Origin of the sequence: Xanthomonas nasturtii (genome assembly GCF_023337365.3) — a bacterium.
GTDB classification, from domain to species: domain Bacteria; phylum Pseudomonadota; class Gammaproteobacteria; order Xanthomonadales; family Xanthomonadaceae; genus Xanthomonas; species Xanthomonas nasturtii.
Genome location: NZ_CP142084.2, coordinates 2,812,187 through 2,869,857 on the forward strand (window position 1 = coordinate 2,812,187; position 57,671 = coordinate 2,869,857).

Annotated in this window: 39 protein-coding genes, 1 tRNA gene, 2 other RNA genes and 4 pseudogenes (1 of these 46 cut by a window edge); 16 read left to right on the top strand and 30 right to left on the bottom strand. The window is 66.0% G+C overall.

Features of this window, described 5'->3' with window-relative positions; genetic code table 11:
- Positions 1-247: the beginning of a pantetheine-phosphate adenylyltransferase gene (coaD, locus tag M3O59_RS12255; RefSeq protein WP_039410764.1), read on the bottom strand. The gene continues 260 nt to the left of window position 1, outside the view; 247 of the gene's 507 nt are visible here — the first part of the coding sequence; it begins with the start codon at positions 245-247; the stop codon falls past the left edge of the window.
- Positions 244-867 carry a 16S rRNA (guanine(966)-N(2))-methyltransferase RsmD gene (gene rsmD, locus M3O59_RS12260; RefSeq protein WP_116905722.1) on the bottom strand — a complete coding sequence of 208 codons (624 nt, stop codon included), beginning with the start codon at positions 865-867 and terminating at the stop codon, positions 244-246. The genes coaD and rsmD overlap by 4 nt, the downstream gene beginning before the upstream one ends.
- Positions 868-1,101: 234 nt before the next feature.
- Here rsmD and htpG point away from each other — a divergent pair, with 234 nt between their 5' ends.
- A complete protein-coding gene (gene htpG, locus M3O59_RS12265; protein ID WP_116905708.1) occupies positions 1,102-3,006 on the top strand; it encodes a molecular chaperone HtpG in 1,905 nt (634 codons plus the stop codon).
- A gap of 247 nt (positions 3,007-3,253) precedes the next feature.
- Positions 3,254-3,379 (top strand): annotated as a pseudogene (locus M3O59_RS12270) (SymE family type I addiction module toxin); the annotation flags it as partial.
- A gap of 206 nt (positions 3,380-3,585) precedes the next feature.
- On the opposite strand, the gene M3O59_RS12275 reads toward M3O59_RS12270, so the two are convergent.
- The 3 genes from M3O59_RS12275 to M3O59_RS12285 form a co-directional block, all read right to left on the bottom strand.
- A complete protein-coding gene (locus tag M3O59_RS12275) occupies positions 3,586-5,961 on the bottom strand; it encodes a glycoside hydrolase family 127 protein (RefSeq protein ID WP_116905706.1) in 2,376 nt (791 codons plus the stop codon).
- 151 nt (positions 5,962-6,112) lie between these two features.
- On the bottom strand, positions 6,113-9,007 hold the full coding sequence (locus tag M3O59_RS12280; RefSeq protein WP_116905705.1) for a TonB-dependent receptor: 2,895 nt from the start codon (positions 9,005-9,007) through the stop codon (positions 6,113-6,115).
- Positions 9,008-9,790: 783 nt separating this feature from the next.
- A complete protein-coding gene (locus M3O59_RS12285; protein ID WP_116905704.1) occupies positions 9,791-12,148 on the bottom strand; it encodes a Tat pathway signal protein in 2,358 nt (785 codons plus the stop codon).
- A 453-nt stretch (positions 12,149-12,601) separates the two neighbouring features.
- On the opposite strand from M3O59_RS12285, the gene M3O59_RS12290 reads away from it, so the two are divergent.
- Together M3O59_RS12290 and M3O59_RS12295 are read left to right on the top strand one after the other, a co-directional pair.
- Positions 12,602-14,173 carry a S53 family peptidase gene (locus tag M3O59_RS12290; protein ID WP_116905703.1) on the top strand — a complete coding sequence of 524 codons (1,572 nt, stop codon included), beginning with the start codon at positions 12,602-12,604 and terminating at the stop codon, positions 14,171-14,173.
- A 440-nt stretch (positions 14,174-14,613) separates the two neighbouring features.
- A pseudogene (locus tag M3O59_RS12295) lies at positions 14,614-15,695 on the top strand (DUF5694 domain-containing protein).
- 771 nt (positions 15,696-16,466) lie between these two features.
- On the opposite strand, the gene M3O59_RS12300 reads toward M3O59_RS12295, so the two are convergent.
- The 14 genes from M3O59_RS12300 to M3O59_RS12365 form a co-directional block, all read right to left on the bottom strand.
- Positions 16,467-16,763: a flagellar basal body rod protein FlgC gene (locus M3O59_RS12300; RefSeq protein ID WP_064630338.1), complete on the bottom strand. Its 297-nt coding sequence runs from the start codon at positions 16,761-16,763 to the stop codon at positions 16,467-16,469.
- Positions 16,764-17,008: 245 nt separating this feature from the next.
- Complete coding sequence (locus tag M3O59_RS12305; protein ID WP_116905721.1) at positions 17,009-18,646, bottom strand: DUF5597 domain-containing protein; 1,638 nt, start codon at positions 18,644-18,646, stop codon at positions 17,009-17,011.
- Positions 18,646-20,994: a S9 family peptidase gene (locus tag M3O59_RS12310; protein ID WP_116905701.1), complete on the bottom strand. Its 2,349-nt coding sequence runs from the start codon at positions 20,992-20,994 to the stop codon at positions 18,646-18,648. Before M3O59_RS12310 ends, M3O59_RS12305 begins: the two co-directional genes overlap by 1 nt.
- Complete coding sequence (locus M3O59_RS12315) at positions 20,984-22,555, bottom strand: APC family permease (RefSeq protein ID WP_116905720.1); 1,572 nt, start codon at positions 22,553-22,555, stop codon at positions 20,984-20,986. The genes M3O59_RS12310 and M3O59_RS12315 overlap by 11 nt, the downstream gene beginning before the upstream one ends.
- A gap of 595 nt (positions 22,556-23,150) precedes the next feature.
- A complete protein-coding gene (locus tag M3O59_RS12320) occupies positions 23,151-24,980 on the bottom strand; it encodes a DUF885 domain-containing protein (protein WP_116905700.1) in 1,830 nt (609 codons plus the stop codon).
- Entirely contained in the window at positions 24,977-26,794 is a 1,818-nt protein-coding gene (locus M3O59_RS12325; protein ID WP_147308483.1) for a DUF885 domain-containing protein, read from the bottom strand. The genes M3O59_RS12320 and M3O59_RS12325 overlap by 4 nt, the downstream gene beginning before the upstream one ends.
- Positions 26,795-26,911: 117 nt before the next feature.
- The gene (locus tag M3O59_RS12330) at positions 26,912-28,111 is read right to left on the bottom strand and encodes a M24 family metallopeptidase (RefSeq protein WP_249046476.1); all 1,200 of its coding nucleotides are present in this window, start codon (positions 28,109-28,111) and stop codon (positions 26,912-26,914) included.
- A complete protein-coding gene (locus M3O59_RS12335) occupies positions 28,108-29,724 on the bottom strand; it encodes an aldehyde dehydrogenase family protein (RefSeq protein WP_116905698.1) in 1,617 nt (538 codons plus the stop codon). The genes M3O59_RS12330 and M3O59_RS12335 overlap by 4 nt, the downstream gene beginning before the upstream one ends.
- 203 nt (positions 29,725-29,927) lie before the next feature.
- Positions 29,928-30,004, bottom strand: a non-coding RNA gene (locus M3O59_RS12340) — sX9 sRNA.
- A gap of 51 nt (positions 30,005-30,055) precedes the next feature.
- A complete protein-coding gene (locus tag M3O59_RS12345) occupies positions 30,056-30,964 on the bottom strand; it encodes a dihydrodipicolinate synthase family protein (RefSeq protein WP_116905697.1) in 909 nt (302 codons plus the stop codon).
- Complete coding sequence (locus M3O59_RS12350; protein WP_181920528.1) at positions 30,961-32,274, bottom strand: NAD(P)/FAD-dependent oxidoreductase; 1,314 nt, start codon at positions 32,272-32,274, stop codon at positions 30,961-30,963. The genes M3O59_RS12345 and M3O59_RS12350 overlap by 4 nt, the downstream gene beginning before the upstream one ends.
- On the bottom strand, positions 32,267-32,512 hold the full coding sequence (locus M3O59_RS12355) for a 2Fe-2S iron-sulfur cluster-binding protein (RefSeq protein ID WP_116905695.1): 246 nt from the start codon (positions 32,510-32,512) through the stop codon (positions 32,267-32,269). The genes M3O59_RS12350 and M3O59_RS12355 overlap by 8 nt, the downstream gene beginning before the upstream one ends.
- Complete coding sequence (locus tag M3O59_RS12360) at positions 32,509-33,807, bottom strand: NAD(P)/FAD-dependent oxidoreductase (RefSeq protein WP_116905694.1); 1,299 nt, start codon at positions 33,805-33,807, stop codon at positions 32,509-32,511. The genes M3O59_RS12355 and M3O59_RS12360 overlap by 4 nt, the downstream gene beginning before the upstream one ends.
- Positions 33,807-34,745, bottom strand: coding sequence for a proline racemase family protein (locus M3O59_RS12365; RefSeq protein ID WP_116905693.1), 939 nt, complete (start codon positions 34,743-34,745; stop codon positions 33,807-33,809). Before M3O59_RS12365 ends, M3O59_RS12360 begins: the two co-directional genes overlap by 1 nt.
- 160 nt (positions 34,746-34,905) lie before the next feature.
- On the opposite strand from M3O59_RS12365, the gene M3O59_RS12370 reads away from it, so the two are divergent.
- The 5 genes from M3O59_RS12370 to M3O59_RS12390 all read left to right on the top strand — a co-directional run bounded on the left by M3O59_RS12370 (position 34,906) and on the right by M3O59_RS12390 (position 39,653).
- A complete protein-coding gene (locus tag M3O59_RS12370; protein WP_116905692.1) occupies positions 34,906-35,622 on the top strand; it encodes an AraC family transcriptional regulator in 717 nt (238 codons plus the stop codon).
- Between the two features lie 205 nt (positions 35,623-35,827).
- Complete coding sequence (gene ftsY, locus M3O59_RS12375) at positions 35,828-37,492, top strand: signal recognition particle-docking protein FtsY (protein WP_147308482.1); 1,665 nt, start codon at positions 35,828-35,830, stop codon at positions 37,490-37,492.
- A 509-nt stretch (positions 37,493-38,001) separates the two neighbouring features.
- Positions 38,002-39,075: an A/G-specific adenine glycosylase gene (mutY, locus tag M3O59_RS12380; protein WP_116905690.1), complete on the top strand. Its 1,074-nt coding sequence runs from the start codon at positions 38,002-38,004 to the stop codon at positions 39,073-39,075.
- 87 nt (positions 39,076-39,162) lie between these two features.
- A non-coding RNA gene (locus tag M3O59_RS12385) (sX9 sRNA) lies at positions 39,163-39,237 on the top strand.
- Positions 39,238-39,374: 137 nt separating this feature from the next.
- Positions 39,375-39,653, top strand: a complete 279-nt coding sequence (locus tag M3O59_RS12390) for an oxidative damage protection protein (RefSeq protein WP_010363477.1) — start codon at positions 39,375-39,377, stop codon at positions 39,651-39,653.
- Between the two features lie 600 nt (positions 39,654-40,253).
- Here M3O59_RS12390 and M3O59_RS12395 read toward each other — a convergent pair.
- Positions 40,254-41,876, bottom strand: a complete 1,623-nt coding sequence (locus tag M3O59_RS12395; protein WP_064630308.1) for a hybrid sensor histidine kinase/response regulator — start codon at positions 41,874-41,876, stop codon at positions 40,254-40,256.
- A gap of 485 nt (positions 41,877-42,361) precedes the next feature.
- Between M3O59_RS12395 and M3O59_RS12400 the strand changes: the two genes are divergently transcribed.
- Entirely contained in the window at positions 42,362-43,018 is a 657-nt protein-coding gene (locus tag M3O59_RS12400; protein ID WP_064630306.1) for a class I SAM-dependent methyltransferase, read from the top strand.
- Positions 43,019-43,055: 37 nt separating this feature from the next.
- Here M3O59_RS12400 and M3O59_RS12405 read toward each other — a convergent pair.
- A pseudogene (locus M3O59_RS12405) lies at positions 43,056-43,265 on the bottom strand (hypothetical protein); the annotation flags it as partial.
- On the opposite strand from M3O59_RS12405, the pseudogene M3O59_RS21150 reads away from it, so the two are divergent.
- A pseudogene (locus M3O59_RS21150) lies at positions 43,254-43,340 on the top strand (ethanolamine utilization protein); the annotation flags it as partial. The pseudogenes M3O59_RS12405 and M3O59_RS21150 overlap by 12 nt on opposite strands.
- Before the next feature lie 156 nt (positions 43,341-43,496).
- On the opposite strand, the gene M3O59_RS12410 reads toward M3O59_RS21150, so the two are convergent.
- Both M3O59_RS12410 and M3O59_RS12415 read right to left on the bottom strand, forming a co-directional pair.
- Complete coding sequence (locus M3O59_RS12410) at positions 43,497-43,772, bottom strand: hypothetical protein (RefSeq protein ID WP_064630304.1); 276 nt, start codon at positions 43,770-43,772, stop codon at positions 43,497-43,499.
- Positions 43,773-44,017: 245 nt separating this feature from the next.
- Positions 44,018-44,093 (bottom strand) — tRNA-Phe (locus M3O59_RS12415).
- Between the two features lie 180 nt (positions 44,094-44,273).
- Here M3O59_RS12415 and M3O59_RS12420 point away from each other — a divergent pair.
- From M3O59_RS12420 to dxs, 5 genes are all read left to right on the top strand, one after another.
- On the top strand, positions 44,274-44,810 hold the full coding sequence (locus M3O59_RS12420) for a lipocalin family protein (protein WP_064630302.1): 537 nt from the start codon (positions 44,274-44,276) through the stop codon (positions 44,808-44,810).
- Between the two features lie 114 nt (positions 44,811-44,924).
- Entirely contained in the window at positions 44,925-45,401 is a 477-nt protein-coding gene (locus M3O59_RS12425; RefSeq protein WP_064630300.1) for an LEA/WHy family protein, read from the top strand.
- Positions 45,402-45,438: 37 nt separating this feature from the next.
- The gene (locus M3O59_RS12430) at positions 45,439-47,232 is read left to right on the top strand and encodes an acyl-CoA dehydrogenase C-terminal domain-containing protein (RefSeq protein ID WP_116905689.1); all 1,794 of its coding nucleotides are present in this window, start codon (positions 45,439-45,441) and stop codon (positions 47,230-47,232) included.
- 354 nt (positions 47,233-47,586) lie between these two features.
- Complete coding sequence (locus M3O59_RS12435) at positions 47,587-48,243, top strand: HNH endonuclease (protein ID WP_116905688.1); 657 nt, start codon at positions 47,587-47,589, stop codon at positions 48,241-48,243.
- 439 nt (positions 48,244-48,682) lie between these two features.
- On the top strand, positions 48,683-50,599 hold the full coding sequence (dxs, locus tag M3O59_RS12440) for a 1-deoxy-D-xylulose-5-phosphate synthase (RefSeq protein WP_116905717.1): 1,917 nt from the start codon (positions 48,683-48,685) through the stop codon (positions 50,597-50,599).
- 34 nt (positions 50,600-50,633) lie between these two features.
- Here the strand turns inward: dxs and M3O59_RS12445 are convergent, their stop codons facing one another.
- From M3O59_RS12445 to M3O59_RS12475, 7 genes are all read right to left on the bottom strand, one after another.
- Positions 50,634-51,890, bottom strand: a complete 1,257-nt coding sequence (locus M3O59_RS12445) for a glycosyltransferase (RefSeq protein WP_116905687.1) — start codon at positions 51,888-51,890, stop codon at positions 50,634-50,636.
- A complete protein-coding gene (locus tag M3O59_RS12450) occupies positions 51,880-52,491 on the bottom strand; it encodes a hypothetical protein (RefSeq protein WP_116905686.1) in 612 nt (203 codons plus the stop codon). Before M3O59_RS12450 ends, M3O59_RS12445 begins: the two co-directional genes overlap by 11 nt.
- On the bottom strand, positions 52,469-53,623 hold the full coding sequence (locus M3O59_RS12455; RefSeq protein ID WP_116905685.1) for a glycosyltransferase family 2 protein: 1,155 nt from the start codon (positions 53,621-53,623) through the stop codon (positions 52,469-52,471). Before M3O59_RS12455 ends, M3O59_RS12450 begins: the two co-directional genes overlap by 23 nt.
- The gene (locus tag M3O59_RS12460) at positions 53,614-54,573 is read right to left on the bottom strand and encodes an NAD-dependent epimerase/dehydratase family protein (RefSeq protein ID WP_116905684.1); all 960 of its coding nucleotides are present in this window, start codon (positions 54,571-54,573) and stop codon (positions 53,614-53,616) included. The genes M3O59_RS12455 and M3O59_RS12460 overlap by 10 nt, the downstream gene beginning before the upstream one ends.
- Positions 54,570-55,418: an MBL fold metallo-hydrolase gene (locus tag M3O59_RS12465; protein WP_064630286.1), complete on the bottom strand. Its 849-nt coding sequence runs from the start codon at positions 55,416-55,418 to the stop codon at positions 54,570-54,572. Before M3O59_RS12465 ends, M3O59_RS12460 begins: the two co-directional genes overlap by 4 nt.
- Positions 55,418-56,449 (bottom strand): 3-oxoacyl-[acyl-carrier-protein] synthase III C-terminal domain-containing protein, encoded by a 1,032-nt coding sequence (locus tag M3O59_RS12470; protein WP_181920526.1) that lies wholly within the window; start codon positions 56,447-56,449, stop codon positions 55,418-55,420. The genes M3O59_RS12465 and M3O59_RS12470 overlap by 1 nt, the downstream gene beginning before the upstream one ends.
- Before the next feature lie 176 nt (positions 56,450-56,625).
- Positions 56,626-57,642 (bottom strand): TraB/GumN family protein, encoded by a 1,017-nt coding sequence (locus M3O59_RS12475; RefSeq protein WP_064630282.1) that lies wholly within the window; start codon positions 57,640-57,642, stop codon positions 56,626-56,628.
- Between the last annotated feature and the right edge of the window lie 29 nt (positions 57,643-57,671).

Below are 57,671 nucleotides of genomic sequence, written 5' to 3' on the forward strand. Positions count from 1 at the left end.
GCACGAAATGGGCCAGCAGGGTGTCGAAGCCGCGCACTTCCACATTGGCGTGCGCCGCCAGGGCTTCCTGCGCCAGCGCCACGCGTTTTTCCAGCGGCAATGCCGGGCCCTTGGACGGGCTGTACGCCACCCCCACCACCACGCGCTCGAACAGCGGCGCGGCGCGGTTCACCAGGTCGATATGACCGTTGGTGATCGGGTCGAAGGTACCGGGATAGACGGCGGTGCGGCTATTGGCAACGCTCATACGGAGACTACCGGGGTCGGATCGCTCTTCAGTGTAGCAGCGGCCCGGCGGTACAGCGCATAGCGCACCTGCCGGGTGGCGCCCTCGCGGTGCAGGTGCCAGCCGGCCGGCAGCAACGGCGGCGCATCGGCGGGCGCTTCCAGGTACAGCCAGGCGTCGGCGGCCAGATGCGCCGGCAGGCGCTCCAGCACGGTGGGCCAGAGCCCGGCAGCGAACGGCGGGTCGACGAACACGATATCGGCCAGGGCTGCGGGCGCACGCTCCAGCCAGCGCAATGCATCCTCCTGCAGCACCTGCACCTGCGCGGTGGCATCCAGCCGGGCCACGTGCTCGCGCAGCCGCTGCGCCAGGCCGAGGTCGCGTTCGACCAGCGTTGCGTGTGAGGCCCCGCGCGACACTGCTTCCAGCCCCAGCGCGCCGGAACCGGCGAACAGATCCAGCACGCGCGCGCCGGGCACGCGCGGCATCAGCCAATTGAACACCGTTTCGCGCACGCGGTCGCTGCTGGGGCGCAGGCCGGGCAGATCCGGCACGGCCAGCCTGGTATTGCGCCAGCGCCCGCCGACGATGCGCACCTGCCCTTCCGCGCCGCGTGGCGCCGGCCGCAGCGGGCGGCTCATCGCAGCGTTCCTGTCGATGGCGAACGGGTGCAAGGCGGCGGTGGCGCGAATGACGGCATGGCTCAGGACAGGACGAATGGCCGGCCATGATAGCGCCGCCATTGCCACGGCCGCCCTGCCCGGCAGGCACGCGCGGCCCATTCGCCGGGGCCCGCCTTGAAAAATCGGCAGAAGCCCGCATCCCCCAGGCCATCGGCCGCGTTGCGGCCTGGACCACCATGGAGCACGACCCCAATGACCGTTGATACCGACAAGCAGACGCTGGGCTTCCAGACCGAGGTCAAGCAGCTGCTGCAGCTGATGATCCATTCGTTGTACTCGAACAAGGAAATCTTCCTGCGCGAGCTGGTCTCCAATGCCGCCGACGCCGCCGACAAGCTGCGCTTCGAAGCCTTGGTCAAGCCCGAGCTGCTGGAAGGCGGTAGCGAGCTGCGCATCCGCGTCGACTACGACAAGGACGCACGCACCGTCACCATCGACGACAACGGCATCGGCATGAGCCGCGAGGATGCGGTCTCGCACCTGGGCACGATTGCAAAGTCCGGCACCGCTGACTTCCTCAAGCACCTCAGCGGCGACCAGAAGAAGGACGCCAACCTGATCGGCCAGTTCGGTGTCGGCTTCTACAGCGCCTTCATCGTCGCCGACCAGGTGGACGTGTACTCGCGTCGCGCCGGCCTGCCCGCCAGCGAAGGCGTGCATTGGTCTTCGCGTGGCGAAGGCGAATTCGAAGTTGCCAGCATCGACAAGCCCGAGCGCGGCACGCGCATCGTGCTGCACCTCAAGCAAGGCGAAGACAGTTTCGCCGATGGCTGGACGCTGCGCGGCATCCTCAAGAAGTATTCCGACCATATCGGCCTGCCGATCGAGATGCGCAAGGAGCGCCACGGCGAAGACGCCGACAAGCCCGCCGAACCGGAGTGGGAAGCGGTCAACCGCGCCAGCGCCTTGTGGACGCGCCCCAAGTCCGAGATCAAGGACGAGGAGTACCAGGAGTTCTACAAGCACGTGGCGCACGATGCAGGCAACCCGCTGGCGTGGAGCCATAACAAGGTCGAAGGCAAGCTGGAGTACACCTCGCTGCTGTTCGTGCCCGGCCGCGCCCCGTTCGACCTGTATCACCGCGATTCGGCCAAGGGCCTGAAGCTGTACGTGCAGCGCGTTTTCATCATGGACCAGGCCGAACAATTCCTGCCGCTGTACCTGCGTTTCATCAAGGGCGTGGTGGATTCCTCGGACCTGTCGCTCAATGTCTCGCGCGAAATCCTGCAATCCGGCCCGGTGGTGGACTCGATGAAGTCCGCGCTGACCAAGCGTTCGCTGGACATGCTGGAAAAACTCGCCAAGGACAAGCCGGACGACTATGCGACCTTCTGGCGCAACTTCGGCCAGGCATTGAAGGAAGGCCCGGCCGAAGATTATGCAAACCGCGAAAAGATCGCCGGCCTGCTGCGCTTCTCGTCCACCCACGACACTACTGGCGCGCAAAGCGTGGGCCTGGCCGATTACGTGAGCCGTTTGGCCGAAGGCCAGGACAAGCTGTACTACCTCACCGGCGAGAGCTACGCGCAGATCAAGGACAGCCCGCACCTGGAGGTGTTCCGCAAGAAGGGCATCGAAGTGCTGCTGCTCACCGACCGCATCGACGAATGGCTGATGAGCTACCTCACCGAATTCGACGGCAAGTCGTTCGTGGACGTGGCACGCGGGGACCTGGACCTGGGCAAGCTGGATTCGGAAGAAGACAAGAAGGCGCAGGAAGAAGTTGCCAAATCCAAGGAAGGCCTGGCCTCGCGCATCAAGGCCGCCCTGGGCGACGACGTCGCCGAAGTGCGCGTCTCGCATCGCCTGACCGATTCCCCGGCCATTCTGGCCATCGGCCAGGGCGACCTGGGCCTGCAGATGCGCCAGCTGCTGGAAGCCAGCGGCCAGGCCGTGCCGGAAAGCAAGCCGGTGTTCGAGTTCAACCCGGCCCATCCGCTGATCGAAAAGCTGGATGCGGAACAGGATATGGACCGCTTCGGCGACTTGAGCCGGGTGCTGTTCGACCAGGCCGCGCTGGCGGCGGGCGACAGCCTCAAGGACCCGGCTGGGTATGTGAAGCGGTTGAATAAGTTGTTGTTGGAGTTGTCGGCGTAAGCGGCAGCTGCACTGGGTGTCATCCAAAGACCGGCCTGCGCGCCGGTCTTTTTTTGCGCATTTCGGCAGGCACAAGACATACGTTAAGGCAGGCACTCGGCTTCGCACAGCTGCCGCATGTCGTCGACGCTGGCCAACCGCCAGGATGGGTGGCCTTGCGATCTCTACTCGACCAGGCAGACGCGGCGCAGCGGACTGCAGCCAACTTACCTCATCACAGAGTGCAGTGGATCGTCGACAGATTTCCCGCTTGCGCTTGCGGGGGCTATCGTTGGAGCAGTTGCGACTTGCGGTTGGTTGCAAGTTGCAGCCCGTTGCGCGTCGAGGTGAGTTGGTGGTGGTTGCTGCGGAGGATTCCGTGGCGAGGCGGTGAGGCAACGTGGTGCGATGGATTGTCGTTGGGGCGTCGCCTCCGTACCCTCACCCCAACCCCTCTCCCGGAGGGAGAGGGGCTTTTTCCCATACGCTGGTTGCTTCTGATGCTTTGCTGGTTGTGTGCTTGCGGTATGTCATTTACGCGTGACGCAGCTCATAGGTAAGTGCAGCGATGCGGCAGCGGGCGCGTTTCTGCCCCCGCTCTCACGCCGACTCCAACACCCAGCACCCAAACGCCGGCCCTGCCGAATAACCGGTTTCCGGTTCGATGCGGATCTGCAGGGTGGCGCGACCTGCTACCGCTGCGGGTAAGGCGTAGTCCACGTCGACGAAATCCAGGCCGCGGTTGCCGTCGAGGCGTTCGTTGGCGATGAGTTCGCCGTCGGCGAGGAGGCGGAAGCGGCGGCGGGTTTCGTCGCCCCAGTAGCGCAGGCGCAGGATGCGGGCCTGTGCGGTGTTGCGCACGGTGAAGGCGATGAAGCCGCCGGTGCGGGCGTCGCGGCCGGCGCGGCGGCGGTAGCTCAGTGCGTAAGAGCTTTCGCTGGTGAGTGCGTGGGCTTCTTCGGAGGTGTCGTCGCCAAGCGCAACGTGGTCTAGCGCGCGGGTATCCAGGGCTTTCTGCTGTTGCGCGTCGGCGGCCTGTTCGGCCTGGCGTTGCTGCCAGGCGGTGGCGTCGCGATGTTCCAGGTACACCGCGCTGCGGCGGTCGAACTGGGCGTAGAACGGCGAGAAATGCCATTGCTGGGCGCCGTCGGCATAGGCGTAATGGCCGTGTACCGGCAGTGGTTGCAGGCGTTGCAGCACTTCATCGCCGCCGACCAGTGCGGGGGTCTTGTTGCTCCAGGGCGTTGCGGCGTCGCCAAGGTCGGCGGCGAGCACCAGCGGGCCGCGCATGAGCGCCACCCAGGCCGGGTCGTCTGCTGTGGGTTCCAGGCGCAGCGGCATATCCAGCTGCAAGGACACGTTATCGCCAGCCTTCCACACCCGGGTGATACGCAGGTAGCCGTCCACCGGCTGCAGGGTTTGCAGCTCACCGTTGACCTGCAGCGTGGGCGCGCTGGCCCAGCCGGGCACGCGCAAGGCCAGCGTGCGTGCCTCCGCTGGTGCGGCTTCGATGCGCAGTGCGACCTGGCCTTGTTCGGGCAGCGTGCTGTGCAAGGTCAGTGCGAAGCCGGCGGCATCGCGCACGGTAGAAGGCACATATAGATTGACGTAGACGCCCTGCCCGTCTTCCCAGTAGATCGAGTCGCCGAACTGCGCGTGCGCTTCCATGCCGCTGCCGACGCAACACCAGAAATCGTCGAACGGCGACGACCAGCCGCGCGCTTCGCCGGCCAGCAGCGGTGTCATGTAGGTGAACATGCCGGTGCGCGGGTGCTGCTGCGCCATCACGTGATTGAGCAAGGTGCGCTCGTAGTAATCGAAGAACGCGGCTTGCGGCCCCCATTGATACAGATGCCGGGTGAGCTTGAGCATGTTGTAGCTGGCGCAATGCTCGCAGGTTTGTTCGGTGAGGAATTTCGAGATGCTGTCCGGCTGCTGGAAATATTCGCGGTCGCCATTGCCGCCGATCACATAGGTGTGGTGGTTGGTGACGGTGTGCCAGAAGAAGCGCGCTGCGGCGCCGGATGCGGCATCGCCGGTGACCTCGTACTCGCGTGCCAGGCCGATCAGCTTGGGGATGTTGGTGTTGGAATGCTGATGGACCAGCTCGTCGCGTTGGGCGACCAAGGGATCGAGCACGGCATGATGATGCAGGCGCTGCGCCAGTGCCAACCACTGCGCATCGCCTGTTTGCACATGCAACTCGACGAACGATTCGTTGAGGCCGCCGAATTCGCAGGACAACACTTTCTGCAATTGCGCGTCGTCGAGCGCGGAGAAGATGCCCTGCAGATACCCGGCCAGGGCGACTGCCACCTGTAGCGCTTGCGCGTTGCCGCAATGCGCATGCACGTCGAGCAAACCGGCGAACAGTTTGTGCCAGGTGTAGAGCGGCGCCCAGCTACCATTGAGATAGAACGGCGCCGGGTCGATCTTGCCGCGTTTGAGTTCGTCGAAGACCGCGCGCCCGCTTTCGATCTGCCCTGCCGCGTTCTTGCGGGTGAAGCCGGCCACGTAGCCATCGCCGGCATGTGCCTGGCAGCGGGCCAGTTCGCTGACGATGTAGGCCGCGCGCGTGCGGCATTGCGCATCGCCGGTCTGCGCATGCATCAGCGCCAGTGCGCTGAGGTAGTGGCCGAGCGTGTGCCCGGCGATGGTGTCCGCTTCCCAGCCGCCATAGGCCGGCGCCTTGGGATCGAGGCCGGCATACAGTACGAAGTTGTGCAGCAGGCGGTCCGGCTGCAGGCGCATCAGATAACGGCGGTTGGTATTGAGCGCATCCAGGAACAACGAAGGCGTGAGCCTGACCTGGGCCAGCGGCACCGCGCGTACGCTGCCCGGTTGCGCAGCGCTGGCCTGGGCCGGGAACCGCAGGAAGCCGGCGGCAACTGCCAGACTGCTCCAGGCCAGAAAACGCCGCCGCGACACACTCGGTGCGTGGGCGTTGGTTGATTCGCTCGCAGGCATCTCCGTCATGGGCTCAGCTTAGCTCCTGTCGGCACGCATGGACTGCGCGCACCATTGCAACAAAGGGCTGTGCAGCCGCGCAACTACTCGCGCCTGCACAGGTGCGACTCACGCGACCGATTAGCCCCGGACATACTCCATAGCGACGACACCGCCGCACTCAAAACTTCACCGTCGCGCGCGCCCAATAGAACCGACCCAGCAAATCGTAGGTGGCCACATCGGTGTTGGCATTGCCCACGTTGTTGGAGTAATACAGCGGCGGCTGCTTGTTGGCGATGTTGTCCACGCCCACTTCAAAGCGCGTGTGCCACGGCTCCACGTTGTAGCCAAGCTGCAGGTTGTTGTAGACATAGGCGCCGATGTTGCGAACGACGGTCGGCTCGCTGGAATCGGCCGACAGGCTCTGGTCCGGATCCGAATTGCCGATGGCGGTGTGCCCCACATAGCGGATGCGCCAGGTGGCGCTCCAGTCGTCCAGTGCCCAGCTCACCGTGCCCAATGCACGCCAGCGCGGGAAGTTGCCGTAGGCCTGGGTGTAGCGGCCCACGTTGTGGATGGTGACCGAGCTGGGGTCGGTGGTGTCGGGCAGCACGTCGTAACGGGTGAGATAGGTGCCGTTGAGGCCGGCGGTCACATTGCCCCACGCAGTTGCCGGCAAGCGGTAGGTCAGGTTGAAGTCCATGCCCTTGGCCCAGAGCTTGCCCAGGTTGACGGTGGGCTCGGCGATGTAATTGATGGTGCCGTTGCCGTTGCGATGGATCAACGCGCAGAACGCGCTGGCCGGGTTGGCGAAGCATTGATTGAGCACGGTCTGCGCCGACACCGTGGTGATGGTGTCTTCCAGGTCGATGCGCCACCAGTCTGCGCTCAACGACAGGCCGTCGATCCATTGCGGGTCGTACACGAACCCCACATCGTACGACTTGCCGGTTTCCGGCTTGAGCTGGTAGCCCGCCACCGCCGCACCGGACACCTTGCCCGACACCTGCCCGTCCGATTGCTGGTAACTGCCATCGGTGGGCACGTTGGCGCAGGCCACGGTGTTGCCACCGGTGTAGCCATTGCAGGGGTCGTTGACGGTCGCCGCATCGCCGGCCACGCCGGCATACAGCTCGTTGATGTTGGGCGCGCGAAACACCTGCGACACGGTGCCGCGCAGCAGCAGGTTTTCGATCGGGCGGTATTCCAGCGACAGCTTGCTATTGGTCTTGCTGCCCACCGAGCTGTAGTCGGAAAACCGCGTGCCCACGGTGATGTTCAACGCGTTGATGCCGGGCAGATCCTTGAGCAGCGGGAACAGCGCTTCGGCATAGGCTTCCTTGACGTCGAAACTGCCGCTCAGGGTGGACGAGCAGAACTCGATCACCCCGCACAGGCCGTTTTCATCGCCGGTCCATAGCGGGTCCGAGGCGGTGGTGGAGCGCTCCTTGCGGTAGGAAATACCGGCCGCCAGGCTGGCCGCGCCGGCAGGCAAGTCGAACAGGGTGCCGTTGGCATTGGCCTCGAACTGTTTGACCGTGTATACGCTGGTGACGATGGGATTGACCACCATGCCTTGCAGGGTCGCAAGGTTGGAGCTGTCGTTGAGGTTGAAGAAATTCAACGGCGTGCAGCCGGCAACCGCTGCGCCCGCAGTGCCGCACTTCACCACACCATCGCTGTCCAGGAACGATGGGCCGATGGCCTGATTGAACGCGGCATAGTCGAGAAAGCCGTTGTTGATCGACTTCTGCTTGACCTTGCCGTAGTTGAAGGTGGCATCCCATTGCCAGGAGCTGTCACCGAAGCGGCCGCGCAGGCCGGGGCTGATCTGGAAGTTGTAGGTGTTGTATTGGTAGCTGCGATTACCCAGCACGGTGGCGCGCGTGTTGAGGTCGTTGTAGGAGGTACCGGTGCTACGGTCGGTGCCGAAGTTCACGCCAAACGGGTTGTAGTAACTCTGCGCCGACACCAGGATGTTGTCGCCGTTGGAGAAGATCGGAATCGGCGCGATGATCGAGGCCGATTCGGTTTTACTGAACCAGGTATTGACGTAGCCCTCGACGCTGTCGCTGAAGCGATAGGTGCCCAGCAGGAAGGCATTGGTGCGTTTTTGTGGCGTTTGCAACAGGTTGAACGGCTGGTAGTTGTAGGAGTCGGCACTGGCGTTGTAGCAGTGGAAATCGCCAGGGCCCGCGCGCCCGCTGACACCGCTGTTGAGCGTGACGCGCCCACAGCCGTTGGCCTGCGCGAGCTGTGTGGATTGATCCGAGCCGTCGTTGAAGTTGACCGTGCCGGTGGGCGTGGCGGACGAGCCCTGCTTCACCGGTTGGCCATTGGTCAAGGCGAGCGCGTCCCTGGAGTAATCGCGCGCCGCTGCCGAGACCGGGTCGATGTTGTGGTGCGACAGGCCGCCGATCAGGCTACCGCGCTCCCAGGTCTTGCCGGTGGTCAGGGTGAAGTTGCGGCGGTTGCCATCGCCTTCACTGCTGGTGCCGAAGTCGCTGCTGAACTGCACGCCGTCGAAGCGCGTGCGCAGGATGAAATTGACCACGCCACCGATCGCATCGGAGCCGTAGACCGCCGAGGCGCCATCGCTGAGCACTTCGATCCGCTCGATCATGCTGGACGGAATGGCGTTGACATCGTTGTAGGCCAGCCGGACGCCGTTGACCAGCACCAGCGTGCGTTTGTCGCCCAGGCCGCGCAGCGAAATTGCGGACGCGCCCGTGCCGCCGCCGTTGTTGGTGTACGGGTTGGTGGCGTTGCCGGCAATCGATGGCAGCTCCTGCAACAGATCGCCGACGGTCGCCTTGCCGGTGGCGGCGATCTGTTCCTGGCTGACGGTGACCACCGGGTTGGCGGTTTCGGTATCCACGCGGCGCAGGCGCGAGCCGGTGACCACCACGCTGTCCAGGGTCTGCGTCGTATCGCCAGCGGTCGCCTGCTGTGCCGACACCGGCGCGACCGCACCTGCCGACAACGCCAGCAACAGCGCGGTGGTGAGCATGCTCGGCAATGGCCGCATGGTGGCGCCGCAGGTGCGGGAGAGAGGCAACGGCAACATCGGCATGCAAGGCTCCTGAGTCGTACAACAGACAAACGATGGGCAACACGCGCCCGTGCCGGCGTACAGCGGCGCAGGTCGAGGTGATTGGCAGAGGCATGACGCAGCGAAACCGCTGCTCACGCCCGTAGTGCAGACACGCGGACAACTTGCGGCACAGGCGAGCGATCGCGCAGCAACTCGTGTTGTCAGGAAGAGGTGGATTCCGCACTGAAGGCGCCCATGCGCTCCAGTTTCATCAGCTGGTCACAATGTGCCTGTGCGCACGCGCCACGTCTTGTCGCATTTGGCGACAGCGCATGCGGAAAACAGCATGGTTCGCAAGTGAACCATCGTGCGTTGGTGGTGCGAGCGCGCTCCAGTCCGCAATCGCACGCGCATTGCTGTGCAGCGATTGCGGCGTTGCAGACGTGCGAGGTGTCACTGCCACGGGACGCAAGGATCACCGGCAAGATGGCCGCTACCGCTGGATGCTGGTGCACCACGCGACGATTGCGATACGACGACGTGACGAAAGGTGCACGCGTGTCCGCTTGAAAGGCGGGCCGTGAGTCACTTGTACTCAGGGTGCAGCATCGGCAGCGCCGACACCGGAGGCATGCTTCGCTTTGACGGCCACACCCTTCCATTCCTGCAAGGCTGCGCCGCACCGTGGGTGCTGGCGCACCGGCCGGGCCGCACCGATTGCAGTGCCGGCGGTCGAACATATCGGGAAGGTCAGTGGTTGTGCCAATCGCGCGGCGCTGCACCGTACGGCAGCGCAGCAGCGCCGGGCTGGCGCGCCGTGCCTCAGCCGTACCACGCCTGCACCCTCACCGTTGCCGCGCGTGCGGGCAGCGCCACGCGGTCGGCATGCGGACCTTGCAGGCGCGCCGGTGTGTCGTCGATGAGCACACGTTGCAGACGCGTGCCCGCTGGAGCGCGCAGGGTCAGCCAGGTGCGTTTGGGTGTGCGCTCGGGCAACTGCACCTCTGCATCGATACGCCCCGCGGCCACGTCGGTCCGCAGGCTCAGCGTCACCGTGCCCCAGCGCGTTGGCGCTGCGGTGATGCCCAGCGGCGTGCCGCTGCCCAGCCATGCGCGCGGTAGCGCGCGTGCGAGAAACAACTGCTCGCCCGCGCTGTCGTCGCTGACCAGCATCCAGCGCAGCAGCAGCGGGATGGTCATCTGCGCCGGGATGCAGAACAACGGCATGCCACCGGTGATGCCGCTGACTTCGCCCGCCGTCCAGCTGCCGCGCGTGTGCACCTGGTAGCGGTGCGCGTAGACGAACAACAGATATTCTTCGATGCGGTCCAGCCGCAGCAGCTGTTGCGCATAGCCGTAGGAAATGAAGCCGAGCAGATCGCGGCTGCCCGGCTCCGGCGGCGCGATATTGGCCACCACGCCGATGCTGGTACCGCCATGACCACGCAAGCAATCGACCACCAGGTTGGCCAGATCGTCCGGCAGTACGTCGGCCTGCAGCAACTCAGCATACGCACGATGCGGCCATTGCTGTTCGCTGGGTTTTTCCTGCAGCAGCGATTGGCGGAAGGTCAGTGTGGTGCCGGGCAACGGGCCCACGTACGGTGGCGAGATATCGCGGCGCACGTTGGCACGCAGGCTGGCTTCCAGGCGCGCGCGCAGTTGCCTGGCGCGGCGCTGCCACTGTGTTGCCTGGCCGATATCGCCGCCAAGTGTGTTCCACACCTGTGCGATGTCTTCCCAACCGCGGATTGTCAGCGCGCTGTTGGCGTAATACGGCTTCCACCACAATGATGGATCGGAAAACAGGCAGGCGTCGGATTCGTTCCAGCCATGCAGCAGGCCATGCCCGTGCGCGGTGCGCGGCAATGCCAGCGCCTGGTCGTGCAATGCACACAGCAGCTGCGCGGTGGCGGCAATCTTGGGCAACAAGCGACGCAGCCGTGGCGCATCGCCGGTGTAACGCAGGTAGCGCGCCAGCAGCGACAAGGTCAGCCCGAACTGGCCAACCTCGGGCCCGCGCATGTTCGGCAGGCCATCGTCCTGCACGAAATCATCGAAGTAATTATCGAGCACCGCCGCAGCCTGCGCGAAGCGGCCCCACTCCAGGTTGGCGTAGAACGCACTGGTAAACGTGTCCTGGAAGCCGTCGTATTCGTTGCCGTAGTAGTCGCGCTCCACGGCGCCGTACTTGGGGTAATCGCCACCCGGGCGCACCACCAGCTCGCGCGCAAACGCGAACTGCACCATGTCGTTCCAGCTGGCATCGGGCAGCTGCGCCTGCACGGTACCGTCTAGCGCCTGCTGCCAGTACGCGGCGAAATCGATCAACGCCGCGTAGAACTGTTCGGCAGTGGCGGCGCTGCGCGATGGCGCAAATTCGGGATAGCTGTGGGTGTAGTGCACCGCGACGATGGCGCCGGCCTGCACCTTCATCGTGCGGTGCCAGGTCTGCACCACGAAGCGGTCGCTTGCCCGCACATCGGCAAACACCAGCACGTCGTACCAGGCATCGACCTCGCCTTCGCGGCGCATCACCTTGCGCACCGCCGGCATCCAGCCACCGAGCATGCCTTCTTCGCGGCGCTTGATCAGCGCTTCCTCGCCCAGCTCGGTGAAGGCATGTTCCGGACGCGAGGTGCGGCTGCGGCCGTTGGGCAGGATCGGCATGGTGTCCAGGCTTTCGCGCGTGCCCACAAAGGTGGTCCACGGCCAGCGGCCGCCGTTGTCCTTGGGGTCGAGCAAGGACGCGGGCGGCGGCGCCACATCGCGCACTTGAGCCTCGTCCGGGTCGCCATCGCGCAGCAGGCGGTCGGCCAGCAGGTCGGCTTCGGCCATCGCTACTTGCGCCAGCGGCAGCCCGAAGTACGGCTTGCGCTCGGCCGGATAGGCCGGCTCGGTGCGCTTGTCCAGCTGCAGCATGCCGCTGTCGGTCCACAACGTGAGCTGGCCTTGCGCATCGTCCAGATGCTCGTAGACCGTCCAGCGTTGCTGCAGGTGCGTGAAGCTGCACAGCGTACTGCCCACATGCGCGGCCGAAGGCAGCGGCTGCAGATGCGGCCGTGCCGGCGGCGGCGCGGCGGTTGCCCTTGCTGCCGTGGCAGGTAGTGCCAGCCCAGCACCTGTACCGACAGCTGCCGTAGCCGCCATGCCCTGACGCAGAAAGGTTCTACGGTCCATCGTTGCGCCCTCGAATGATCGTTGCCCATCGTGCGCGCCTTCGCGCAGCGCGTCTTGTGACAGCGCTCAGACGCCCGTGCGGAAATCTGCATAGAGAGGGTGTATTGCCTGCCTGCAGCGGTGCTTACGGCGAACGTGGCTGCGCCAGACCACACGCAATGCACATCACCCGGCACGCTGTCGCAGGATCTGAGGCGCACGCCTTAGATGCTGACCTTGCTGCAGACGCCCGCCGTTGCGGGCCGTTGCCAGGGCGATCCACCGATCGACCTGTCATCACTTCGCATGGCGATCGATCGCACGCGGCGGCGGCCGCGCACACAGCCCAGGCATGGTTTTGAATGCAGAATGCCATGCGCCTGGCAGCCGCGCCATGCGGCCGTGACCGTGCAGCACGCTGTATCTGCATCTCGACCGCTATCGGCTCACCTACCCTGATGGAGTTCTTCCCGCATGCATACGATCCTCGCTGGCAGTGAGCGCCGTCCCGCACCCTCCACTGTCGAGGCTGGCCAACCGCCGCTGGACGAGCGCCTGCGCGTGCTGCTCGCGGTGCGGATGCCGGCACTGAATGCCGCCGCCGATGTGCTGTTGCAACTGCAGGCCAATACGCTGCCGGTTGCCTTCACGCGCGCCGAGTTCAGCGAACGCTTCGCCGCCAGCGCCGCAGATCTGCAGGCTGTCGCCGACTTTGCCGCCAGCTATGGCTTGACGGTCGAGCGCGCCCACGCAGACAGCGGCAACGTGATTCTGGAAGGCACCGTGCAGCAGTGCGAAACCGCATTTCAGGTCAGCTTGCGCGAATACGTCCATGGCACGCTGCGCTACCGCGGCCGCACCGGCCCGGTGTCGATTCCGCAGCCCCTGGCCGGCATCGTCACCGCCGTGCTCGGGCTGGACGCACGCCCGCAGGCGCAGACGCTACCCAGTGCGCCCGCCCCCTCTGCGACCTTGCCAACCTCGCCGCGGCCAGCCGAGCCTGCCGACACGCAGGATGGCCCGATCATGCAATACACGCCGCCGCAACTGGCGCAGCTGTACGGCTTTCCCGAGCACGACGGTCACGGGCAGTGCATCGCCATCATCGTGCTCGGCGGCGGTTACGCACGCGAGCAGTTGGCCGCCTATTTCACGCAGCTGCGTGTGCCGATGCCGACGCTGGTGGATGTGCTGTTGCCCGGTGCCGACAATACCGTCAGTACTGGCAATGCGGATGCCGACGTGGAGGCGCAGATGGATATCCAGATCGCCGGGGCCATCGCGCCGGGCGCCAAACTTGCGGTGTATTTCGCGCCCAACACTGACAACGGCTTTCTGGAAGCGATCAATGCCGCCATCCACGACACCGAGCATTGCCCCGGCATCATCGCCATCAGCTGGGGCTTCACTGAATCGCAGTGGACGCCGCAATCGCGTCAGGCCTACGACTGTGCGTTTCAAGCCGCCGCATTGTTGGGCATCACGGTGTGCATCGCCGCAGGCGACGATGGCGCCAGCGACGGGCAGCCGGGGTTGAACGTCTGCTTCCCCGCTTCCAGCCCATTCGTGCTGGCCTGTGGAGGCACCCGGCTGCAGGTCACGGCGGACAGCGCCAACGAGCAGGCGTGGGCCAACGGCGGTGGCGGGCAGAGCAAATTCTTCGCACGCCCTGCCTGGCAGAAAGATCTGCGCCTGACCGATGCACAGCACCAATCTCGCCAATTGAGCATGCGCGGTGTTCCCGATGTGGCTGCCAACGCCGATTCGCAGACCGGCTACTACCTGTCGATCAACGGGCAGCCAGCGGTGATGGGCGGGACCAGTGCCGCCGCACCGTTATGGGCCGCCTTGCTGGCACGCATCTACGGTGCAAACAGCATGCAACCCCACTTCGTGCTGCCGCGCCTGTACGGGCGAACGGATGCGTTCCGCGACATCGTCGCCGGCGACAACGCCGGCTTCCGCGCATCCGCCGGCTGGGATGCCACCACGGGATTGGGCGTGCCCGACGGCGCACGCTTGACAGACGTCCTACGACCGGACTGAGAGCAGCGCGAGTGATACCGCAGGCGGCCATCACGGCGCACAGGGCCGGCATCGCTATCCGCGTAAGCGTGGTGACTGCCGCCGCATTCGCCGCTCCCCTCTCGGCTCTGTGCAGGCCTGCCTGACGCAGGCGACTTGCGCACGGCGCGTACCACGCGCCGGGGACTATGTTTCAGCATCAGGCAGGCGCGTTGTGGTCTGTGCACGCCAACGCCCCCTGCCATTTGACCGCATGACTTTCCGGCCGGGCCCGACGCCTGCTGCTTCGGCCACACGCGCCGCACGTCCACTGCTGCGGCGTGCGCTTGAGGCAGCGCGGACGCGCGCATTCCACAAGGAACGTCATGCAGATTCCCTTCTATCGCAAAGCGAGCAGCGGCGACACAGCCAGTGCACGTTCCGCTCCATCACCGGTCGTGCACGCTCGCCCGCGACGTGGCGTGCTGTGGTCGGCATTGCTCACGCTCATCACGCCCTGCATCGCGCCCTGCATCGCGCAGGCACAGGTGGAGCTATCGCAGCTGGATGCAGAGATGGCCGCGCCACGCACGCAGGTACTGGTTCTTGGCAGCGTGCACCTGTCGCAGCTACCCAAGGGCAGCGATGTCTCTGCCGCGCGCCTGCAACCGTTGCTGGACCGGCTGGCGGCCTGCCAGCCCACCATCATCACGACAGAGGATCTGTCGGGCGAAACTTGCGATTTGATGCGCCGGCACCCCACGGTCTATCTGCCGGAAGACGGTGCAGCTTATTGTCCCAAGGTCGACGACGCGGCGCGTGCGACCGGCCTGGATGTGCCGGCCGCCATCGGCAAGGTGCATGCAACACTCAAGAGCTGGCCCAGCGCGCCGACGTCGGCGCAGCGCCGGCAGCTAGCTGCATTGTTTCTGGCCTCGGGCGATCCATGGTCTGCCTTGGTGCAGTGGTTGCAGCTTGCATAGACAGAGCAACGCCCTGGCGATGGATTGGATGCCGCGCTGGTGGCACGGCTGCGTGCGATGGAACATCGCCAGGACGAGAGTAGCCAGATCTCCGTGCCTCTGGCCGTACGGCTGGGCCTGCAGCGCGTCCACCCTGTCGACGATCACACCGGCGACAATGTGCAGGTGGACAACCCGGCGGCCTATGGAAACGCGGTCCAGGCAGCCTGGGAAAAAGCTGCGCCGCGTGCCGGCACGATGCGCGCGCAGAGAAAAGATCTGGCGCAACAAGGCAAGCTGTTGGAGCTGTACCGCGCAATCAACCTGCCGGCCAACCAGCAGCTCTCGATCGAGGCGGACTTCCGCGCTGCGTTGAGCGAGAAGTCACCGCAACACTACGGCTATCGCTACGTATCCTGCTGGGAGATCCGCAACCTGCGCATGGTGTCTAGCGTGCGTGCCAGCTTTGCCGACCAACCCGGTGCACGTGTGCTGGCGGTAGTGGCGCTACGCACAAGCCCTGGTTCGATCAGTGGCTAGGCCAACTGCAGGGCGTGGAGATCGTGGACGCGGCGCAGGTGTTGGGCAGTAACGAGCAATGACGACGGTGAGTACAACGATTGCAGCATGACGGGTTCGGTCAAGTGCACGGTGACCTCATCGCGTCTGACTTGCAGCATGTCGAGGATGGTGTTTCCCACCGCTCGTGGGATCTTGGAGGTATGGATTCCGCCAAAGAGCTAAAGGACGTGCTTGCAGCATGTCGTGCGATGGTGAACCGGCAAGGGCTTCAGTGAAGGCGCAGCGTCGGTCGAGTGCGCGGTGCCCTCACCGCTCACGGGACACGCCGTGAATCCGTCCGTGGAGGCTCGGCGGCGGCATCCATGCCGCCAACGGTCCCGCAATCGGTGAGGACACCGCACCAGACAGTTGGCTGGCGGTTTTTTGAAGAGCAAAAGCCACCGCATCGCAGCCTGCTGGGGCGCTGGTTCAGATCCATGCGAACCGACCATCTCCACTGGTCCTTGCTCGCCCACCGTCGCGGGACCCTTGGCGGCATGGATGCCGCCACGGAGCTTACATGGACGTACTTGCAGCGTGTCCCGCGATGGTGGGCGGGCAAGGGCCCTGCAGCAAACGCGAAGAACTCGAGCGCGCGGTGCCCCACCAGATAGTTAGCTGGCGGCTTTATTGAAGAACAAAATCACCGCACCAGAAATTCTGCGGACTGTTTGATCGAAGCTCTGCGCACCGACCATCTCCACCAGTGCTTGCAGCCAAGCAGCAGACGGATGTCGCCAGGGCGCGACCACACCGACAGCCGTGTACCCGGTGTATCAGGACGACGAGGGCTGGCATCCACTCCGCGCCGCTTAGGTCAACACGTCCAGCAAGCTACCCAACATCTCGTCGGAGCGCCGCAGCGCGGTGGCGTTGGCCTGGAAATCGTTGCGTGCCGACAGACCCTCGACCAGATCGGTGGCCGGCGCCGATGGATCGGCGCCGGCATCGACGACGCTGGCGGCCACGCCGCCATTGGCCTGCGTGCTGGCGGCAACGGACTGCCGTGGGCTGCCGTCCACTGGCTGACGGGCCACATTGCTGGCGGCTACCTGCTGGCGCAGTGCGGCCACCTGCATTCCGGAACTGGCGATGCTGTTGATGCTCATGATGGCTCCAGTGCACAAACTATGAAAAAAAAGCGAGGACGCTCGTTGACTCACCAACCGGCGCAGCCGCCGATCACAATCGCGCTGCGCTGCTGTCGCGTTTACCGCACGCTAACCGCTGGGCGAGCCTTTCTTACGCGGATGGACCCAGCGAACAGCAACTGCGACCCACCTGCTCCACCCACATGTCCTACCTACCCATTGCGACAACGCCCGTCTTACGGCTGCACGGTCGCCTCGCCCGCTCAATACGTACCCACCCGCACACGCAACACCACGGGCACATTGCCGGCCGCATCCGCACGCCCGAAGTTGAGGCCGTAGTCGGTCTGGTCGCCGTTGAGCTGTTTTTCCACCTGCCAGCGCCCGTCGACATATCGCCCCTGCTCCACCCGCAACAGTTGTCCATGACGGGTATCGGCCGCGTCGCGGAAAAATTCAATGCGTGCAGCCATACCCGTCACCAGAAATTCTTCCGGCCCCAGCTGGGCGACCAGCAACCGGCCTGCATGGTCGTCGTTGCCGGGCAGAATCGGCGGCGCATCGCCCCAGAGTGGCGCACCGAACGACACCTTGCCCTCCCACTCGCCGAAGCGCAGCGTGCGCTGCGGCGCGCCGGGCTGTTCGGCCACCGCCTGCAGCCGGCCGTCGAAGGCGGCCTGCGCCAGAATGCGCTGCATCGGCGCAAGCAGCTTGAAGTTGGCCGCGTGCGCAGCGATTGCGGCGCGATTGGCCTCGCTGTCGGGGTTGCCATCCATGCCGAACACCGAAAAACCGATCCCGCCCTGCCCCAGTACATGGAACAGATAGGGCGCGGTGGCCGCTTCGAAGCCGGTTTCCGACACCCAGGCCGGGTTGTCGGGCCGCGCGTACTGGCCGATGACCTTGGTGTATTCGTTGTAATCGTTGGTGTAGATGTCGGTGCCGATGAAGTCGATCGACGGCGTGGCCGCGCGCCATAGCGCGAACATGTTCACCGTGGCACCGCCGGAGGGATAGTCCATGCCCGGATAGCGCTTGCCCTTGTAGCGCAGCCAGGTGTTGACGTAGAGCGGCAGCGGGTACGCACGCTTGCCGGCTGCGGCCACCTGCTCGATGTAGGCGGCGGTGGCATGCGCGTTGAATGCTTCGGCCGCTTCGGCGCCGAACAGTTGCTGCCAGCTGCCCTGCGGCTTGCCCAGTGCACGCGCAATCTCGGCCGGCACCGGTTGTGCGAAGGTGGCCTCGCCGGCCGGGCCATGGTCGCGCACGGTGCCGATCGCACCGGGCTCGTTTTCCACCTGCACCAGGATCACCGTGTGGCGGTCGCCATCCACCTTGCGCAGGTGCTGCATCAGTGCAGTGAACGCACGCGCATCGGCCTGCACGTTGGCCGCCACATGGGGCGACAGCACATCCACCGGCTCGCCATTGGCATCGCGCATGCGCGGATACGTTGTCTCGTCGCGCTTGATCCACTCGGGCACGTAATGCATCTGGCCGTTCTTCCAGCTGCCGAACCACAGCAAGGCCACGCGCAGGCCACGCTTGCGCGCGCCGGCAATCAGTGCGTCGACGTTGCTGGTATCGAAGCGGCCCTGCGTCGGCTCGAACTGCTCCCAATACACCGGCGCTTCCACGGTGTTGGCATGCAGCGCGACCACCTCGTCCAGCGCCTTGGGCAAGACGGCCGGCCATGCGCTGGAGTTATGCAGTTGCGCGGCCAGGACCGTATAGGGCGCACCATCGACGAAGACCGCATGCCGCCCGTTCTGGGTGACAAAGCGCGGCAGCTCTGCTGCGCTGACAAGCAGCGGCACACCGACTGCCAGCACCACCAGCAACCACACCAGACCGGTCACCCGGCCGCAGCGTTGTGCCGTGAATCGAGCAAACACACGCATCATTGCGCCTCCGATGACAGCGAATTCCAGTGTGGCGTAGGGTCGTTGCGCAGGTGGCGCACGAAGAAGTCGTACTGACGGCGTTGCACGTAGTCGATCGGCCCGCTGGAGCGGCCCACCGAATGCTCGCCACCGGGCACGTTGAGCAGATCGAACTGCTTGCCGGCCTTGATCAGCGCATCGACCACCTGCGCAGTGGAGGCCGGGTCGACATTGCTGTCCTGCTCGCCGACGATCAGCAGCAGGTCGCCCTGCAGCTTGCTGGCGTTGACCACGCCGGATGCCTGCGCGTAGCTCGCATCCACCGGCCAGCCCATCCACTGCTCGTTCCAGCTGATCTTGTCCATGCGATTGTCGTAGCACCCGGCAAACGCCACGCCCACCTTGTAGAACTCCGGGTGGCGTTCGAGTGCACCCAGCGTGCTCTGCCCGCCGGCCGATGCGCCATAGATGCCGACCCGGCTGATGTCGTACGCAGGATCCTTCGCGGCCAGCGCGCGATGCCAGGCGATCCGGTCGGCAAAGCCGGAATCGCCCAGATTTTTCCACGCCACATCGTGAAACGCCTTGGAACGATTGGCGGTGCCCATGCCATCGATCATCACCACGATGAAACCCAGATCGGCCTGCGCCTGCATGCCGATCTGCTTGTCGCCGCCGGAGTGGTAGCCGAACGGCCAGAACGTCTTGGGCACGAAGGCGTCGTGCGGCCCGGCGTAGATGTTTTCGATCACCGGGTATGTTTTGTGCGGGTCGTAATCGCGCGGGCGCACCACCATGCCCCAGATATCGGTGCTGCCATCGCGGCCCTTGGCCACGAAGATCTCCGGCGCGCGCCAGCCGGCGGCCTGCAGCTTGCCGATATCGCCGCGCTCAACGGTGTGCAGCAGTTGCCCATCGATGGCGTGCAGCTCCATCACCGGCGGCAGATCCGGGCGCGAATACACATCCACGTAATGCCGGCCATCGTCGGCAATGGCCACATCGTGATCCGCTTCGGCGTGGGTGAGCCGGGTCAAGTGGCGGCCATCGAAATCCACGCGGTAGAGCTGCCGGTAGTACGGGTCCTTGCCGGCATCCATGCCGCTGGCGGCGAACCAGATGCGGCGCTGCGCATCGTCCACGCGCAGCACATCACGCACCACCCACTGCCCGCGGGTGATCTGGCGTTTGACCTTGCCGCTGCGGCCATCGAACAGGTACAGGTGCCGCCAACCGTCACGTTCCGAAATCCACAACACCTCATCGCCACGCCCATCCACGTCGTGGCGAAAGCTGCGGTCGGCATACACGAAGGTGCGCGCATCTTCGCCAACGGCCACATGCGCGCGTGCAGTGCGCGCATCCACCGCAATCACCCGCATGTGCTGAAACCCGCGCTGCACGTACTCGAAGCTCACACTGCGGCCATCGCTGCGCCATTGCAGCGGCGACAGCGAATATGGAGTGGCGAACAAGGCGTTATCCACCACGCGCCGGCTGCCATCCACGGACAGCAGCACCGGCCGTTCCACATCCACCGCATCGCCCGGCTTGGGATACAGCTGGGTGTGCACCACCGGCTGAAGGCGACCGGCCGGTGCGGCCTCCACACGGGTCACCCGGCGCGCAGTGCCCGGCCGTACCCGATACACCGCCAGCTGCTGCGAATCGGGCGACCAGGCAATGCTCTCCGGATCGAAATAGTCTTCCGCACGGCCATCGTCGGTGCGCTGGACCAGCTGGCCATCGGCCACCCGGCGCACGACCAGGTTCCAGCCATCGGCCAGCGCCTCCCACTGCCCGTCGGGCGAACGGCGTGGCGTGGTATCGGCGGCCACGTCCGGGTCGCGCACCACGCCAAAGGCGCGCGGCCGCTGTTGCCCCTGCGGCTGCCGGCCGGGATCGTCGGGCGCGCAGCGGTAGGTGGTCAAGGTACAGCGCCACGCAGCGTCCTCGATGGCGAACACGATCGCCCCGTCCTCACGCGCGCCTTGCTGCGCATACGCAAACCGCTCGAATGGCAGCATCGACGCCGCATAGGCAGTGCCGGTGGCTGCCTGCAGCGCCTGGGCCACGCGCGCCTGATCGAAGGCCGGTTGCTTGTGCAACGTGGCGACGTCCACGCGCATGAAGGCGAACCCGCCAGGCACCGTCTTGCGGTAATGGAAGGTGCCGTTGTCCTGCCAGTACGCCGGCCAGGCAACGTTCTCGGTCAGCGTGCTCCAGTGCGCGCGCAGGCCGAGCGAACGTTGGTAATCGGCCACGCTGGGTGCCGCATGCGCAGTGACGGCAAGCAACAGCAGGCAGGCGGCCATGGCGCGCGATGCCTGCGCCAGCCATGCGCAGCGCAAGGCATCACTCACCATCGTCGTCCTCCAATGCCAGTTCGTCGCTGCGCAAACCGCTGCGTGCGCCCCAGTGATAAATGAAGAACGCGATCACCGCCACGCTCAACGTATCGAACGGATGCGCGATCCAACCGTGTCCACCGAAGGTGCCGGCCCACGACACCAGCATTACCAGCACGAAGAACACGATCAGCCACAACGACGCGCGTACCTGCCGCAACAGGCGGGTGCGGCCCTCGCGCGATGGCAGGCGATACAGCACGTACAGCGCAAATGCCAGCACCTGCAAGCCAAGCAGCCACGACAAGGTGGGCCATGTGGACCAGTACACGATCAACGCCGCCACCATGAACGACAGCGGCCCCAACACCGCCAGGCCGCGGACGAAAAACGGGCGCGGCAATTCCGGCGCGCTGCGGCGCAGGGCTGCCACCGTCACCGGCGCCACCGCGTAGCTCAGCACCAGCGCGGCCGACACCACGCCGATCAAGGTTTCCCATGAAGGGAACGGCAACGTCCAGAAGATCGACAAGCCCAGGCTCAACCACAGGGCCGGGCGCGGAATGCCCGACACCGGGTCCACCCGCGTCAGCACCGGCAGGAACCCGCCGCTACGTGCCCAGCCATACACCACCCGCGGGGTGGCATTCATGTAGATATTGCCGGTGCCGCTGGGCGACACCATGGCATCGCAGATCACCAGTGCGGCCAGCCACGCCATGCCTAAGGCCAGTGCGATGTCGTGGTACGGCAGCGCGAAAGCCTTGTCGATGCCGGTCCATCCTTGCGCAAGCTGTGCGGCCGGAATGCTGCCCAGAAACGCCAGCTGCAGCAGCACGTAGATCACCGTGGACAGCGCCACCGACAGGATCAAGGCGATGGGAATATTGCGCTGCGGGTCGCGCACCTCGCTGGCCACCGACACGATCGGGGTCAACCCCAGATACGCGAAGATGATGCCGCCGGCGGAGATCGCCGCTTCCACCCCGGCCAAACCCGAGGGTGCGAACCCGTGCACGCTCAGATTGCCGGCATTGAAGTGCTTCATCAGCAGCACGATCACCAGGATCGGCACCAGAAACTTGAAGATGCTGACGATGTTGTTGGCCAGCGCAAAGGTCTTGACGCTGAAGTAGTTGAGCAGGAAAAACAGCACCAGCAAGGCCAGCTGCACCAGCCAGCCCCAGATGCTGGGGTGCGTGCTGTTGGGCTGACTCAACCACGGGAACCACGCCGCTGCATATTGCCGCGCCGCCTCCACTTCAATCGCGATCAAACTGGAAAACGCGATGAGCGTGATAAAGCCGGTCAGCGAGCCGAGCAAGGCGCCATGCGAATACTCCGGGTAGCGCACCACCCCGCCGGCGCGCGGCAACGCCGCACCGAGTTCGCAATAGACCAGGCCCAGCAGCAAGACGGCGATGCCGCCAAGGATCCACGACACGATGCCGGCCGGCCCCGCAATCGAGGACACATGGCTGGCCGAAAACAACCACCCGGAACCGAAGATCGAACCCAGCCCGATAAAGGTCAGGTCGGTCAGGCTGAGCCGCTTGTGGAACTTGCCTTGCGTGGCCATGGTGCCCCCGTTGGAAAGGTTGTAGGCGATTCCTAACTACTACAGCTGTTCCTTCTCCCTCCGGGAGAAGGTGCCCCGACGGGGCGGATGAGGGTACGGGCGCAGCCTCGTGCCATTTCGTCCCGCGCGGCTTCGCCCCATACCCTCACCCCAACCCCTCTCCCAGAGGGAGAGGGGCTTGAACGACGCCCCCTTCTCCCTCCGGGAGAAGGTGCCCCGAAGGGGCGGATGAGGGTACGTGCGCAGCCTCATGCCATTTCGACCCTGCGCAGCTTCGCCAGTACCCTCACCCCACCCCCGCTCCGCGCCCCGGCCCGCGCCAGTGGCGCGCAAACTGTGCCTTCTCGCCCCGGGGGGAGAGGGGCTCGAACCATGCCCCCTTCTCCCTCCGGGAGAAGGTGCCCCGAAGGGGCGGATGAGGGTACGTGCGCAGCCTCATGCCATTTCGACCCTGCGCAGCTTCGCCAGTACCCTCACCCCAACCCCCGCTCCGCGCCCCGGCCCGCGCTTGTGGCGCGGGCGCTCCAAGGCACGCGCGCCAACGGCGCACAAACTGTGCCTTCTCGCCCCCGGGGAGAGAGGAGCTTCAGCATCGCTACTGCTTCGATACCTCCTGCGCCCAAGGCGACTTCCCACCCTCGGCGATGAAACGGTCGATGCGTTGCTCCAGCACCGGGAGCGGCACCGAGCCGGTTTCCAGGATCGCGTCGTGGAAGGCGCGGATGTCGAACGTCTCGCCGAGCGCGGCTTCGGCCTTGCGGCGTAGCTCCAGAATCTTCAATTCGCCCAGGTAGTACGACAGCGCCTGCCCCGGCCAGGCGATGTAGCGGTCCACCTCGGTGGTCACTTCGTGTTCGCTCAGTGCGGTGTTGTCGCGCAGGTACGCCTGCGCCTGTTCGCGCGTCCAGCCCTTGTGGTGGATGCCGGTATCTATCACCAGACGGCAGGCGCGCCACATCTGATAGGTGAGATAGCCGAAGCGGTCATAGGGCGTGTCGTACATGCCCATTTCCTGGCCAAGGTACTCCGAATACAGTGCCCAGCCTTCGCCGTAGGCGGAAATGAAACTGTAGCGGCGAAATTCCGGCAGCCCCTGCGCTTCTGCCGCCAGCGGCATCTGCAAGGCGTGGCCGGGCGAGGACTCATGCAAGGTCAGCGCGGTCAGGTTGTACAGCGGCCGCGACGGCAGGTTGTAGGTGTTGACCAGGTAGATGCCCGGCCCGCCACGGCCGCCGGTGTAGAACGGCGCCAACTCCGGCGGCACCGGTTCGATGGCGAAGCGGCGGCGCGGCAGCCGGCCGATGTAATCGCCCACCTTGGCATCCACACGCTTGGCAATCCATGCGGCCTGCTTGAGTAGCTCTTCCGGCGTCTTGGCATAGAACTGCGCATCCGTCCGCAGGAAATGCAGGAATGCCGGAAACACCACCTGCCCGGCCGGCGCTTTGAAGCCGCTGGCCGCGATGGTCTGGTCCATCTGCGTACGCAACTTGGCAACCTCGTCCAGACCGATCTGGTGGATCTGATCGGGGCTCAAGTCCAGCGTGGTGAACTCACGAATCTGCGCGCGGTAATACGCCTGCCCGTCCGGCAAGGCCCCGCCGGCCAGCGTGGTGCGCGCACGCGGCTGATAGTCGTTGCGGATGAAGTCCAGCAACCTGGCGTACGCCGGCAGCACCTGCGTATCGATGGTCTTGACCGCCTGCTGGCGCAGTTGCGCCTGCACCTCGGCCGGCAGCGTTGCCGGCATTTGCTTGAACGGTGCGTAGAACAGATTGGCCTGGCCCTTTGCCTGCGCCACGTCGGCGATGGATTGATCGCGTCCGGTCAGCGTCACCCTGGGCTGGCTGAAACCGCGCGCCAGCCCGGCGCGCATGTTGTCGGTGTGCTCGGCGAAATAGCGCGGGATATCGGCCAGCATCTTCAGATAGCGCTGATAGTCCTCGCGCGTGCGCAGCTTGGCCTCGGCGCTGAAGCCCAGGTCGCTCCAGAACGCCGAGTCGCTGTTGAACGGCATTTCCCAGGCGCGAAAACGCTGCTGATCCAGCAGCACCAGCAACTGCTGGCGGTACACCTGGTAACTCACCTGATCTTCGGCCGACAACTGCGCCTGCGGGATGCCATCCAGTTCCTTCAACGCCTGTCGCCAGTACGCCGTGCGCTGGTTCTGCGTGGCCACATCCACCTTGGGCAGATGGTCGGATTGCTCCTGCGTGGCCTGGTTGTCTTCATCCACCGCGCCGGACAACTGCGCCTGCCGCCAGCGCCATTCGCGCGTGTACAGCGCCTTGAAACGTGCCGCCGCGCTGTCTTGCGTGGTTGCGGGTGCGGGGGCTGCAGCCTGCGCCTGCACGGCGGCGGCGCCCAGACCGGAGGCAAGCAACACGCTCAATGCGCTCACGCGCCAGATGCGGCTGGTCTTCATCCGCGTGCCTCCGGCGCCGCCTTGGCCTGCGCAATCCACTGCCGCACGCGCTGCTGCAACAGTGCCAGCGGCATCGCGCCGCCGCCCAGCACCGCATCGTGGAAGGCGCGCACATCGAAACGATCGCCCAGCTCCTTTTCCGCTTCCGCGCGCAATGCCAGGATCTGCAGCTGGCCGAGTTTGTAGCCCAGCGCCTGGCCGGGCCACACGATGTAGCGATCGGTTTCGGACTGGATGCTGGGCTCGTCGTCGGACGGGTGCGCGTGGAAGAAGTCCACCATCTGCTGGCGATTCCAGTGCTTGTAGTGCACACCGGTGTCGAGCACCAGCCGGTTGGCGCGCAGCAACTCGCCAGACAGGCGGCCGTAGTCGTTGTACGGGTCCTTGAAGAAACCGATCTCCTTGCCCAGGCGCTCGGCATACAGCGCCCAGCCTTCGATATAGGCGTTGTAGCCGGCCTGCTGGCGGAACGGCGGCAGGGGCAGCGTCTGCGCAAGCGAGATCTGCAGGTGATGCCCGGGCACGCCTTCGTGATAGGCGGTGGTTTCGATATTGATCAGCGTGCGGCTGCCGAAGTCGCTGGTGTTGACCTTCACGATCGCCGGCTTGGTGCCTTCCGGATTGCTTTGCCAGTACTCGGCGCCGGGTGCGCTGCGGCGGAACGCCGGCATCGCCTGCACCTCCAGCGGCGTCTTGGGCAGATGGCCGAACAGCTTGGGCAGTTCCGGTTCCATCGCCGCGATGTACTGCCGGTACTGCTGCAGGATCTGTTCGCCGGAGCTGGCGAAGTGGCGCTTATCGGTCTCCACCGCCTTGCGGAAGCTGGCCAGATCCGCAAAGCCCTGCGCCTTGGCGATCACCGTCATCTCGCCTTCGATGCGCGCCACTTCTGTCAGGCCGATCTGGTGGATCTCCTCCGGCGCCATGTCGGTGGTGGTCTGGGTGTGGACGGCGTAGCGGTAACGGCGCTCGCCATCGGGCAGCGACCACACGCCTTCCTGCGCGCGCCCTTGCGCGGCGTATTCGTCGCGCACGAACGCAGCCAATTTGCCGTAGGCCGGGCGCACCTGTTGATCGATCGCGGCGAGCACCTGTTGACGCAGCGCGTCGCGTTGATCGGCCGGCACCGCAGCATCGAGCTTTTTCAGCGGCGAGGCGAACGGGCTCTGCTCGCCGCTCAACGCGGCAATCTTGTCGATCTGCTCGGGCAGGCGCTCCAACAGGTAGCGCGGCTGGGTAAGGCCATCGGTCGCGCCCTGGCGCGACACCGCGATGACTTGCTCGATCACCGTCGGAATTGTCTGCAGCCGTTTGATGTAATCCTGGTAATCCTTGGCGTTTTCGAACGGAAACGCATCGCCATACCCGGCCAGCGCCAACTGCACGCCGCCGATAGGCTCCAGCGGCATCGTGTAGGTCTTGAGGTCGATGCCTTCCAGCTTGTCGCGCAATTGGCCCAGCATCATCTGCAGGCTGAGCTGGCGTTGCGCGTCCAGCGCCTTGGCATCCACTGCTTCGAACTGCGTGAGCAGGTCCGCGGTTGCGGCGCGCTCGGCCTGCACCGCTTCCAGCGAATAATTGCTCCAGCGATCGTTGTAGCGTTTGTCGCCGATGATGCTGGCGAACTCCGGGTTGTGCTGCAGCTGGTATTGCCATTGTTTGTCCAGCAGCGCATCGAAGGCCTTGGCGGCTTGTTCGCTGGTTGGCGCGGAAGTGGCCGCAGCCGCCGTTTCCGATGCCGGCGGTGCTGGCTTGCAGGCAGTAAACAATGCGGCGGCAAGCAGGCCGATGGCGACAGGACGCAGGTGGTTCATGCATTTACTCCAGGATGCAAGGACAGCGGTAGGAGCGCGCCTGAGCGCGAATGGCTTTACTTGGGAATGCCCGTCGCGCCCGGGTGCGCTCCTACGCGCGCGTGAACCTTCGCAGGCTCACGCAAACGGTTGATCGATCGCCAGCGACGGCGGCGTAAACCACTGCGCGCCCGCCTCGGTGACATAAAAATGGTCTTCAAGCCGCACGCCGAACTCACCGGGCACCACGATCATCGGCTCGTTGCTGGCGCACATGCCCGGCTGCAGCGGCTGCGCATTGCCGCGCACCAGATACGGCGCCTCGTGAATCGCCAGACCGCAACCGTGGCCGGTGCGATGCGGCAGGCCGGGCAAGCGATAGTCCGGGCCCAGCCCCGCGGCTTCCAGCACCGTGCGCGCGGCCTGGTCCACCGCTTCACAGGCCACGCCCGGGCGGATCGCCGCAAATGCCGCTGCCTGCGCGGCCTGCTCCAGGTCCCAGATGCGCTGCTGCGCAACGTTGGGCGTGCCATAGATCCAGGTGCGGGTGATGTCGGAATGGTAGCCCTGCACGGTGCAGCCGGTGTCGATCAGCACCAGCTCGCCTTCGCGCAGGTGCTGCACGCCGGGGATGCCATGCGGAAATGCAGTGGCGTGGCCGTATTGCACGATGCAGAAGGTCGACCCGTTGTCCGCGCCCAGCGCGCGATGCGCCTCGTCGATGAAGCGCACCAGTTGATCGGTCCCGATGCCCTCGTGCGCAATGCCGGCGGCCAGCCGCTGCACCAGCAGGGTCATGTCGCAGGCCTGCTGCATCAACGCCAGCTCGGCAGGCGACTTGCACATGCGGCAGCCGTCGATGATCGCCCCCGCATCGCGGATCGCCGCACCCAGATGCGTGCACAGACCGGTGTGCACGGCGAAGGCAATGCCCGGGTCCAGCGCCAGCGCATGTGCGTGGCGCTCGTCCATGGCATGTGCCACCAGCGCATACGGGTCGTCGTGTTCTTCCCACAGGTACTTGGCCACCGGGATCTTCAGCACCGCGTCCAGCGAGCCTTCTTCGAACGCAGGACACAGCAGCACCGGGTCGTCATTCAAGGTCAGCAGCAACGCCACCAGGCGCTCGCTCGCGCCCCACGGCACGCCGGTGAAATAGCGCAGCGAGGTGCCGGCGCCGATCAACAGCGCATCCACGCCCTGGCTGCGCATCAGGCTGCGCGCGCGTTCGATGCGCCGCTCGTATTCGTCCGCGGCGATCGGCGCGGCGCGTTGCGTCCACGGCGCCAGCTGCGCGCGCGCCTGCTCCAGCGACAGCCCGCCGATCTGTGCGCTCATGCACCGGCTCCCAGATCGGCCGTGCTCCATTGCCCATCGACCAGCCGCGCCACCCCGCCCGGATTGCGCTGGCGCAATTCCGCAGGCAGCAGTGCATCGGGCACCGCGTCATAACTGTGCAGGGCCGCAAAACGGCCGATTGCACCAGGCATGCCCACGGCGGTGAAGCCCGGGTGCCCGGTGCTCGGGAACGGCCCGCCATGGTTCTGCGCCGCGCTCACTGCCACGCCGGTCGGCATCTTGCTGTTGATCAACCGCCCCACCCGCGCGCGCAACACCGGCGCGATGGCCTGCCAGGCCGCATCGTCGCTGCCGTCGCCGGCGCGATACAGCGTGCCGGTGAGATTGCCTTCGAACGCGGCCGCCACCTGCGTCATCTGCGCTGCGTCGGCTGCGCGCACCAGCAGGCTCACCGGGCCGAACGCTTCGGCCTGCAGTGCCTGCGGGTTGGCGATGAACGTCTTTGCATCCACGCTCAACAAGGTCGGCGCGTAGCGGTAGCCATCCTCGCCGGTGTGCCCGCCTGCCAGTACGCTGGCGCAGGCAGCGCGCAGGCTGGCCACCCCGCGTTGCACACTGTCCACACCGGCCGCCGAGAACAGAACCATCGGCATGGCCGCTTCGAAATGGGCCTTGGTGGCCGCAACAAACGCATCGCCGGCCTCACCGTGCGGCACTACCACCACACCGGGATTGGTGCAGAACTGCCCGCTGCCCAGCGTGCAGGACGCGAAGAACTCCTGCGCCAGCGCATCGCCGCGTTCGGCCAGCGCGCCGGGCAACAGGAACACCGGGTTGACGCTGGACAGCTCGGCGTAGAACAACACGCCTGCTGCGTCGGCCGCCGCTTTCAGCGCCAGCCCACCGGCACGGCTGCCGGTAAAACCAATCGCGCCCAGCCGCGCATCGCCGGCCAGCCGCACGCCAATGGCGTTGTCGAAGTGATACAGCAGCTGCACGGCCGCCGCCGGCAGACCGGCCGCAACCAGCGCCTGATGCGCCAGCTGCGCCATGCGCTGGCTGGTGGCCGGATGCAACGGATGCGCCTTGGCGATAACCGGATTGCGCGCGGCGATCGCGCTGGCGAAATCGCTGCCGGCAATCGCGTTGAACGCAAACGGGAAATTGTTCGGGCCGAACACCAGCACCGGCTTGCCCAATGGCGCCAGGTGCGAACGCAGATCGGCCGCGCGATCGATGACGGGATGGGTCCAGCTGTACGTGCGCACCGCCTGCGCGGCTTGGCGCAGCTGCCCGCTGGTGCGCGGCAGTTCGTTGCCACGCAAGCGTGTGGGCGCGGGCAACGCGGTTTCGGCATGCGCCAAGGCGACCAGGGTGTCGGCATCGGCATCCAGTGCGTCGGCATAGGCGTCCAGGAAGGCGGCGATGCGCTCCACCGGTGCGGCCGCCAGTTCCGCTGCCACCGCCTGCGCGGCGGCGACGGCGGCTTCCACATCGTCCGCGCCACTGATCGGAAACTGCGGACCGATCGGCTCGCCGGTGTTCGGGTCGGCAGCGCGGAAGCTGCCGGCCGCATTGCGGCTGGGTTGCCATTGGCCTGCCAGCAGCACCTCGGCGGCGGTCGTGGGAATGGAGTGGTTCGTGTCGTTCATTGCGGCACCTTCGATAACAGGAATGCAGGGCCTGCGCACTGTGCGCCGGCGGCCGACCAGAAAAGCGATAAAGCGATGAAGATGCAGCACTGCATGCCGCATGCGCAGGCACGGCGCGTGGGGAGAATCCGCATGCGCCGCACGCTGTGCGTACTTGCAGGCGCAGCGTGCGATGGCAGTGCACCATCAGGAAAACTGAGAGCGTCTAACAAGACGTAGCGAGCGGTCGTCGGATGGGTGCGGGCGGCGCGTTCAGAGCCGGAGTGTACGAGTGGTACATGCCGATTCCGAGCAACGACCACGCCCGCCTGGCGGCCGCGCGGTCGTGTTGCTAGCTGTTCTTCGGCGCCGTGGCAATGGCATGCTCGATCACCTTCAACGCGGCATCGCGTTCGGCGCCGGCCACCACCAGCCGCGGCGCACGTACCTGCTCGCTGCCCATGCCCACCTTTGCCTGCACCAGCTTGATCAGCTGCACGAAGGTGGGCACGGTGTCCAGGCGCAGCAGCGGCAGGAACCAGTGGTACAACTCCTTTGCCGCCGGGTAACCGCCGTCGCGGGCGAGCTCGAACAGGCGCACCGATTCTTTCGGATACGCATTGACCAGGCCGGCGATCCAGCCCTTGGCGCCCATGCTCACGCCTTCGACGATGGCATCGTCCATCCCCACCAGCAGCGCCAGACGATCGCCCAGCAGCTTCTGCAGCGCGGCGAAGCGGCGCACGTCGCCGGAGGACTCCTTCACTGCCTGCAGGTTGGGGAATTCGGCGGCCAGCTCGGCGATCTGCGCCGGGCCGAAATCGGTCTTGTAGGCGACCGGGTTGTTGTACAGGATCACCGGCAGGTCGGTTGCGCCGATCACCGCGCGCACATGTGCGCCCATCTCGCGCCAGTCGGTGGAGTACACGTACGGCGGCAGCACCATCAGGCCGCCGCAGCCGATCTCCTTGGCCGCCTTGGCCAGCGCCACCGCTTCGCCGGTTGCCAGGCTGGCGATGCCCGGCACCACCGGCACGCGGCCGTTCAAGGCGGTGACCAGTGTGCGCAGGATCGCCAGCTTGTCGTCCACGCTCAAGGTCGCGGCCTCGCCCAACGAACCCAGCGGCACGATCGCGGTGCAACCGGCATCCACCAGCTGGTTGGCATGCTTGCCGAGAAAGTCGTGGTCGATATCGCCATTGGCGGTGAACGGGGTGGTGATGGCCGGCAACACGCCGTGCCAGAACGCAGCAATGCTCATGGGTGATTCCCTTGCGAGTCGGAAGTGAACGAGTCGGCCAGCGCCGCGAGGCGGACCGGGAACAACGGCGGCCGGCGGCCGGCGTCGGTGGAAAGCTCGGGCGGGCAACGGCCCAGTTCGGCCAGCGCGGTGCCGCAGATGCGGCCCTGGCAGGCGCCCATGCCGCAGCGCGAGGCCAGCTTGGCGTCGCGTGCATCGGTGAAGTTGTCCAACGCACCCAGCGGCACGTCTTCGCAACGGCAGATCAGCGTGTCTGGTTGCGCCAGCGCGCGGATGCGCGGGTCCAGCGCGAACTGCTGCTGCAACAGGTCGGCAAATGCACGCGCTGCGCGCCGCCGTGGTTGCAGGCGCAACGCGCCCTCCGGCGCATCGGCGGCCATGTGCCCGGCCATCGCGCCTTCAATCAAGGCGCAATCGCGCCCGCCGATGCCGCAGGCTTCGCCGGCGGCAAAGATCTGGGTGACGCTGGTGCGCAGCAGCGCATCCACCTGCACCTGTTGGTGCGCCCCATACACCTGCAGCTGGCAGCCCAGCAATTGCGCCAGCTCGGTATTGGGCACCAGGCCGTAGCCCACCGCCAATTGATCGCACGCAATGCGCGTGCGGCCGCCGGGCCCTTCAAGCTCGACTTCGCGTAGCTGCGTATCGCCATCTGCGGCAATCACGACGCTGCCGGCGCGATACGCCACTGCGTGCAGCTGCAGGCGCAACGCGGCAGCCTGCGCGGCCTTGCCCGGCCAGCGCCACAACTGCAGCGCGAACTGGCGCAGCGCCGCTGCCGAAGCCTGTTCGTGGATGCCCAGCACCTGCGCGCCATGCCGTTGCAAGGTGGCCGCACTGGCCAGCAGCAACGGGCCACTGCCGGCCACCAGCACGCGCTTGCCGGCCAGCGGCCAGCCCTGTTTGGCCAGCGCCTGGGCGGCGCCGGCACCGGTCACGCCGGGCAAGGTCCAGCCCGGAAACGGCAGCAGCAATTCGCGCGCACCGGTGGCCAGCACCAGGGCGGCGTAATGCAGTTGCAGCGTGCCATCCGGGCCATCGGCCAACAACCAGCCCGGTTGCGCCAGCAGAACCTGCGTGCGCGTCAGCAGCGTGATCGCCGCATCGCCCTGCACCTGTTGCAGCAGCGCGCGCGCAGCGGCCGGCGCACCGTGCTGCACATCGCTGCGCCACACCTGCCCACCCGCACGCGGCTGCATGTCCACCATGCCCACGCGCACACCGTGACTGGCCGCCGCCTGCGCTGCGGCCAACCCGGCCGGGCCGGCGCCGATCACCAACACATCGAAATGCAGCACGCGCTCAGCCATCGGTGCGCACCTGCATGCCATCGCGTGCGTCCACCAGACACGCGCGTTGCTGGCCGATGCCATCGATCAGCACGCGGCATTCGAAACACACGCCCATGCCGCATAACGGCGCGCGCGGTTGCCCGCTGCTCGATTGCCGGAACTGCAGCGTGGCCTGCGCCACCGCGGCAGCCACGCTGGCACCGACCGGCACCTCGACCAGCTGCGCATCCACGTGCAACCGCACTGTCGCGCTCATGCGGCCGCGCCCTGCACCGCACGCGCCGGGGCGTACGGCGCCGGGTCGATGGCTGGCGCGCGCCCCAGCAGGCTGTCCACGATCAGCCGTGCGCTCCCCAGCGCCGTGGTGACGCCCAGCCCCTCGTGACCGGCGGCCACCCACACATCGCGCCGGCCGGGCACCGCCCCAAGATACGGCCGCCCGTCCGGCGTGGCCGGACGCAACCCGGTCCATACGCGAATTGCCTGCAACTCGCGCAGCACCGGCAGATAGGCAAAGGCGCGCTGCAACATCTGCTGCAGCACCGGCATCGACAATGCGCGATCGTGCTCGCCGAACTGGCGCGAGGAGCCGATCAATATCTGGCCGGTCGGCCGCGGCTGCACATTGAAGGCCACGCTGGTGTCGTCGGCGCCGTGCGCCGAATCCGCATAACCGAGCTCCAGCAGCTGGTGCCGGATCAACCCCGGGTGGCGGTCGGTGATCACCAGGTGGCCCTTGCGCGGGCGCAACGCCAGCTCGGGCAGCAACTGCGGCAAGGCCACACCGCTGGCCACCAGCACCGGCCCGGAAAGCATCTGGCCATCGTCCAGACGCACTGCATGCTCCTCTAACTGCGCAACGCGGCGGCCGGCAAACACCTGCGCGCCGGCCTTGCAGGCCAGGCTCACCAGATGCCGTGCCACCCGCGGCGGATACACCACCGCTTCAGCGGGCACGCGCATGCCGCCTGCCAGGCCTGGCACCAGCTGCGGCTCCAGCGCATACAACTGCGCCGCATCGATCGCTTCTGCCTGCAGGTCGGCAGCGGCCAGGCGCGCGATCTTGGCCGGCACCGCCGCCAGTTCGCGCGCATCGCGGGCCACCCACAGCGTGCCGCAACGGCTGAATTCGGCTTCGCTCAGCGTGGCGAAGCGCTCCCACAGGCGCAGCGAATACGCCGACAACGCCAGCTCGGCCGGATCGTCGTCCATCGCCACCAGGTGCCCCATTGCCGCTGCGGTGGAGCCGCCGCCGATCGGTCCCGGCTCGACGATCGCCACCCGCAGCCCCTCGCCCGCCGCAGCCTCGGCGCAGGCGGCGCCCACGATGCCGGCACCGACCACGATCAGGTCGTAACTGCGCCGCGTGGAAGCGGCAGACGGTGCAGACCCGGATTCGGGCCCGGCAACGGAACCCGGCACAGGCGCAGAGGTCGTCGCGGGCGATGGCGACGCGGGCAGCGCAGCAGACGTGCCGACGATGGGATCAGGCAACAGATCGGCCGACGCCATGGCCGACGCAACCACCGGCGCGGGCCGCACGGCCGCCATCAGGCCACGATGCCCCAGGCGAACGGGTCGGCCGGGTCGATCAGCAATTGCGCGCGCGCAGTGATGTACGCCTGCCCGCTGATGCGCGGCGCAATACCGCGCCCGCTCAGACGATAACTGCCTTCGAACGCACTACCCAGGATGCCTTGCTGCACCCAGCGCTCGCCCTCGACCAGCTTGCCGTCGGCCGCCAGGCACGCCAGCTTGGCGCTGGTGCCGGTACCGCACGGCGAGCGGTCGTAGGCCAAGCCCGGGCACAGCACGAAATTGCGTGCCGCGCCGCTGCCGTCGGGCGCGGCGCCGTTGACTTCGATATGGTCGATCTCGCCACCGCCCTCGCCCGTGATCCCGGCCGCTTGCAGGGCCAGCCGGATCGCTTCGGTGTAGCCGGTCAGCTCGCGCTGATGCGCCAGGTCCAGCACACACGGCGCCTGCTCGGTGATGAAAAACCAGTTGCCGCCCCAGGCCACATCGCCGCGCACCGTGCCATACCCCGGCACGTCCACCACCACATCGGTGGCCGCACGATAACTTTCCACGTTGTCTACCCACACCGTGCCATCGTCGGCCAGCTCCACCCCCACCGTACCCACCGGCGTCTCGATGCGGTGCTGGCCCGGCGCAATGCGCCCCAGTTCGGCCAGCGTGCGCACCACACCAATCGTGCCGTGCCCGCACATGCCCAGGTAGCCCACGTTGTTGAAAAAGATCACCCCGGTGCAGGCGCTCGGGTCGCGCGGCGGCAACAACAAGGCACCCACCATGGTGTCCGACCCGCGCGGTTCGCAGGCAATGGCGCTGCGCCAGTGGTCGAACTCGCGGCCGAAGCGTTCGCGGCACTGCGCCAGGTCGCCATCGCCCAGATCGGGAAAACCGGAGAGGACCACGCGGGTAGGTTCGCCGGCCGTGTGGGAGTCGATGACGTCGATGGTGTGCATGGCTCATGCTCCCACTGCCGGCCCGCGCACGACTAGCGTGCAATGCGAGGTGAAAATGCGGAAATCTGCACAATCGACAACCCGATGCACAGCCGCGCGTTTGCGCTAGGATCATTGCTGGGTTGCACCTTCGTGCAACCGTCAAATCGTGACCGCTACCATGACCCCGATGGACCTCAACCTTCCCGCGCTGGAAATGCAGACGCTGTTCGATGCACTGCCGGATGTGGTGTTCTTCATCAAGGACAGCGAGGGCCGCTACACCCACTGCAACCTGACCCTGGTGCGCCGGCTCGGACGCAAGCTGCGCAGCGAGATCATCGGCCGTTCGCCGCTGGAAGTGTTCCCCTTGCCGCTGGGCGGCAGTTACATGATGCAGGACCGCCGCGTGCTGTGTGGCGAGCTCATCGACAACCAGCTCGAAGTGCATCTGTATCCCAACCGCCTGCCCGGCTGGTGCCTGACCTTCAAACGCCCGCTGTGCGAGGCCAACGAGGTCATCGGCGTGGTCGGCATCTCGCGCGATCTCGGCCAGCCCGACAGCCGTCACTCCGCTTACGAGCGCTTGAGCCAGGTGATGGAACACATGCAGGCCAACTTCGGCGACAACCTGCGCGTGCAGGCCCTGGCCGATCTGGCCGGGCTGTCGGTGGCGCAGCTGGAGCGGCACTTCCGCCGCGTCTTCCAGGTCACCCCGCAGCAGCTACTGACCAAGCTGCGCATCGAATCGGCGATGCGGCTGCTGTACGGCGACGACAGCATCGCCAGCATCGGGCAACGCTGCGGCTTTGCCGACCAGAGCGCCTTTGCGCGCCAGTTCAAGGCTACCGTCGGTATGACGCCACGCGATTACCGTGCGCTAAAAGGTCAGTTGTAAGAACAGAATTTCGCCTTGACACATAGCTGGCACAAATGCCGAATTCGGCAGGATTTGCGGCGCGCTGGCGATCTGAGTTGAGCCGCCATGCAGGCCGCGCTGTGACGCAGGCGATGCGCCCGCGCAACCGTCTGCGCTGAAGGTGGCGTCAAGGCGATACGGGGCCCGGATGATAGAATTTCGGGTTTCCCCTACTGCGTTGCCAATGGCCAGCTTTTTTCGCCGCAACAAGCCAACCACGCCCGACAGCTCGCGTACCTCGCGCTACAGCCTGGAAGAACTGGCAGCCGCATTCCCCACTGCGCCGTCTGCCGCCACCCCGGTATCGCCGGTCGAGGCGATGCCGACCGCCGAGCCGAGCACGGGCACAGCCGCAGCTCCGGTCGCAGGCACCGCGCCTGTAGCGCCCACGCATAGCGAACCTGCTGCACCGGCAGCTGCAACAACATCGCCGCCAACCGCGGCAACGCCGGCCGACCAGCTTGCACAGGAGATCGCTGCACGCACTGGCCAGGCGCAGAGCATCGCTGCCGTTCCAAGCGCACCTGCGGCCCCGGCAACGCCTGCGCCTACCGCATTGCAGGCGCTGCCCGACCCGATTCCCGCTAGCGCGCCAGGCACGCCAGTCACCGTTGTGGTGCCGCCGGTGGTGGTACAGCCGCAGACCACGCCAACGCCGCCTGACGCGAAGCCTGCACAGCCGGTAACGCCGTCGCAAAGTGCGGCGCCTGCGGTGGTCGCCGCGCCGGGCACCGCGTCACCGGTCATCGCTCCGCCGGCGGCAACGCCGACACCTGCCACTGCTCCGGCTGTCGCAGCCCCAATCGCTGTGGCTTCGGTAAGCACTGCGCCGACCGTCACCGCACCAGCCATTGTCAGCGCGCCGCTGCCGTCCTCCCCGGACAGCGACAGCATCGTTGGCCAGCACGATGCGCTGCCAGCCGCGCCAGCAGGCAAACCCGGCTGGCGCGAGCGGCTGCGTAACAGCACCTTCGCGCGCAGCTTCGGTGGCCTGTTTTCGCGCAACCCCAAGCTCGACGACGATCTGCTGGATGAAATCGAAACCGCGCTGATCACCGCCGATGTCGGCATCGGCGCCACCACCGCGTTGGTCGAAGGCCTGCGCAAGCGCATGAAAGCGCGCGAATTCGTCGATGCGCAGGCGATGTTCAAGGCCTTGCGCGCCGATCTCATCGCGCTGCTGCAACCGGTCTCCAAGCCGCTGGTCATCGACCGCTCGCTCAAGCCGTTCGTGGTGCTCACCGTTGGCGTCAACGGCGTCGGCAAGACCACCACCATCGGCAAGCTGGCCAAGCGCTTCAAGGACGAAGGCAGCAGCCTGATGCTCGCCGCCGGCGACACCTTCCGCGCCGCCGCCGTGGCGCAGCTGCAGGCCTGGGGCGACCGCAACGGCGTGGCGGTCATTGCGCAGGGGCAGAACGCCGATGCCGCCTCGGTGGCGTTCGACGCGCTACAGGCCGCCAAGGCGCGCGGTACCGACGTATTGATCGCCGATACCGCCGGCCGCCTGCACACCCAGACCGGGCTGATGAACGAGCTGGGCAAGATCCGCCGCGTGCTCGGCAAGATCGACGCCGCCGCGCCGCACGAAGTGCTGATGGTCATCGACGGCACCACCGGGCAGAACGCCATCTCGCAGCTGCGCCAGTTCCATGCTGCGGTCGGCGTCACCGGCCTGGTCGTGACCAAGCTCGACGGCACCGCCAAGGGTGGCGTGGTGTTTGCGCTCGCGCGCGAGTTCAACATTCCGATCCGCTTTGCCGGCATCGGCGAACGCCCGGAAGACCTGCGCGTGTTCGACCCGGTGGCGTTCGTGGATGCCTTGTTGCCGGACGCATTGGGCGGTTGATTGACGGCCGGGACCGGGGACCCGGAAAGGCAACAGCCACGGCACAGGGCAAGTCGATGCTGGTGTAATGGATGCGCTGAATGAGCAACTGGTTGCCAATACGGCACGATGTCTTTTAAGCGCCGTTCGATCAGATGGCAATGTTCGGACATGCCCGGCTCGCTGCGATTGGTCAGCGAAAGGCGTCGCCGATCGAGCGGCCTTCCTCCGCTGTACACAGCGCCAGCGCTGCAGCCACATGCAGCGTTCGCACAGGAACTGCGCAACGAGAAAGCCGCTACACCGCATGAAGCGTGGCCAACGCTGCCTTTTGCGTCACTTGCCTGCAGTGACGGCAAGCACTGCGTAGGTGACAACCTGCAGCTGCGATCAAGGCACGGAGATCGCCTGGCAACGAGCGTGCGCTGCATCCTGCACCATCGCCCAGCCGGCGCAGATCACCGGCAAGGTATGTCATCGTCTGGCGGCTCAACCACACCCCCAGCCCCTTTTCCCAGCCAGCAGACGTCATGCCCGCCGATCACACCGCCCCTTCTTCCGACGCCTTCGTCGAGCGCCTGCTGCACTGGTTCGACGGCCACGGCCGCCACGACCTGCCCTGGCAGCATCCGCGCGCGCCATACCGGGTGTGGCTGTCGGAGATCATGCTGCAGCAGACCCAGGTTGCGGTGGTCATTCCGTATTTCCAAAAGTTCGTGGAAAGCTTCCCTGCACTGTCCGATCTGGCGGCGGCCGACAACGACACGGTGATGGCGCATTGGGCCGGGCTTGGCTACTACGCCCGAGCGCGCAACCTGCATGCCGCCGCCAAACACTGCGTCGCCCTGCACGGCGGCGAGTTGCCACGCGATTTCGATGCGCTGCTCGCGCTGCCGGGCATCGGCCGCAGCACCGCAGGCGCCATCCTGAGCCAGGCCTGGAACGATCCTTTCGCGATCATGGATGGCAACGTCAAACGCGTGCTCGCGCGCTTCCACGGCATCGCCGGCTATCCCGGCCTGCCGGTGGTCGAAAAGCAGTTATGGCAGCTGGCCACCACCCATGTCGCGCACGTCCCGGCCGGCCGTCTGGCCGACTACACCCAGGCGCAGATGGATTTCGGCGCAACGCTGTGCACACGCGCCAAACCTGCATGCGTGCTGTGCCCGCTGCAGGACGATTGCAGCGCACGCCGCGATGGCCTGGTCGAGGCATTGCCCACGCCCAAACCCGGCAAGCTACTGCCCGAACGCGAAGCCACCGCGCTGCTGCTGCAGAATGCAGACGGGCATCTCCTGCTGCAGCGTCGCCCACCGACCGGCATCTGGGCCTCGCTGTGGACGCTGCCGCAGGCCGAGACCGACAGCGGCATGCGCGCCTGGTTCGCAGCGCATATTGATGGCGACTACGAACGCGCCGACGAGATGCCGCTGATCGTGCACACCTTCAGCCATTACCGCCTGCATCTGCAGCCGCTGCGCCTGCGCAAGGTCGCGCTGCGGGCAGCGGTACGCGACAACGACGACCTGCGCTGGGTGGCACGTGCCGATCTTGGATCGCTGGGCCTGCCGGCGCCAATCCGCAAGTTGCTCGACGCGCTGTAACGCACTGGTCGAACAACTGCATGTTTGGAACAGATACCAGGACGACCGCGCCCACCGCCAGGCGCCCAGCCGATGCTCGAAATCGGTATGTACCGCTCGTACACTCCGATTCCCATGCGCCATCCACACCCACCTGACGGCTGCGCGTTACGTTGCATAGATGCCGCTTCGACGCATCGCGGCAACCGCAACTCGTACACTGCACTGGCGAACGCATCACCCCTTGCACCTGCGCGCCCTGCATGCCTTCCAAGGCGCAACTGCGCAGGTCACTCCACCCCGCATTAAAAGGAATCCACATGTCCCGCACCGTGTTCTGCCAGTACCAGCAAAGCGACGCCGAAGGCCTGGATTTCGTGCCGTATCCAGGCGAACTCGGCCAGCGCATCTTTGCGCAGATCGGCAAGACCGCCTGGCAGGCGTGGCTGGCGCATCAGACCATGCTCATCAACGAAAACCGGCTGTCACCGCGCGACCCCAAGCACCGCGCCTTCCTCGAAGCCGAGCTGCAGAAGTTTCTGTTCGAGCGCAATGCCGACAAGCCAGAGGGCTACGTGGCGCCGCTCGGCGAGGAATAGGTTGAGGGTGGGGATTCGGAATTAGGAATTGGCGGGCCGGCGCTGGGGATTGGTATGAGCGGTTGCAGCTGCCCGCTGCATGTCGTGCGTTTGAGGAAGTGGTTGCCAGGGTATGTAACGAGTGCGCGGTGCCCTCACCGCACCAGACAGTTGGCTGTTTGCTTCAGTGAAGAATGGAATCAGCGCAGCAGAGAGTTTGCCGGCTGTTTTATTGAAAGCTGTGCACACCGACCAACTCGACTGGTCATTGCCCGCTCACCGTCGCGAGACCTTGAGCGGCATGGATGCCGCGCCAGAGCTTACATGGACGTACTTGCAGCGTGTCCTGAGATGGTGGGCGGGCAAGGGCCATGCAGCAAACGCAAAGACGTCGAGGGCGCGGTGCCCTCACCGCTCGCGGGACACGCCGTGAATCCGTCCGTGGAGGCTCGGTGGCGGCATCCATGCCGCCAACGGTCCCGCAATCGGTAAGGACACCGCACCAGACAGTTGGCTGATGCCTTCATTGAAGAACGGAATCAGCGCACCAGACAGTTTCCTGGCTGTCTTATTGAAACCTGTGCGCACCGACCAGCTTGAAATGCGCTGCAGCGCAAGGTCTCAACCCACGCCGGTTGGTCCATCCAGCAGCATGCGGATGCGCTTCAGCAATTGCTTTTGCGTATAGGGCTTGTTGACCACGTCGAACTCGGCGCCGCCCACATCGGTGCGCTGGATGCTGGCGTCGGCGTAGCCGGTGGTGAGCAGGATCTTGATCTTCGGCAGCATGCGGCGCGCCTCGCGTGCGAGCACCACGCCATTCATGCCGCCGGGCATGATCAGGTCGGTGAACAGTGCGTCCACGTCGGGAGTCTTTTCCAGCATCTCGACCGCCTCGCGTCCGCTGGACGCAGACAGGATGCGGTAGCCTGCATTTTCCAGAAACATCCGTGCCACCACCGCCACGTCCTGCTTGTCTTCCACCACCAGGATGGTTTCGTTGCCGCCCTTGTCGATCGAACGGCTCTTGGCTGCCTGCAGCTCATTTTCGAATTCGCTGGATGCGGGGAAATACAGCCGCACCGTGGTGCCTTCGCCCACCTCGCTATAGATGCGCACGGTGCCGCCGGACTGTTTGACGAAGCCATACACCATCGACAGGCCCAGGCCGGTGCCCTGCCCTTCGTCCTTGGTGGTGAAGAACGGCTCCATCACCCGGCTCACCACCTCCGGCGGCATGCCCGAGCCGGTGTCGCTCACCGCAATACTGACGTAGCGGCCGGGCGCCAGTTGGTGATACATCGCCAGATCGTGGCTGGTGACCTCCACGTTCTGGGTCTGCACGGTGACTTCCTTGCGCTCGGCCTGCGCCATCGCGTCGCGTGCGTTGATCAACACATTCAACAGCGCCACTTCGGCCTGGGTGGTGTCGATCTGGCAATTCCATAGCCCGTCTTCCAGCGACTGCCGCAAGGTGATGCCGCCCCCCAATGCGCGCTCGGCCATGTTGTTCATGCCGGCCACCAGCCCATTGAGGTTGACCACTCGCCCGCGCAACTTCTGCTTGCGCGAAAACGCCAGCAATTGCTGGGTCAAGGTGGCCGCCTTCGCAGCCGCCGCAGCCGCATGCTCGGCACTGAAGGCAATGCGCTCGGCAGTGCCACCGCCGGCGCTGGCCATCATCTGAATCACCTCCAGATGCCCGGACATCACCTGCAGCAAATTATTGAAATCGTGCGCGATGCCGCCGGTCAGCTGGCCCAGCGCTTCCATCTTCTGCGCCTGGCGCAACGCATCTTCCGCATCGCGGCGCCGGCTCACATCCAGTTGCGAGCCGAAGAAATATACAAGGTTGCCCTTGTCGTCGAATACCGGCGAGACGAACAAGGCATTCCAGAACGACGAACCGTCCTTGCGGTAATTCAGCACCTCGGTGGCAAATTCGCTGCGGGTTTCGATCGATTCGCGCACATCGTCGATGCTGGCCGGGTCGGTCTCCGGCCCCTGCAGGAAGCGGCAGTTATTGCCGATGACTTCATCGGCCGAATAGCCGGTCATCTCCAGGAACGCGCGGTTGGCGAACACGATGGGGTTATCCGGAAGATGCGGGTCGGTCACCGTCATCGGCATGCGCGTGGTTTCCACCGCAGCAAAAAAGATGTCCGAGCGATGCTTCTCGACAGGCAGGCTGCGAGATTCGCTGATGTGAGGCGCCCGTAGCTCTCCGTGACCGGGATCGTTCAAGTGATATTCTCCGCGGGGCCATTCCCGTGGCCACAGTCTAGTTGGGCCCGGTGAGGCGACTCGTCACATCCATGAGCCTTTCCCGTACGGCAGCGGCCGCCATTGCAACCTGATGCAATCAGCAACCGCGGCCAAAGACGCGGAGAGCCTTCACTGGATGTGAGCGCTACCGTTGCGGTGACATCTGCATAGATGGCGACGTCCGAAAACATCCAGCTTTTCATCAACGACAGCTTGTCAGCCGACGGCAGGCGACCATCAGCGGGAATGCCGTCTTGCCCGCAACCTTGCAGCTGTGCGCCAACGCCGCTGGAATGCTTGCTGAAAGCCGCACACCCCGCGCAGGTGCAGCGTGCGTGCGCATGGTTTTGTCGTAGCATGCGCGGGCAACACGCAGCTCCTGCGCCTCGCGGTCGTTTCCGGCTGCGCCAGCGCGCGTTCTTTCCAGGCCAGCGCCGTTCGTCTGGCGACCATGCGATGTCACCATGCCGGGCTACCAGACCCAGATCCACGAGCTGACCTTCGGGCAGCTGACCTACGTCATTCGCGCGCTGGCGGATAAGCAGCAGTACGCCGACCCGGATCAGACCGCTGCCGAGGCGGGTATTTCGTCGGCGCAATGGAGTCTGTTCGGCCAGGTCTGGCCGGCCGGCCAGTTGCTGGCTGAGGCCATGGCCACGCGCCCCATCGAGGGCAAACGCATCCTCGAGCTGGGCTGCGGCCTGGGCCTGGCGAGCCTTGTATTGCGCCGACGCGGCGCCGATGTGGTCGCCAGCGACCACCACCCGCTGGCGGAGGTGTTCCTGGCCTACAACGCTGCGCTGAACGCGCTGGAATCGGTGCCGTATCGCCGGCTCGACTGGAATACCGGCGCGCCGAACATGGGCCAGTTCGACATGATCATCGCCAGCGACGTGCTCTACGAAACCCGCCACGCCGCCATGCTGGCCAAGCTGATCCCGGCGCTGGCCAAACCCGCCTGCGAGATCGTCATCAGCGACCCCGGCCGCGGCAACGCCAACGCGCTGTCGCGCATGCTGGCCGATATCGGCTTCTCATTGATCGCCGGCGAACGCCAGGCCTCGGCGCAGGTAGCCAAGGCGCCGCGCTTGTTCGTTTACCGGCGCAACATGGACAACTGAAGGCCGGCAGGCGGCTGATCGCGCAGCCACGCCATCGCGGCGAGGGTGCATTGGCAGACAGCAGGACCGGCTTGCGCGCGTCCGCAGCAATTTGCTTGTGCTCGCTCAGGCGCAGCGCATCGGCATCGGGCGTGTCCTGGGTCTTCAGTTCCCACGCTTGGATCACGCGCGTGTGAAGCACGAACGCGCGGCGGCTGCGGTCGTAGCGGAAGCTGATGTAGTCGGTCCAATGCTGGCCGCACCCGACGATTTCGATCGCGATTGCTACCGGATCCTGCGCAAGGGCCTGGAAACGCATCTGCACAACGTGGTGTTGCTGTAGGCCGTGCATACGCGTGAGCCGGGCTGTTTCGGCCGTTGCACCATCTGCACTGAGTCGTGGCTCGGCCGGAAGATCGCGCAGCTGTAGGCACGCCTGTTTGTTCTGTTCCACCACCACACAACACGCGCGTCGCGGTAGCCGAGAGCTTGCGTTTCCTTACCTGCCCCGTGGCTCGCAGCTGCGGTATTCCTTGGGGTCGAGAAACTCTGCCAGACAGGAGCCCACGCGCAGCGCCTGCTCGCGTGCATCGCCGCGGTATTCGCCCTGCCCTGCGCCCTCGATGGTGGCCACGGGCGCGGCGCGGTCGCGGTGGTAGACGAACGCGGTCGAGAGCCACAGCGTCGCGCCAGGGGCCTGGCTTTCCATTGTCTCCACGCGGAATTCACCGCAGTAGCCGTGGATCAGTGTGCGTCGGAGTGTCTTGTGCGTCATGCGTGCAGTATCGCCACGCGCATTTGAAGACCACGTGGAAATCGATTGCATCGTTCAACCGAAATGGCGTGCAGGTGCCCAGGCGTGCCTAACGACGCAGCAGCCTGCGTCCACGCCAGATCAAATCAGAGTTTCCGCCACGCAAACCGCCAAACGCAGAACGCGCCCAGTTGGCGCGCTTGAATGAAACGGAGAGCGGTGGATCCGGTGATAACCGGAAAGCCTTGCGAACGAAGGCTTGGAGATGGTGGCCGAGGACGGAATCGAACCGCCGACACGGGGATTTTCAATCCCCTGCTCTACCAACTGAGCTACTCGGCCACTTACCTGCAACACGATGCCTGCGTTGCGAGGACGCGCACTATAGCGAGCAGGCGCAGTTTGGGCAAGCGTTACGACCAATTTTGTTGCTGGCCGCGATCGGCGCGGTGTTTCTTGCACCGGTTCACGCCGCGCGGCCGGGTGCATGGCCTAGCCTGCGTGCGTCTACCGGAGATTGTCATGCACCTGCCCCGCCTGCTGTTGTCGTGCCTCGCCCTGCTGCCGCTGACAGCGTTCGCGCAGCAGCCGGTGCGTGCGGTGCCGCAGCTGGACGTCTCGCGCTATGCCGGCCAGTGGCATGAGATTGCGCACCTGCCGGTGTCGTTCCAGAAGAAGTGCCGCAGCGACATCACCGCCAGCTACACCTTGCGCGACGATGGGCTGATCGGCGTGCGCAATGGCTGCCGCACCGCCGATGGGAGCCTGAGCCAGGCCGATGGCGTGGCGCGTCCGGTCGCCGGCCAGCCCGGGCAACTGCAGGTGCGCTTCGCACCCGACTGGCTGAGCTGGCTGCCGCTGGTGTGGGCCGATTACTGGGTGATCGCACTCGACCCGGATTACCAGTGGGCAGTCGTGGGCGAGCCGGACCGCAACTACCTGTGGATCCTGTCGCGCTCGCCACGGATGCAGCGCGCGCAGTTGGAACGGCTCAAGGCGCAGGCCACCGAAATGGGCTACGACCTGTCGCCACTGATCGTGGCCGCGCCGTTGCTGTGAGCCCAGCCCTGGCTTCGCCGGCTGCTCCGCCCCGACGCGGCGCGCTCGCTCGGGGCAGCGACCGTACTGCGTAGTATTCTTGGCGCCGCCTCATTCCGCAAAGGACCCGAGTACATGCGTCGTGCCTATCGCCTTCTTCTTGTGTCGCTGGCCTGCGGGCTGCTGCTGAGCGCCTGCGGCGGCGCGGTCCGCCGCGTGTCCGAGCCCGCCGCCAGCATCCAGCAACTGACCGTACGTGCCGACGGCGCCTGGTCGGTGGATCTGCGCCTGCAGAACTACAGCAGCATCCCGATGCAGTTCGACCGCGTGGCGCTGGAAATCTCTGCTGGCGACCAGCTGGCCGGCAAACTCGATCAGGCGGTCGGCATGTCGATCGGCCCGGAAACCGCCGACGTGGTCACCGTGACACTGCAGCCCACCTCGCTGGGCCGCATCACCGTGGCCGACGTGCTGGCCGGTGGCCGCTCGTTCCCGTACACGCTCAAGGGCACCGTCTGGGCCACCCCGCAGGACAAGAAACAGCGCGATTTCAGTGTGGAGTCGCGCAATACGCTCAGCCCGGCCCCCGGCCTCAACGGCGTGCTGCGCTGACGCGCACGCCCTCCCGCACCCGCTTCAAGGATCCCGCATGAGCAGCTATACCGCACCGCTGACCGATTTCCGCTTCGCCCTGCACGACGTGCTCGGCGCACACGCCCTGTTCGCCCGGCTCGGCTACAGCGATGCCAGCACCGACATCATCGACGCCGTGCTTGAGGAGGCCGGCCGCTTCACCGCGCAGGTGCTGGCGCCGCTCAACAGCGTGGGCGACGAGATCGGTTGCGCGTTCGACAAGAGCACCCACGCGGTGACCACCCCACCGGGCTTCCGTGCCGCTTACGACCAGTTCGTGGAAGGCGGCTGGAACGGGCTCACCGCCGAGACGCAGTTCGGCGGACAGGGCATGCCGCATACGCTGGGCGTGCCGCTGAGCGAAATGATCAACGCCGCCAACCTGGCCTGGGGCAACTTCCCGCTGCTCTCGCACGGCGCGATGGAAGCGCTGCGCCAGCATGGCGAAACCTGGCAGCAGGAGGTCTTCCTCAAGCCGCTGATCGACGGCCGCTGGACCGGCACCATGTGTCTGACCGAACCGCACTGCGGCACCGACCTGGGCCTGCTCAAGACCCGCGCCGAACCCAACGCCGACGGCAGCTACGCCATCACCGGCACCAAGATCTTCATCACTGCCGGCGAGCACGACCTCACCGACAACATCGTGCATCTGGTGCTGGCCAAGCTGCCGGACGCCCCGGCCGGCGCCAAGGGCATCTCGCTGTTCGTCACCCCCAAGTTCAGGGTGGACCGCGACGGCAACGTGGGCGAGCGCAACGCGCTGCATTGCGGCTCCATCGAACACAAGATGGGCATCAAGGGCTCGGTGACCTGCGTGATGAACTTCGAAGGCGCGCAGGGCTACCTGGTCGGCCAGCCGCACAAGGGCCTGCAGGCCATGTTTACGATGATGAACACTGCGCGCCTGAGCGTGGGCCTGCAGGGCATCGGGCTGTCCGAGCGCGCCTACCAGAACGCCCTGCGCTACACCCGCGAGCGCCTGCAATCGCGGGCGCTCAGCGGCGCCAAGTTCCCCGACAAGCCGGCCGACCCGATCATCGTGCACCCGGACGTGCGCCGCATGCTGCTGACCATCAAGTCGCTGACCGAAGGCAGCCGCCTGCTGGCGCTGCACGCGGCTAGCCTGGTGGACGTGGCCCATCGCGGCGAAACCGAGCAGGAACGCGCCGATGCCGAAACGCTGGTGAGCTTTCTCACCCCGATCTCCAAGGCCTGCCAGACCGAGTGGTCGATCGAGAACACCTACCACGCGTTGCAGTGCTTCGGCGGCCACGGTTACATCCGCGAATACGGCATGGAGCAGCTGGCCCGCGATGCGCGCATCACCACCATCTACGAGGGCACCACCGGCATCCAGGCGCTGGACCTGATCGGCCGCAAGACCGCAGCCAGCCAGGCCGCCGGCCTGAAGCTGTTCCTGGCCGATGCGGAAACCTTCGCCAATGCGCAGGACGGCAACGCGGCGCTGGCCGAGTTCATCAAGCCGCTGCGCGACAAGTGCAGCGAATGGGCGATGCTGACCCGCGATGTGCTCGACCGCGCCGCGCGCAACCCGGACGAGCTGGGCGCGGCCAGCTACGAGTATCTGTTTTATTCCGGCTATGTGGTGCTGGCGTACTGGTGGGCGCGCAGCGTTGCGGCCGCCGATGCTTCCGCACACAGCGACGACTTCAAGCGCGCCAAGCGCGAGACCGCACGCTTCTACTTCGCCCGCATCCTGCCACGCACCTTGACCCATGCCGCCACCATCCGCAGCGGCGCTGCCCCGTTGATGACCCTGGAAGCGGAGCTGTTCGGCGAAGGCTGAGCGCCTTCATCGCGGCGGGCTGCCGCTGCCGTAGGAGCAGCCCTGGCCGCGACGAGGCGGTAGCGATCAACAAATCGTCGCGCCCGGGTGCGCCCTGCCCGTAAACATCGCGGGATTCTCAGCTGTCGTAGGAGCGGCCCTGGCCGCGACAGGGCGGTCTCGATCGGCAAGGCCCCGCGCCCAGGTGCGCTGCTGCGATTCACCTACGCCATCGATGCGTGCACAGAGTGATGCGGCAGCACGGCGGCATCGCAGCCACGTGCGTACTTGCCGAGCTCGTCGTTGCTCGATACGCGCCCGGCCGTTCGCTGCGATACACAAACTGTCAACGATCGGGTATAAGCTGTTTTCCCGATGGAGACAGACACGCACGTTCGTGATGTGATCGTCCCCGGAGGCAGCTCTGCCCCGGTTGCGGGCAACGCTGTCGCTGCGATCCAGCAACTTCCCACGCTTCGCCTGCTGTCGCTCGACGCACACGGCCGCGTGCTGGACTGGATCAACTGGCAAGACGCTGCCTGCCTGTACGCCCGCGATGCGGTGTCGTGGACGCTGGGCGAGCCCTGCATGCAGATCCATGGCGGCATCTCGCGGCTGACCGGCGAGCGCAGCACGCTGGAATTGCACCCCATCATCGCCGCACGCGGCCATGCCCGTTCGCGTGCGCTGGACCCGACCCCGACCCTGAGCAACACCGCCCTGTTCGCACGCGATTCGCAGTTGTGCATGTACTGCGGCCAGCATTTCAGCCGCCCGCATCTGACCCGCGATCACGTCATGCCAGTCTCCAAGGGCGGCCGCGACAGTTGGGAAAACGTGGTCACTGCCTGCTTCCAGTGCAATTCGCGCAAGGCCAACCGCACACCGCAACAGGCGCATATGCCGCTGCTGGCGGTGCCGTACAGGCCTAGCTGGATCGAGCATCTGATCCTGTCCAATCGCAATATCCTGTCCGACCAGATGGCCTTCCTGCGCGCACAGTTGCCCAAGCGCTCCAAGCTGTCGCTATGAGCCGACAAAGCCACCGATAGCGGCGGGCAGTGCCTGATGCGCTGCACGGTGGTCAGCAGCTCCAGCACCCCGGGTGAGGGCGCGGATATCCTGGATAGTTGAGCCCGGACGCGCGGGCTGCTGTCGCAATCACTGTTCATTGCCGCTTTCGCTGAGCCCGGCGTGCCGGCGGACATAGCGGTCGAATGCATGACATCACGTGCTCCGCCAGCATTTCCGCCAGCCAACGGCGTGCCACGCGCTCGTCCAGCCTGCCTGGAACAAGCCGTGCAACGCGCACGCCGCAAGGTGCGGCAGATTGCCGCAGGCGTCCGTGATCGGCACGCAGCCTGACCGTGGCGGCGCCTTTCCCCGTCGCTTCCCGCTGACAGCTGAACCAGTTTGCTTGCCGGGCCTTCGCATGGGGAGGACAATGCGGCTTCAGAATATTGACACGATGATGATCGACTCCACCCGCTATCCGCGCCTGTCCCGCATCCAGACTCCCGACGATCTGCGTCGCTTCGACGAAGCCGAGCTGACCGCGATCGCCGAAGAACTGCGTTCCTACCTGATCGAATCGGTGGGCAAGAGCGGCGGACACTTCGCGGCCGGCCTTGGCGTGATCGAACTCACCGTCGCCCTGCACTACCTGTATCAGACCCCGGTCGATCAGCTGGTGTGGGATGTCGGGCATCAGACCTACCCGCACAAGATCCTCACCGGCCGGCGCGACCAGATCCATACGGTCAAGCAGAAGGACGGTGTGGCGCCGTTCCCCAAGCGCGAAGAAAGCGTCTACGACACCTTCGGGGTCGGTCATTCGTCGACCTCGATCTCGGCCGCGCTCGGCATGGCCATCGCCGCGCAGCGCAATGGCGACGACCGCAAGGTGGTCGCAGTGATCGGCGACGGCGCGATGACCGCCGGCATGGTCTACGAGGCGCTCAACCACGCCGGCGGCATGGACCCGGAACCGAACCTGCTGGTGATCCTCAACGACAACCGCATGTCGATCTCCGAGGCAGTGGGCGGGCTGACCAAGATGCTGGGCCGCGCCAGCGGCAGCCGCACGCTCAATGCCATCCGCGAAGGCGGCAAGAAGATCCTCGGCGACAAGAAGAACAACCCCACCGCACGCTTCGTGCGGCGCTGGGAAGAACACTGGAAAGGCATGTTCGTGCCGTCCACGCTGTTCGAGGAAATGGGCTTCCATTACACCGGCCCGATCGACGGCCACGACCTGCCCAGCCTGGTCGGTGCACTGAAGACCCTGCAAACGCTCAAGGGCCCGCAGTTGCTGCACGTCATCACCACCAAGGGCAAGGGCTACGAACTGGCCGAAGGCGACCAGATCGGCTACCACGCGGTCGGCCCGTTCGACCCGAGCAAGGGCCTGGTGGCCAAGGCCGGCGCCAAGAAGCCGACCTATACCGACGTCTTCAGCGACTGGGTCTGCGACATGGCCGCGGCCGAGCCCAAGCTGCTGGTCATCACCCCGGCAATGCGCGAAGGCTCGGGCCTGGTGCGTTTCAGCAAGGAATACCCGCAGCGCTATTTCGACGTGGCAATCGCCGAGCAGCACGCGGTGACGCTGGCCGCCGGCATGGCCACGCAAGGTGCCAAGCCGGTGGTGGCGATCTATTCCACCTTCCTGCAGCGCGGCTACGACCAGTTGGTGCACGACGTGGCGGTGCAGAAGCTCGACGTGCTGTTCGCGATCGATCGCGGCGGCGTGGTCGGCCCGGATGGCGCCACCCATACCGGCAACCTGGACCTGAGCTTCCTGCGCTGCGTGCCGCACATGCTGGTGATGGCACCGGCTGACGAGGCCGAATGCCGCCAGATGCTGAGCACCGGCGTGCAGTACGAAGGCCCGGCAGCGGTACGCTACCCGCGCGGCACCGGCCCCGGCGCAGCGCTGGACACCACGCTGACCACCCTGCCGATCGGCAAGGCGCAGCTGCGCCATAGCGGCACCCGCATCGCCCTGCTCGGCTTCGGCGTGACTGTGGAAGCGGCCGAAGCGGTGGGCCGCGAACTGGGCCTGACCGTGGTCAACATGCGCTTCGTCAAACCGCTCGACAAGGCAATGCTGCTGGAACTGGCCAAGACCCACGATGGCTTCGTTACCATCGAAGACAACGTCATTGCCGGCGGCGCCGGTTCGGGCGTGTCGGAATTGCTCAACGCCGAAGCCATCACTATGCCGACGCTGCACCTGGGTCTGCCGGACAGCTTCCAGCACCATGCCAGCCGCGAAGACCTGTTGGCGGAGGCCGGCATCGACCAGGCCGGCCTCCGCGCTGCGGTGCTCAAGCGCTGGCCGCAGTTGATGGTCAGCAAGACGCCTCCGTTGAACGCGGCCGCGGGCTGAGAGCAGCGGACAAGCCGGACGCGCGCGTGCTGCCTTATATCGGCGGCACCGCGCCAGTCCGCGCGAAGCCATCCACCAGCTGCACGATGCGCGCCTGCGACCGGATCAGGTGCAGCTCGGCCTGCAAGCGACCCACGCCGGACGGCGCAGCTTCTGTATCGAGCGCCTCGCGCAGCAGCGCCGGCAAGCCATCCAGATCGCGCAACCACCAGGCAGCGCCTGCCACCTGCAAGCGCGCGGCGTGGTCGAACTGGTCGTAATCCAGCGGATAGACAATCGCCGGTAATCCCGCGGCCAGGCAGGCATACAGAATGCCGGCGCCACCGTGATGAACCACCAGCGCATAGCGCTGCAGGTGCTGCGCGTAATCCACGTACGCCAGCCGTTGATAGTTGCCCTGCCCCGGCTGCGGTGGCGCGCCCGTGTCGCCGTCGCTGAAATGGAAGATCACTTCGGGGAACTGTGGCGCCAGCGCACGCAACATGCCATCCATGCGCTGCTTCACCCAGTGCAGATGCGTGCCCAGCGTCACCAGCACATGCCGGCGCCCTGCAACGAAGCTGGGCGCGGTCACCGACGAGGGCGGCGTGCACGACTGGGGCCCGACGAAGCGCACCGCCGCAGGCCAGCGCTGCGCAAGTTCGAACGACGGCACTCCCAGGGCCAGAATGCACTGCGGCGAATACACCGCCTCGCTGCGATCGCTGCGATAGATCGCCGGCAACCCGCAGGCGCGCATCTGGCGTCGATAGCACAGGTGCAAGGTCCGTTTGAAGCCGCGCGTGAGCCGGCGTGCCACCGCGTGCCACGCGCGCTGCAGGGGCGTGGCCGCGGGATGCAACCCACCGAAGTACGCGGGCGGCCCGTCGGCGGTTTCGATCACGCATGGCGAGGGCATGCTGGTCCACCAGGCGATCCCCATCGCCTGCGCCGCCAGTCCTGCGCTGGGCAAGGTGAAGTCGACGATCACCAGATCCGGCCGCCGCGCGCGCCAGCGCTGCTGTAACGCGTCGCCAAGCTGCGCCATCAGACCGAGCGCGTCGTGCAGCTGCCGACGCAGGCGCAAGGGGTTGTGGCCTACTGCATGCGGCGGGTTGGCGATGGAAAGCAGCAAGCGATCGGCATGCGCATCCAGCACGCTGGCGGCAGTGAGCCCGCAGGCACGGATGCGCGCCTGCGCGGCCGGCGTGCTGATGACATGCACCTCGTGCTGTGCAGCGAGCTGTCGCGCGATCGCCAGGATGGGATGCAGATGCCCGCTATACGGTGGTGCGATCAGATCAATGCGCATGCGTCGTGTCCGGTTGCATCCGTTCGATCTGCACGAGCAAGCGCTGGCATTCGGCAAGCACCTCGGCGTTGCGCAGGTACGCCATGTGTCCGCACGCGGGTCTGGCATGCACCTGCCCATCGAACAGTGCATGCGAGATCCAGTCGCTGCGCCCTTGCACCACCCGCAGCCGGCCGAACGCCGCGGGCGCATGACAGACCGGGCCATACGCAAAGACGGCCAGGCGCGCACGCAGCGCATCCGGCAACTGCAGTGCGCTCAATAGCTGCAGCCCGCAGCTGCCGGCCAGCAGCAGCGTCATCGGCGCCTGTTCCAGCAGCGCGTGCACGCGTGCGCGATCGGCAGCAGCAACGCGGGCGTTGCGCGCCGCAAGATACTGCCGCGCATTGGACAGGCTGGCACGCCATAGCGGCATGCGTCGGTGCGCCGCGCTGTCATGGCGATACGGATAATTGCAGGTCACACAGTGCCGGCCCGTGCCGCGCAGTTGTTGCAGAAATGCCTGCTGCTCCGCACTCAGCGCGCAGCTTGCCGGGTCGCTTTGCCCGGTGAGGAAGGCGATCTGCAGCGTGCCTGGCTCACTGCGCACGAAAAAACCCATCAGACAACACGCGGTAACGCCGCGTGCGCCAGCGAATCGTGCGCACCAATGCTGCATGCAGCAGATGCAGCGGCTGCAGGCATTCGGCGCACAGCGACAGCAACACGCGGTGGCGGACTGCGCCGGTGACGCGCCATTGCACGCCGCACAGCAGCAGCGCGCGCGCCAGCACCACGATCAACATCGAAAGTGCAGCCGGCCAGGTGTGCTGCACGCAGGCGCCGATCAGCATGGCCAGCAGCAGCACTGGCGGCAGCCCCTGCAACATGCGGATGGCGCTGCGCACACCCAGCCGTTGACGGCGCAACAGGATCAATGCGAACAGCATCCAGCGATGCATCTGGCGCAGGTAACCAGGCAGGTCCGGCATCGCGGTGCGCATCGCTACCGGTGCGGTGGATTGCCAGAGGCGCCCGCCACGCGCGCGCACCAGCGTGGCAAAGGCCAGGTCGTCGGTCAGTTGCTCCAGCAATGCAGAAAAGCCTCCCCAGGTACGCAGCTGCGCGGTACGCGCCGCATAGCACATGCCGTTGAGGGTCAGCGGCGCTGCAAACGGCAGCCAGCCCAGGTAGGTCAGCGCGGCATTGTTGTTGACGAACTGCGCCAACAGGCGGCCCGCCACGGTGGCGCTGTCGCGGTAATACGGCAACGCAGTGACCACATCGGCGTGCGCCAGATCCCGCAACAGCTGCGACAACGCAGGGCCGCTGAGGTGCGCATCGTCGTCAAGAATCAGGCTGACAGGCGCAGTGATGTGCGGCAGCGCGTAATCGAGCTTCCATGCCTTGGGATTGATGCCGGGCGGCGCCGGGGGCACCAGCATGCGCGTGATGCGTAGTTGCGGAGACAACGCAATCACTGCATCGGCAACAGCATTTCCCGGGCGATCGTCGGCATCCAGCAACCAGACGAACTGCGCCTGCGGCGATGCCTGCACGTTGGCGGTGAGCACGTCCTGCAGATGCGCGTCGCCACCAAGAATGGGCTGCAGGATCGCCACCTCTGCCGGCGTTGCAACGGCAATGCGCGGTGGTCTGCGGCGTTCGCCCCGCATGACCCACAGCACCGCCGCCGTCTTGAACAGCAACACGCCCAGGTACAGCACGGCCAGGGTCGGGACGATCAGCTCCACTGCGCCGCCTGCCAGCGCACGAAGGCCTCCACGCCCTCGTCCAGACTGACGCTGGGCGGGCCGAGATCGGCAAGCGTGCGGTGCGGATCGAAGGTCTTGGAGTAAGCGAATGCACCCACGCCAAAACGCGTGATCGGCGGTTCACCGCGCAGGCGCAGCACGCGATATGCCACCTCCACCACGCTTGCCATACGCAGTGCAGTGGCGATGCGTACCTCGCGTCGCGGCAGCGGCAGCTGCAGGCGCGTGAGCAGGTCCAACAACAACTGTTGCAGATCCACCGGCTGCGCGTTGGTGAGATTGTAAGCAGCCTGCAACTGCGGCGCGGTGGCTGCGCGATAGAGGTAATCGCACAGCGTGTCGATATAGATCAGGTCGCCGATCACCGGCTGGGTCTGGCCGACGAAACGTGGCAACGCGCCCTTGCGCGCCGCGGCGATCACACGCGGAAACAACACCGTGTCGCCGGGCCCGAACACGGCGCGCGGGCGCAACACGCATCTCTCACCAGGATACGTGTCGAGCAGGGTTTCGCCGAGGTATTTGGTGTGCGCGTATGTGTTGACGAAGGCCGGGCCGATCGGGCTGTCTTCATCCAGATCGTATTGATGGGCTTCGCGGTAGAACACCGAACTGGACGACACATATAGCAGCCGCGGGCAGCCATTGCGCTTGCAGAAGTCGATGACATTGGCAGTGGCCTGCACGTTGTGCAGCTGGAACTGCGCGCGCGTGCCCCACGGCGATGCCAGCGCAGCCGCATGAATCACCACATCCGGTTGCCAGTCCAATGAAAACGGTTGGCTCAGGTCGATGCGGTGGTAGTTGGGCAACTCGCTGGCGCGGCGCCCGATGCCGTGAATCTCGACACCCGGCTGCCCCTGAAACCGCCGCAGGAACGAACCACCGACAAAACCGGACGCACCGGTCACGAGAATGCGCAGGCTCATCGCCACTCCGGTTGATAACGGTCGAGACTGGGTTGGCAGTGCGATGGCAGGATGGCCAGCTCCGGATGCACCTGCGACAACGCGTGCAGGCGATGCACGGTGCGTTGGAATGCGTGCCAGTCGTGCATCAGCAGACGCGTGGGCCAGGCCGGCCATTGCAGCGCGGCCCAGGTTGCCGACGACCACACCGCGTCCGCACACAACAACACCTCGCGGTCGTGCTGATCGCGCAGCCACAGCCCCATCTGGCCGGGCACGTGACCGGGGAGCGGCAGTGCCAGCACGCTGCCGTCTTCGAACAGATCGTAGGCCGGGCCGAGCGACTGCCAGGCGCCGCTCAACGCGCGCTGCGACGCCTGTTCGGCAAACTGCAGCCGCTGGTCAAAGTCGTTCGGCAGCAACTGCGGCAGCAAGGCGCGGCGCAACCCACCCAGGCGCGAACAGCTGCGCACCTGCTGGTAATCCGCACGCAGGCAGACAAAGCGCGCATTGGGCAAATCGCGCAGGCCGCCGACATGGTCGGCGTGGAAATGCGAAATCAGGCACCAGGCAATCTCGTCCAGCGCCACGCCGCGTTTGCCCAACTGCGCGCCCAGGGTTTCGTGGGCCGGCAGGCTCACTGGCGTGGTCCAGCGATACACGCGCTCCGGCCACGGATCGGTCGCGCGAAAAAAATGCGCGGCATAGCCGGTGTCGTAGAGCAGCGCGCCACGCTGTGGATGCCGGATCAGCACGCTCAACGCCGGGAATTCCACCGCATGCCAGTGGCCATCCGCGCGCACCATGCGTTCGCAATGACGACAGTGGCCAACCCGCAACAGCTCGAGCGACACGCGCACCGGCATCAGTAGCGCAACACCATGCCGCCGATGGCAAGCCCCGCACCGGTGCCGAGCAACGCGACCAGATCGCCGCGCTGCAGACCCAGTTCGACACACGCGTGATGCAGTGCATGCGGCAACGAGGCGGCCACCTGATTGCCGGTGCGCTGCAGAATGCGCACCAACTGATCGGAGCGCAGGTCCAGTGTCTGCACCACATGATCCAGGCCGCCGCCGGAGGCTTGATGCGGCACCAGGCAACGCAAGGCTGCAGCGGTGGTGCCGGCGTCGTGCAGCAGCCGTTCCCAGAATGCCGGCAGCTGCCGCGCGGCGAAGCGATAGGCGCCACGTCCATCCATGCAGAACGTGCGCGAGGCATCGGGCGCGCTGTCTTCGCCATGCGGATACCGGGTGCCGCCACCGCGAATGCGGCACAGCTCCGCGCCGCTGCCATAACTGGACAACCGGCTGGAGAGCAGCGCCGAGCCCTGCCCCGCTGCGCTACGTCCAACGAGCACTGCGGCCGCACCATCGCCGAACAAGCCGGCCGTGGCCGGCGTTGCTGCATCCAGCCCGGCCGATGCGACCTCGCTGGAGACGATCAGCACGCGCTGGTAACGGCCAAGCGCCAGCGCGTTGGCCGCCATATCCAGTGCCACCAGAAAACTCAGGCAGGTTGCATTGACGTCGAATGCGGGGATGCCGGAATCGCCCAGGCCGAGCGCGCGCTGGATCAGCACCGCCTGGCAGGGAATCGGCTGTTCCATCACGCTACAGGCAGAAATCAGGCAATCGATTTGGCTGGCATCGAGACCTGCGCTGGCCAAGGCCTGTTGCGCGGCGGCCGCGCCCATCGACGATGCGGTCTCGCCCTCGCCCACGTAATGGCGTGTTTCCACGCCCAGCCGCGCGAATGTTGTTCCCGCCGGCAGCTGCCAGCGCTCGTCCAACTGGTGCGAGGTCACTTCCGTCGCCGGAACATGGCGCCCGGTGCCCAGAATGCGCAGCGGCAATGCGTTCAACGCGGAGCTCTCAAGACACAAGGCGCGCAGCATACCGTGGCCGCATCGGCAGGCCCAAGCCGGCGATCTGCATGCCGATGCTCATACGTCGTTTGCATACCGACGCCGCGTGCACGATGCACAACTGCCCCACGACGCACTACCGACCTGTGCTTGCGCCCGCACTGAGCCAACGGCAGGACGCGCCGGGCGCATTCACCACAAACGCCTCAAGGCGCTTCCACCTCATAGCCCAGCGCCTGTAGCCGGGCCAGGTAACCGTCCGGTGCGGTCAGGCGGCTGATCGGCAGCACCGCGAAGGTGCTGCGGTTGCGTTGCAATGCAGCGGTGGCGATGCCCAGCCAATGCTCGCGCATGCGCCGTTCCAGGTCGTCGATACCGCGCTTCTTGGCGGCACCGGAGCTGGCCATCGCGCTCATGCACGCTGCCTGCGGGTCTTCGCGCGGCAACTGGCGCAAGGCTTCGAGGTCGCCGACCGACCAGGCGTTGGCGCGTTCGACCATCGTGGGGAGGTCGCGCTCCACCGTCACCAAAATGCTGCGGAAGCAGGCAATGTCGTCCATGCCGCCGGCACGGAATTCCTTGAGCGCCTGCCGCGGGTCGGCGATCTTGTAGTCCAACGCCGTCGGTGTGGGCTTGATGCCCGCACGCTTGGCCGCGCGCTCCACGACCGACCAGATCACCGGTGAGCGGGCCAGACCCGAACGCTTCAACGCAGCCTGATACAACTCGCCGGCCGCCAGCATCGGGCGCTTGCGCTCCACGCCGCGATCGTTGCCGATGTAACGGGCCTTGGCCACGCTCCATCGCGCATACAGCTCGGGCGGCAGCAGCTCACGCAGTTCGCGGCCGTCCTCGTTCTTCATTGCTTTCATTGCCGATGGCAACAAGCTCAGCTTGCCGAAGAACCCCATCTCGACATCGAGCTGCACGGTCGGCGCCATCAGTACCTGCTGCGACTGGCCGATGATGGTTTCCACCTCGGTCGATTGCCATTGCAGGCGTTTGGGCAGCGGCGACTGCGTGCCCAGGATCCACAAGACATGCTCGCCCTTGCTGACCTTCCACAAGCCAGGGCCCGGCTGCACGCCGCGCACCACCATGGCCTCCAGATCAACTACAGGTGGTGCCGACGTTGCTTCCTTGGGCGGCACAGTTTCTCCGGCGGCCGCCCACAGCGACACCAGCATCAAGCCCGCTCCCCATCCCGCTGCCTTGCGTCGCATTGCCTGTCGCCCCCTGTTTGGAGCGGACA

Bases quoted from the DNA above. Each gene is read 5' to 3' on its own strand.
- rsmD (WP_116905722.1), bottom strand. From the start codon at position 867: ATGAGCCGCCCGCTGCGGCCGGCGCCACGCGGCGCGGAAGGGCAGGTG.
- htpG (WP_116905708.1), top strand. From the start codon at position 1,102: ATGACCGTTGATACCGACAAGCAGACGCTGGGCTTCCAGACCGAGGTC.
- M3O59_RS12275 (WP_116905706.1), bottom strand. From the start codon at position 5,961: ATGACGGAGATGCCTGCGAGCGAATCAACCAACGCCCACGCACCGAGT.
- M3O59_RS12280 (WP_116905705.1), bottom strand. From the start codon at position 9,007: ATGCCGATGTTGCCGTTGCCTCTCTCCCGCACCTGCGGCGCCACCATG.
- M3O59_RS12285 (WP_116905704.1), bottom strand. From the start codon at position 12,148: ATGGACCGTAGAACCTTTCTGCGTCAGGGCATGGCGGCTACGGCAGCT.
- M3O59_RS12290 (WP_116905703.1), top strand. From the start codon at position 12,602: ATGCATACGATCCTCGCTGGCAGTGAGCGCCGTCCCGCACCCTCCACT.
- M3O59_RS12300 (WP_064630338.1), bottom strand. From the start codon at position 16,763: ATGAGCATCAACAGCATCGCCAGTTCCGGAATGCAGGTGGCCGCACTG.
- M3O59_RS12305 (WP_116905721.1), bottom strand. From the start codon at position 18,646: ATGCGTGTGTTTGCTCGATTCACGGCACAACGCTGCGGCCGGGTGACC.
- M3O59_RS12310 (WP_116905701.1), bottom strand. From the start codon at position 20,994: ATGGTGAGTGATGCCTTGCGCTGCGCATGGCTGGCGCAGGCATCGCGC.
- M3O59_RS12315 (WP_116905720.1), bottom strand. From the start codon at position 22,555: ATGGCCACGCAAGGCAAGTTCCACAAGCGGCTCAGCCTGACCGACCTG.
- M3O59_RS12320 (WP_116905700.1), bottom strand. From the start codon at position 24,980: ATGAAGACCAGCCGCATCTGGCGCGTGAGCGCATTGAGCGTGTTGCTT.
- M3O59_RS12325 (WP_147308483.1), bottom strand. From the start codon at position 26,794: ATGAACCACCTGCGTCCTGTCGCCATCGGCCTGCTTGCCGCCGCATTG.
- M3O59_RS12330 (WP_249046476.1), bottom strand. From the start codon at position 28,111: ATGAGCGCACAGATCGGCGGGCTGTCGCTGGAGCAGGCGCGCGCGCAG.
- M3O59_RS12335 (WP_116905698.1), bottom strand. From the start codon at position 29,724: ATGAACGACACGAACCACTCCATTCCCACGACCGCCGCCGAGGTGCTG.
- M3O59_RS12345 (WP_116905697.1), bottom strand. From the start codon at position 30,964: ATGAGCATTGCTGCGTTCTGGCACGGCGTGTTGCCGGCCATCACCACC.
- M3O59_RS12350 (WP_181920528.1), bottom strand. From the start codon at position 32,274: ATGGCTGAGCGCGTGCTGCATTTCGATGTGTTGGTGATCGGCGCCGGC.
- M3O59_RS12355 (WP_116905695.1), bottom strand. From the start codon at position 32,512: ATGAGCGCGACAGTGCGGTTGCACGTGGATGCGCAGCTGGTCGAGGTG.
- M3O59_RS12360 (WP_116905694.1), bottom strand. From the start codon at position 33,807: ATGGCGGCCGTGCGGCCCGCGCCGGTGGTTGCGTCGGCCATGGCGTCG.
- M3O59_RS12365 (WP_116905693.1), bottom strand. From the start codon at position 34,745: ATGCACACCATCGACGTCATCGACTCCCACACGGCCGGCGAACCTACC.
- M3O59_RS12370 (WP_116905692.1), top strand. From the start codon at position 34,906: ATGACCCCGATGGACCTCAACCTTCCCGCGCTGGAAATGCAGACGCTG.
- ftsY (WP_147308482.1), top strand. From the start codon at position 35,828: ATGGCCAGCTTTTTTCGCCGCAACAAGCCAACCACGCCCGACAGCTCG.
- mutY (WP_116905690.1), top strand. From the start codon at position 38,002: ATGCCCGCCGATCACACCGCCCCTTCTTCCGACGCCTTCGTCGAGCGC.
- M3O59_RS12390 (WP_010363477.1), top strand. From the start codon at position 39,375: ATGTCCCGCACCGTGTTCTGCCAGTACCAGCAAAGCGACGCCGAAGGC.
- M3O59_RS12400 (WP_064630306.1), top strand. From the start codon at position 42,362: ATGCCGGGCTACCAGACCCAGATCCACGAGCTGACCTTCGGGCAGCTG.
- M3O59_RS12410 (WP_064630304.1), bottom strand. From the start codon at position 43,772: ATGACGCACAAGACACTCCGACGCACACTGATCCACGGCTACTGCGGT.
- M3O59_RS12420 (WP_064630302.1), top strand. From the start codon at position 44,274: ATGCACCTGCCCCGCCTGCTGTTGTCGTGCCTCGCCCTGCTGCCGCTG.
- M3O59_RS12425 (WP_064630300.1), top strand. From the start codon at position 44,925: ATGCGTCGTGCCTATCGCCTTCTTCTTGTGTCGCTGGCCTGCGGGCTG.
- M3O59_RS12430 (WP_116905689.1), top strand. From the start codon at position 45,439: ATGAGCAGCTATACCGCACCGCTGACCGATTTCCGCTTCGCCCTGCAC.
- M3O59_RS12435 (WP_116905688.1), top strand. From the start codon at position 47,587: ATGGAGACAGACACGCACGTTCGTGATGTGATCGTCCCCGGAGGCAGC.
- dxs (WP_116905717.1), top strand. From the start codon at position 48,683: ATGATCGACTCCACCCGCTATCCGCGCCTGTCCCGCATCCAGACTCCC.
- M3O59_RS12445 (WP_116905687.1), bottom strand. From the start codon at position 51,890: ATGCGCATTGATCTGATCGCACCACCGTATAGCGGGCATCTGCATCCC.
- M3O59_RS12450 (WP_116905686.1), bottom strand. From the start codon at position 52,491: ATGGGTTTTTTCGTGCGCAGTGAGCCAGGCACGCTGCAGATCGCCTTC.
- M3O59_RS12460 (WP_116905684.1), bottom strand. From the start codon at position 54,573: ATGAGCCTGCGCATTCTCGTGACCGGTGCGTCCGGTTTTGTCGGTGGT.
- M3O59_RS12465 (WP_064630286.1), bottom strand. From the start codon at position 55,418: ATGCCGGTGCGCGTGTCGCTCGAGCTGTTGCGGGTTGGCCACTGTCGT.
- M3O59_RS12470 (WP_181920526.1), bottom strand. From the start codon at position 56,449: ATGCTGCGCGCCTTGTGTCTTGAGAGCTCCGCGTTGAACGCATTGCCG.
- M3O59_RS12475 (WP_064630282.1), bottom strand. From the start codon at position 57,642: ATGCGACGCAAGGCAGCGGGATGGGGAGCGGGCTTGATGCTGGTGTCG.